Here is a 57,671-nt window from a genome sequence, read left to right on the forward strand (position 1 = left end):
AATTCTACAAAAGAATTCGGATTCTTACATACCTAGAAGATCGTTCAAGTGCTATTAACTATTTCTTAAATGATCGGCATTAGAGCCTAGGCTCCTTTTTTAATGTCTAAATATTGCTGATCAGCGCATCCACACTTTAATATCAGCTAGGCCATTGCTTTGTAAAATACCTAATTGTTGATCAACGTTAGAATTTTGTTCAAACTCAAACGCATCAAGCTGATCATCAAACGTAATATTTGCAACACCATCACCACCGCGCTTTTTAACTTGGTGCAATGAAATATCAGCTAAATTAATAGATGTTTCCCAGCTAATTACCTGCCCACCCAAAAGTGGTAACGGATAGAATGACCAACCAATTGAAGCCGTGATATTAGTTGTTTTTCCATTTGGTAATTGAAATGAATTAGCCGCTATTACTTTACAAAGATCTGAAGCATAGCTGTCTATTTTATTACATTTAAAGTCACGTAATAATAGTAAAAACTCATCACCACTCCAGCGTGCAACATAGTCAGAACCCTGTGTACGCGAGTTTAACAATGCAGCCATTTGCTGTAAGCAGCTATCACCTGCAATTGGGCCATAAGCATCGTTAATACGGCTGAAGTTATCAAAGTTAATAATTACCAGGACCAGTGACTTACCTTGTGCCTGCAGCGACTGTGAATTACGTTGAAAGTGCTCAATATCTTTAGGAAGTTGATCAAACAAAAAGCGACGGCTACGCAGCCCCGTTAGCTCATCTGAGTGACTCACTAATTTAAGCTGTGAATTCACTTGGCCTAATTTATCATTAGCTTGACGAAGCTCTAAGGTACGCTCGGTGATCAAGCCCTCTAATGCTTCTTGTTTTCTACGCTCTTGCGCTCTAAACACCCAAAAAATAAGGTAGAAAAGCAAAATAAAACCACTGGTAATTAAAAGCCTAAAGTAAATAGTTTCGTCAAAGCGCTCAGGCACTACAAAACCGTATTCTACATCTTGCGCTTTAGTCCAATCTTCACCTTGGCGCTTCGCTTCTAATTGAAACAAAAACGAGCCTGGTGGCAAGTTAGTATAAATAGCTTCACGTCGCGTATTAGCATAGCGCCAGTCACTATCTAAGCCACTTAGTTTATATCTAAATTCAATACTGTTTGGTGCATAGTAATCAATAGCTGTGTAAGTTAGCGTTATATCACGCTCGTCTGTTTCTAATGATGGTTTTTTACCAAGCGCAGCGGTAGTTAAATGACGAAGTGGCGTTGTTATTGTTTCTATTGTAGGCTTTAATGCAAGCACACCAAATAGCTCAACATTTTTAGGTATTTCAACAACACCTTGTAAGCTTGGGTACCAAATAGAATTGCCGGTGTCTGCTACCGCATCATGACCAAGTCCACTACAACATTGATTTGCTTTACCATCGAGTTGGCGGTCAAAAGATGAAATAACCTCTTCTACTTTTAAGCTTTTTATCTCTGTTTTAAATTGCTCTACAGGCATTCTGTAAACACCTTTCATGGTACTTACCCAAACATGCTTTAATTTTTCATCATATTCTAGGCTAAATATAGACCCATACGGTAAGCCATTAGCTGCATCGAGTTGACGCCACTGCCCTTGCGTACTTCTGTAAAAAAGCCCATCGTTAAGAGAGCCGATTAAAATACCCACACCATCTATATGGAGCACGCTAGTTACGTATGCGCTTTCAAGTGTTGTTTGGTCGCCAATTTTTTCAATGCCGCGGTCTGTAAAGTAATATGCCCCTTTACTAGTACCAATCACACCAAAGTTTGTTTTATCTAATACGTAGGTAATAAACTTACTACCTAAAAAAGCGTTATAGGCAAAAGGCGTTAAACCAGCATAATTTAATCGATATAAACCGCGTCCTGTGCCAATCCAAAAACCGCCTTTACTAGAGCGACTTATTGCAAATACCGGGTTATCGCGAAGCGCTCGACCTGGAACGGTATAGAGTGTCTTGTTTTCAAAAACAAATAAGCCACGTCCTGTAGCTATATATAATCGTTCACCATCAAATTGTAGATCGTGTACTGACGCGTATCCATATTTACTACTTGGGACTAAATTAATAAAACTTTTATCTAAATCGAAATAACCAATGCCGCTTTTATTCGCCACCCACAGTTTACCATCGGGTGCTTGGCTAATGGCCATAACAGATTCGGTCATATCTGAAACCGCAGAATGCCTTTCCACTCGCCCTTCATGAGCAAGCCATAAACCTTCACTAAAACTTGCTAACCAAACGTTACTTTTATCATCTCTAAAAATATCAGCAAACCATATACTTTGATCAAGCTGGCTAGGCTCAACCCACTGCCACTCACCGGTTTTATCTCTGAATAATAAGCGTCCATAGGTCGAAACCCACAAGCCACCATCGGTATCACTCATAAACTTATAAACGGCTGAGTTATTTGCATTAGGTAAAGGAAAAGGTCTTAGCTCGTCATCCAAATCTAAAAAGTATGCACCTAGCTCAGAAGCTATATACAAATTACCATTTAAAAATGATAAATCGTGCACTATGGTTTGCGCTAAGCGCTCTGGTAACGATATTTTTGCGGTAAGCTCTAAACGTAGTTTAGAAAAATCAGATGAGTTTTTTGTAAGGCGTAATAAATGACGATCGTTAACCAGCCAAATACCTTCAGGAGAGAGTGCCATTTGGCTAACAGAGCCCACAATTTGGGTAATTACGGTAGCATTAACAATAGGTAGGGGGCCATTTACTTCAGTGCGTAAATCAACTTGCCCTCTATCTACATAGTATAAGCCGTTGGCCGCAATCCATATACTGCCTTTAGAGTCCTCAAGAATATCTCTTACAGGACCTTTGATATTAAATTCTTGTGCTGCAAATGTGGCAGGGTTAATAACCACCAAACCACTTTTAGTACCTACCCATAACAAGCCACTAGAATCGACTAAAAGCTTATTAACCCCATTACTAGGCAAGAATGGGCTATTTTGCGTGTTGTAGTTTGTAAATGTTGTACCATCAAAACGGCTTAAACCAAATTGAGTACCAAGCCACATATATCCTTGCTGGTCTTGTACTACGCTTTTAAGCGATTGTGATGGCAAACCATCTTTTATATTCCATTGCTTAACTACGTAATCAGTAATTGAAGCCCAACTTGGCGTCGCGCACAACATAAGTACACAAACCAGTAAAAATCGCATCATATTGCTGCCACCTAGTTAAACAAATCAAATATAAAAATTAAAAGGGCAATAAACCCACTTTTATTAACGCTTGTAAACATATAAGCGAAAAAATACCCGCAAGTATATCGTCGGCCATTATACCTAAACCACCATGTACTCGCTTGTCTAGCATACGGATTGGGCCGGGTTTTGCTATATCAAAAAAGCGAAATAACAAAAAACCTACGAGTAATGTTTGCCAGCTAAGTGCTGCGCCAATCATGGTAATGTAATAACCCGCCACTTCATCCCATACAATAGCAGGATGATCGTGCACGCCTAAATCATCAGCCGTTTTACCACACGCCCATATACCAAATATACTGATCACTACGGCAAACACAATTTGCAGCCATAGTGGGTAATACATAGTCATAAAAATAAATGGTAGTGCAGCAAATGTACCAAATGTACCAGGTGCTTTAGGGGCTAACCCAGTACCAAAGCCCAGACCAAAAAACTGGTGTGGACGCTTTAAATTAAACTTGCGGTTATTGTTCAAACCAGCTCCTTTGCAAAATGCTCAAAACCCTGCGGTTCAAAATCAAACTTTTCACCGTTGTGTAAAAGCTCAATTTGGCCATCGCCACTCTTAATTTGGCCTATGCATGTTGCATCTACCCCATACTGGCGTAGTTTTATATCTAACATACTTTTATTGCTATCAGGTACAGTAAAAATTAATTCGTAATCATCACCGTAACTTAGAATAAATGGAAGCTGCTGATTAAAATCAAGGCTTGCTTTCATTGCATCTGAAGTCGGAATACTTTCAATATTGACCACTGCATTTACTTGCGACATATCAAGTATATGGCTTAAATCAGCGATTAAACCATCCGATACATCAATAGCGGATGATGCAAGGCCTCGTAATACCTGCCCTGCAGCAACTCGGGGAGTTGGAAAATCAAAGCGTTTATTTACGTACTTTAAATGCTCTGGCTCAATACTTATACCTTGTTTGCGAGACTCAATTGCAAGTCCAGCGTCACCTAGCGGACCCGTAACATAAATCCAATCACCCACTTTTGCGCCACTACGGCGAAGTGCAGTACCTTCGGGTACAGTCCCTTTTGCGCAAATAGTGATGGTTAATGGACCCTGAGTAGTATCGCCACCTATAATCTGCACATTAAAATATTCAGCAATCTCATGCATGCCATCAGTAAACTCTTCAATCCACTGTGGGTCAATACTTGGCAAAGTTAACGCAACTGAAACCCACGTTGGCTCAGCGCCCATGGCCGCTAAATCACTTAAATTAACAGCAAGCGCTCTGTGGCCTAATGCACGAGGGGAAATATCATCAAAAAAGTGTACGCCAGCAACAAGAGTGTCTGTTGTAACGGCAAGTTGGCAGTTTTGTGGAACGGTTACTAAAGCGCAATCATCCCCTATACCTAGGTTTACATCACGGCGGGTGATCCCGCGACCTTTAAAGTAACGGTTAATTAATTCAAATTCCTTCATACACAAAAAAGCCGGCCTATGCCGGCTCCCCTCTTTAACGGATTACTTACTTGCGTAAATGCTTAACAGCTTTATCAAGTACACCGTTTACAAATTTATGGCTGTCTTCAGCGCCAAATATTTTGGCCAGCTCAATACCTTCGTTGATAGCAACTTTATAAGGTACATCGTCACGGAATTTAAGCTCATAGCTGCTTAAACGTAAAATTGCGCGCTCAACCATATCTAAGTCATTAAACGGACGTGTTAAATGTGGTGATACAGCTTCGTCTAGTTGCTTATAATTTACAGCAACACCTGTCGCTAGATCTTTAAAGTATTCAACATCAATTTTAGTAACGTCTGTTTCGATCAACATTTGTTGTTCGATATCGGCAATTAAATTGCCACTTATTTGCCAAGAATAAACGGCTTGGAGTGCTAAGATACGTGCTTTACGTCTTGCTGCTGGTTTCACAAAAATTCCTTAAACTTAAATTTTATCTAACACATTAACCATTTCAAGCGCGCCTAAAGCAGCTTCGCCGCCTTTATTGCCCATTTTGGTGCCAGCACGCTCAATTGCTTGCTCAATGCTTTCTGTGGTTAATACGCCAAATGCAACCGGGATATCATACTCAAGTGATACTTGCGCAAGACCTTTGTTTGATTCGCCAGCAACTAGGTCAAAGTGTGGTGTACCACCTCTGATCACTACGCCTAATGCGATGATTGCATCATACTCTTTTTTTTCCGCAACGCGTTTAGCCGCTAAAGGTAATTCTACCGCGCCTGGTACATAAATAACGGTAATGTCGTCATCAGATACGCCGCCAGTGCGTTTTAGCTCATCAACAGCACCTGCAAGGAGGCTGCTGCCAATAAAGTCATTAAAACGAGAAATGACAATGGCAAATTTCTTGCCTGGAGCGTACTTATTACCTTCAATAATTTTCATTTGATAACCCTAAAAATAAGTTTAAGCGGTTGCGATTGCGCAAAAATTGCTGCGCATCATACCATAAAAATAAAATAATAGCCTAGTTTAAGCGTGATGCTTATTGTGGCTCAATGTAATCAACAACTTCTAAATGAAAGCCCGAAAGTGCATGATACTTTTTAGGGCGACTCATTAAGCGCATCTGTTTAATTCCCAGATCTGCAAGTATTTGCGAACCTACGCCAACAGTACGAGATGTACCTTTGAATTTACGTGGCGTAACGCTTTCGCCAGCATCAGCTGCTGCGAATGCTTTTACAGTTGCCTCTAACTCTTCAGTGCTTTCCTGCTTACCTAAAATAACTAAAGCACCTTCATTTTTAGCAATATAAGCCATTGCCTCAGAAAGGCCCCAGCTGCGGTCAGCACTTCTGTCTGAAAGTAGGATATCGTTAAAAGTGCTTTGCAAATGTACACGTACATTTGTCGGTTCTTGCTCTTTTATGTCGCCATTAAGCAATACGTAATGTAATTGGCCGTCAATTGTGTCTTTATAAGTCACTAAATCAAACTCACCGTGAACAGTAGGCAACTTACATTTTGCAACTTGTTCAATTGTCGTTTCATTTAAGTTACGGTATTCAATTAAGTCAGCAATAGTACCAATTTTAATATCGTGCTCTTTCGCAAACACTTCTAAATCAGGGCGACGCGCCATGGTGCCGTCAGCATTGAGTATTTCAACAATAACTGATGATGCTTCAAGCCCAGCTAAACGTGCTAAATCACAGCCAGCTTCAGTATGTCCTGCGCGAGTTAATACGCCACCAGGTTGTGCCATAATTGGAAAAATATGACCAGGCTGAACAATATCAGTTGGCACTGCGCCTTTTGCTATAGCCGCTTGCACTGTGCGCGCTCTATCAGCAGCAGAAATACCAGTTGTAACACCTTTTGATGCTTCTATCGACATTGTAAAGTTAGTCGAAAATGCAGCACCATTGTTTTTAACCATTAACGGTAAATCAAGTTGCTCGCAACGATCTTGCGTCATGGTTAAACAAATTAAACCACGGCCATGGGTAGCCATGAAGTTAATAGCTTGTGCGCTAATATGCTCAGCAGCTATTATTAAATCGCCTTCATTTTCTCTATCTTCATCATCCATTAAAATAACCATTTTACCGGCTTTAATATCATCGATGATTTCTTGTGCGCTGTGTAAATTCATAAATTTGCTCGTGTAAGTTATCAGTTTCGTTATTTAATAAAACCCGCTTTAGCGAGTAAGCTCATCGAAATATCAGAGCCCGTTGGTTGCTCCGCACCTTTTATAAGGCGCTCTAAATAACGTGCAATTTGATCGACTTCTAAATTAACCTGAGTACCTACTTTAAAGTGAGCAATTGTGGTTTGCTCACTCGTATGTGGGACAATTGTTAATTTGAATTTATTACCTTCTACAGCGTTTACTGTCAGGCTTATACCATCAATACATACCGAACCTTTGTACGGAATGTATTTCATTAAATTTTCGTCAGTTGTAAGCCAGTATTCTGTAGCTCGAGCATTTGCTGCAATACTTGTGATAGTCGCAATGCCATCAACATGACCTGATACTAAATGACCGCCTAAACGCGAAACAGGTTGCATGGCTTTTTCAAGATTAACCGTTTGCCCTAAAGCATAGTGAGCAAAACCGGTTAAACCAATCGTCTCGTTAGATAAATCAGCACTAAAGCCGTCAATATGTTTATCAACTACGGTTAAGCAAACGCCATTAGTTGCAATGCTGTCGCCTAGCTTTACATCTTTCATATCAAGATCAGCACTTTGAATGCGAATAGCTAAGTCGCCTTGTTTTTTTTGTAATAAAGCAATTTTGCCTGTGGCTTCTATTATTCCAGTAAACATAGCGCTACTCTTTTTTATTAAGTGGTTTTAATGAGCTTTTAACGCGGTGATACGTAAATCGTCACCAATGCGCGCACATTCATTAAATGTTAAATCAACGGTGTTTTGCATACTCGTCAATTCAGGAAAATTAACTAAACTTTTTGCATCATGGCCCATTAATTTAGGCGCCAAATAAAAAACAAACTCGTCAACTAAATCAAGCTCTGTCATTTTACCAGCAAGTGTTGCTCCGCTCTCAAGCCAAACATTATTAAACTGCAGTTGCCCAAGCTTTTCTAAAACAGCCTGTAAATCAACTTTACCGTTACTTTCACTTACTTCAATATGCTTTACAAAATGCGGCCATTGCAGGAATTTATCAACCTTAGTGGTAAATATAATTACATCACTTTGGATTTTAAATAAAGCAAGGTCAGGTGTTAAGCGATTTTGAGAGTCAATTATAACACGCACCGGTTGACGAAGTGGTAAATCGGTAGGTAACGTGCAAGGCAACTCGCTTAGTCGCACGTTAAGTTTAGCATCGTCTACTAATACAGTATCTGCACCTGTTAAAATAGCGCAGCTTTGCGCTCGGTATAATTGTACGTCTTGGCGAGCAGCGGGACTTGTGATCCACTTACTTTGCCCATTTTTAAGCGCTGTTTTACCATCTATGCTTGCTGCCATTTTACAGGTCACATAAGGTAAGCCTTGTTCCATTCGCTTAAAAAAGCCAATGTTAAGTGCGCGAGCTTGTGATTCGAGTAACCCATAAGCAACGTCAATACCGGCATCGCTCAGTATTTTAAGACCTTTACCTGCAACTTGTGGGTTTGTATCAACCATAGCGGCAATAACTTTTACTACCCCTGCGGCTTTTAAACCTTCAGCACACGGTGGCGTACGCCCATAATGACTACACGGTTCAAGCGTTACATAAGCCGTTGCACCTTGTGCATTATTCCCCGCCATAGCTAACGCGTTTACTTCAGCGTGCCCTTGGCCTGCTAATTGATGAAAACCCTCACCAATTATTTGATTATTTTTAACTAATACACAGCCAACATTAGGATTAGGTGTTGTAGTAAACCGCCCTTTTTTGGCAAGTGCTATGGCGCGTGCCATATACATTTCGTCATGTTCGGTAAAAATAGTTTGGCTTTGCATTTATTACTCCCCTAAGCGGGCAATTTCTTCGCCAAATTCGCGTATATCTTCAAACGAGCGATAAACAGAAGCAAATCTTACGTACGCAACTTTATCGAGTTTTTTAAGTGCTTCCATAATACATTCGCCCACCAAATGGCTTGAAATTTCTCGCTCACCCGTTGCGCGTAGTTGTGATTTTATTATATTTACAACTTCATCTACTTGCTCGGTACTTACTGGGCGTTTTTCGAGTGCGCGGTTTAAGCCATTTAAAAGCTTATCTTCGTTAAACGGTTCCCGGCTGCCATCTTGCTTAACAACGCGAGGCATAACCAGTTCAGCGCCTTCAAATGTAGTAAAGCGCTCGTGGCAATCGTTACATTCACGACGTCTGCGAACTTGATGGCCTCCGCCAACAAGGCGTGAGTCAATTACTTTAGTATCTTTTGCGGTACAAAATGGACAATGCATAACTCGGTACTTCCGTTTTAAAACAAAAAAGACCGCTAAATAGCGGCCTTTTATCTTAGCAAAAAACTAAACAGTTGTGATCTAAATTACTGCTGCTTATGCAATTAAGCGTATACAGGTAATTTTGCACAAATAGCTTTTACTTTTTCTTTAACTTGCGCCTGTACAGATTCATCGGTGATGTTATCTAGTACGTCACAAATCCAGCCAGCAAGCTCTTTTGATTCTTCTTCTTTAAAACCACGACGAGTGATAGCAGGAGAACCAATACGCAAACCAGATGTTACAAACGGTGAGCGTGGATCGTTTGGCACTGAGTTTTTATTAACTGTGATGTTAGCGTTGCCTAGGGCAGCGTCCGCATCTTTACCAGTGATATCTTTGTCGATTAAATCAAGTAAGAATAAGTGGTTTTCAGTTTTGTCAGATACGATTTTGTAGCCACGTTCTTGCATAACTGCAACCATTGCTTTTGCGTTTTTAACAACTTGTGTTTGGTATACTTTAAACTCTGGTTGAAGTGCTTCTTTAAATGCCACTGCTTTTGCTGCAATAACATGACATAAAGGACCGCCTTGGCCACCAGGGAAAACAGCGCTATTAAGCTTTTTGTAAATAGCTTCGTCGCCACATGCAGAAATAATTAAACCACCACGAGGGCCTGCAAGTGTTTTATGCGTAGTTGTTGTTACAACGTGTGCATGAGGAACTGGGCTTGGGTAAACGCCTGCCGCAATTAAGCCGGCAACGTGAGCCATATCAACAAACAGGTAAGCACCTATTTTATCAGCAATTTCACGGAACTTAGCCCAATCAACAATACCTGAGTACGCTGAGAAACCACCAATAATCATTTTTGGTTTATGCTCAAGTGCTAGCGCTTCAACTTGTGCGTAATCAATTTCGCCCGTTGCTTCATCTAGTCCGTATTGAATTGCATTGTAAAGCTTACCAGAGAAGCTTACGTGAGAACCGTGAGTTAAGTGACCACCATGAGCTAAGCTCATACCTAATACAGTATCGCCTGCATCTAACAATGCTAGAAAAACAGCCGCATTTGCTTGCGAACCAGCATGTGGCTGTACGTTAGCATAGTCAGAACCAAATAATTCGTTAGCACGGTCAATTGCTAATTGCTCAACAACATCTACATGCTCACAACCGCCATAATAACGTTTGCCTGGGTAACCTTCTGCGTATTTGTTTGTAAGCTGTGAACCCTGCGCTTCTAGTACGCGTGGGCTACAGTAGTTTTCTGAAGCGATTAGTTCGATATGCTCTTCTTGGCGAGCAGTTTCTTTGGTTATCGCGTCAAATAACTCTGGATCAAAATCCGAAATATTCATGCTACGTTCTAACATTGGGGTCTCCTAGGGCAACGTGTATGGTGTTTTTTAGAGGCTTTATTGTACGCTTTAAACGACTCTTTGCCTACGCTCTTAAGTTGAGGATATTTAAACAGGGATTGAAACTATTTCACAGCTCTTTTAAGATGATATTTTTTTATAAAGCCATAATAATTTTAAATGAATTATATTCACTACATTTAATTAGTAAATATAACTAAGTGTATTCATCCGTATAAAGTTATAAAAAAAGCGGCTCAAGCCGCTTTTCCTTTTAATTTAACTTAGCCTAATTTAGCGAGCATTTCGGTACGTAACTCGTCGTAATCGGCGTTCATATCGCTTGCTAGGCATGGTTTTGCTAGTGCATCAGCAAGTGGTTTTGGCATACCTAATTCAATATTTAGAATACCCTCTACGCTTTCTTTAAACTTAGCAGGATGAGCTGTCGCTAAAAAGATACCCGCTGCACCAGGTGCCCGATTTTCAACAAGACCTTGGTAAGCAATAGCAGTATGAGGCTCCGCAACATAGCCAGTTTGTTGAATTTTTTTCATCACGGCTTGCGTGTCTTGCTCGTTTACGCTTGTTGAATAAAAATTATCGTAGCTAAACCAGTTATTATCTAACATTGTTTGTACACGCGGCCAATTGTTTGGCTTACTTACATCCATCGCATTTGAAAGCGACTCAAGCGTTGCGTTTGGCGTCCAGTTTTTATCAAGCATAAAGCGCGGCACAGTATCATTTTGATTTGTTGTTGCACTTAATTTGCCAACAGGTAAACCAATAACCGCACCAATCATTGCGGCGCACACATTACCAAAGTTACCACTAGGTACTGATATATGTGCTGTTGCGCGTTTTTCTTTTGGTAGCTGTGCGATGGCTTCAAAGTAGTAACAAACCTGAGCAACTAAACGGCTAATATTAATTGAATTAGCTGAGTTAAGCCCAAGTGTTGATTTAACTTCTTCATCTAAAAAGGCATTTTTAACTAGCTCTTGGCAATCATCAAAGCTGCCCTCAACTGCGTAACAATGAATATTGTTACCTAGCGTAGTAAATAGCTTTTGCTGAGCAAGTGAAATTTTGCCTTTAGGGTATAAAATAACAACATCGATATTTGGTTTATTGTAAAAAGCATGCGCTACAGCTGCACCGGTATCGCCCGATGTTGCTGTTAAAATAGTTACTTTCTCGTCTTTGTTAAACTGCGTTAAACACTCTGCCATAAAGCGACCACCAAAGTCTTTAAACGCAAGTGTAGGACCATGAAACAACTCTAAGCAGTATGTATTCTCTTCAACTTCCACCAGCTTAACTGGAAAGTTAAATGCATTTTTAACCATTTGTGCCACAGTGTCGCTTGGCAGCTCATCACCAATTAGGTGAGATAATATTTTACCACTGCGTGTAACAAAGTCCATATCAAGCAATGCATCAACATCGGACAGTGGGGCAAGGGATTCAGGGAAAAACACACCTTGATTACGACCCAAACCTGTTTTTACGGCTTCAACGAACGACACTTTTTGTGAGCTATCTTTTAAATTATGTAATTGCATGACTACCTATCCTATAAAACTGTTAATTGACGCGTGCCGTCGTTATCTAATTTACAAATGTGGCAAAAGCCTTGCTCGTTAATGTAATTGGTTTCTAACCACTGCGCGCATTGCTGTGCAGCTTCAAGTGTTTTACACACACTAAATAAGGTTGGTCCTGCGCCCGAAATACTGACTATTTCAGCGCCCAGCGCTGGCAAGCTTGCTTTGGCTTCACTAAAGCCTTTTATAAGCGGTGCGCGGTAAGGTTCTGCTATTTCATCTTTCATTATGCTTAGCGCATCGTCAAAACGATTAGTTAACAGCAAGCTACTAAATGCCGACAAACGCTGAGCAAACTCAACACTTGCATGCATGCTCAACTCTTTTGGTAAAACAGAGCGCGCTTTTGCTGTATTTAGCGAAAAACCAGGAAACGCAGCAACGTAGTACCAGTTTTCATCAACAGGCAGTGCAATCGATTTATCAGGGATTAAATCACCGGTTAATTGCAAACCACCTAAATAACATGGCGTAATGTTGTCGTAATGGCGACCACCGCTCACTACAGCTTCAAAGTCAGCCATAAGCTCAATAAGCTCAACCTGACTTAAATGAGTTTTTGCAAACTTATCAAGGGCAGCAAAAGTAGCCACGACCGAACATGCACTAGAGCCAAGCCCTGAGCCAATTGGTAAGTTCTTTTTAAGCTCGAGCTTTACGCTTGGCATAGTAGGCGCAACATGCGCTCTAAAATGCACTAAACACTGGTACGCTAAATTCTCATTCGCATCACTTGGTAACTTATGAGCGTACTCGCCTGTGCAAATAAATTCGTCGCTTGGTGCTGCGCTTACAACGGCTACATCACCTAACAAACTGCCATCAATTGGCGCAAGCGCTGCGCCAAGTGCATCAAAACCCACTGCAAAATTACCAATAGACGCCGGAGCATATACTTCAATCATAACGAGCTCCTAGCGCGATAACGTTTTTAAAATATCAGCAAATACACCCGCGGCTGTTACTTCCGAGCCGGCGCCATAACCACGAATTACAAACGGACGTGGCTGGTAGTATTGGCTTAAAATGGCCAGTGCGTTTTCACCATCACGAATGACACTAAGCGCATGCTTTGCATCTACCGCTTCAATACCTACTTTACAGTGGCCTTCTTTAATTGTGCCTACATAGCGAAGTACCCTACCCTCACTCGCAGCGCTTTTGATACGGTCGTTAAAATCAGCATCTAAGCTTGGTAGTTTTGCCATAAACTCATCAACGCTATCACCTTGTGCAAAACCTGGTGGTAATACAGACTCAACTTCAATATCGCTTAGCTCTAATTTCATACCGGCTTCGCGAGCAATGATCAATAACTTACGTGCTACATCGGTACCCGATAAATCATCACGAGGATCTGGCTCAGTAAAGCCACTTTCTTTGGCTTTAATAGTTGCCTCAGAAAGTGATAAACCATCTTGAAGTGCGCCAAACATATACGAAAGTGAACCTGATAAAATACCGCTAAACTCTAATAACTCATCACCGGCACCAAATAATGACTGTAAGTTGTCGATTACTGGTAAGCCTGCACCTACGTTAGTTTCGTATAAAAATTTGCGATTATTTTTTTGTGTTGCAGCAATTAAATCTTGGTAATACGTGTATGAGCTCGTTGTTGCTTTTTTATTGGCAGCAACCACATGAAAGCCCGCATTTAAAAAGTCTACATATTGCGCAGCAAGTGCATCCGACGATGTACAGTCAACAAGCACAGGATTTACTAAATGATTTTGTTTAACAAATTGCTCTACTAGTTTTAAATCAAACGCCTGCTCAGATGAGGCCAATTTTTGCTGCCAATCACTAAAAGCAATGCCTTCACTATCTAGGTGTAATTGACGAGAGTTAGCAACACCATACAAGTTAAGTTTAATATTACGTTTTTCTAGCCACGCTTGTTGGCGCTCAAGCTGATTAATAAGCTCTTGCCCTACTAAGCCACAACCTAGTAAAAACACATCAATTGATGGCACATGCGTAAAGAAGTTTTCATGGCATATTTTAACTGCGTCGTTACACAGTTCGCCGTCAATCACGGCTGAAATAGCACTTTCAGTAGAATCTTGCGCAATGGCAACAATGTTTACTTGAGCTTGTGCAAGCGATGCAAAAAACTTAGCTGCTAAACCACGATGCGCGCGCATGTTATCACCTACTAACGTAACAATCGCTAAATTGCGCTGTACTTGTACAGGTTCAATAAGTCCAGCTTGTAACTCTAGTTCAAACGCAGTTTGTAGCGCATCGAGTGCAAGTGCTAAATCAGTTTCATGTACACAAAAGCTAATGCTAAATTCACATGATGACTGTGTAATTAATACTATTGATACGTTATCGTGAGCAAGTGCATTAAATACCTTAGACGCCATGCCCACTTTACCTTTCATACCTGGGCCTGAAACAGTTAGCATTGCAAGGTCTTGTAAGCTCGAAAGCGCTTTTACTGGCTCATCTGACGAATAATCGTTACCAATTAATGAACCTTGTGCGTCTGGATTATGTGTATTTTTAATTTCGCACGGCACACCCGCTTTAGCACACGGCAGTATTGTTTTAGGGTGAAGTACTTTTGCACCAAAGTAAGAAAGCTCCATCGCTTCTTTATAAGATAAAAAATCTACTTTAGTCGCTTTTTTGATGTAACGAGGGTCAGCGCTATATACGCCATCAACGTCAGTCCAAATTTGGCAAATTTCAGCTTCTAAACATGCTGCTGCAATTGCTGCTGAGTAGTCTGAGCCATTACGGCCAAGCGTTGTAAGCTCACCTTTATCATTACTCGCTGTAAAACCAGGCATGATATAAATAGTTGCAGGGTTTTCTTTAAGCACAGCTTGAAAGCGAGCTTTACTTGTTACTAAATCAGCCTCGGCGTCGATATAACCGCCAGTTGAAGCGATACAGCTTGTTGCTTCTAAGTATCTTGCATCGTGCGAGTTCAATAAAGCCTGCATTAAAGAAACACTAACGCGCTCTCCAAAGCTAATTACAAATGCGCGAACTTGATCGGGGCAACATTGTATAAGTGATACGCCATCTAGTTTATTTTTAAGCTCACCCAAATTTGGCCAGTGTGCAACTACCGCACCACTTTCTTCAACGTTAGCTTTCAAACCTTCACAGCGGCTTACCAATGCTTGCCATTGTTGACTAAAATCTAACCCTTGCTCTGCAGCACTTGCAAGTGCAACTAAGGAATCGGTCATTCCACCGGGAGCAGAAAGTACCAAAAGCATTTCATCTTTTAATTGTGCTTTAACTAGCTGAGCTACCTGTTGTAAGCATGCATAGTCGGCAAGCGAAGACCCACCAAATTTTAAAACTCGCATTGTTTATGTTCCTCATCCCATAAAACGAAAAAAGGCCTGTGTTCTAAGTGAACACAGGCCTTTAAATTTGTTGCACCGACCTATGCCACTATCCAGTAAGAATGATGGTTGTAATAATAATGGTCAGTACGCGATTAATTGTTTTCATATGTTAAGACTGCCTTAACAAAGGCTATGCTGTCAACCCTAAATTAAAAGATAAAACAGCCTTTTTAAACATGAAAAAACCTAATGAATGCCAAATTTATGCAATATTTCATTCAAGCTTGATTTGTTAATAGGTTTATCAATAAAATCAATTGCGCCAAGTTGGGCGACTCGTTGCTTCATTTTTTCTTGTATATCGGCAGAAATAACTAAAACAAAGCACTCTATTTTTTCTGTTTTTATAGTCTCGAGCACTTGTATACCATCAACTTCAGGCATGGTGAGATCTAAGCACAATAAATCAAAGCTTTGTGCTCGTAAAAGTTCTAGAGCGTGCGCCCCATTTGTAGCTTGTTGTATTTCTGCGTCTATACATTCATTTAAACACCGCACGACTTGTTTACGGGCGACTGTTGAATCATCACAGACTAATATCGAGAATTTCATCATGTTTACTACTATACAACCATCAAAGTTATTGAAAGACCGCCCTCCTTGCATTTTATACACTTTAACACGTTCCTAAATACTCAACACATTAATAATTTAATACCATGATAAATATAGAGTAAGTCCGTATTAAATAAAAATCGAAATCAAATATCAGCTAAAGTGATAATAGTTAACATGTAACAAATAGACTACTTTATAGCTTAGTTTAATTACTTTGGTACTACACGCCTATTTTTTAGGTTTATCTTATTAAATTTTAAGTTTTTTATTTATTTTTAGAGGTTTATTGACTAACTTTTAAGTAACTACCGTAACGTTATAAAAATAATAATGGATGAACAAGTCACTTATGTTACAAAAGAGCCTTTCTAAGAAGTTACTAACTAGCGTTTTGTCCGTTTATTTTTTACTTACCTTTGTAGTGACTTGCGGACAAGTGCTTGCTGAATACGTTAATACTAAAGATTACATTCGCAATGAACTCAGTACCTTGCAAAAAACATTTAGCCGCAGCTTAACGCGTGCTATTTGGGAACTTAATACCAAACAAACAATTACAACGGCAGAAGGTCTACTCGCCATCCCTATGATTGAAGGGATTATTGTTCGTGACGACAGTGGCGAAATTATTTCACAGTTAGGGCGATCACTTGACATACACAAGCTATACAATCAACAACTTGTTCAAGAAGAAGTTATTTTAGAAGATACTAAATCGGGTTTATTTGGTTACACTTTTCCACTTATTTTTGAATTTTCAGGACGCGCAACCCAAGTCGGTGACGTTACGCTATTTTCTAGTCGTGAAGTTGTATTTAGTCGCATTATGGTATCAATCTATTTTTTGATTGGTAATGCGATGATCAAAACAACATTTCTGATCATTCTGTTTTTAATGGCATTTAGAAAACTCCTAACAGAGCCTTTAACTGAACTCACTGAACAACTAGAAAATTTAGAAATAGATGAGCTAGAAGGCCAGCACATAGAAATAGAAACAGAAGAGCATAACGAACTAAAAGTAATGGAGCAGTCGTTTAACAAACTAATAGATAAAGTAGTTCAGTATAGAAAAGAACTTGAGCATACCCAAAAAGAACTCATTATTAGTAACGAAAAGCTTGACCATCACAACATACAGCTTGAACAAGACGTAGCTCGTAAAACATCAAACTTAAGCCAAGCAATGATGGATTTACAGCAGCAAAAGTACGAACTCGAAAAGCAAAAAATTGTACTCACGGAAGAAATTGATTTACGCCGAAGTACAGAGCAAGAGTTAATTACAAAACAAACTGAATCTCAGCGCTACATAGAAGAGTTAAGCCTTGCACAGGAACGTTTGTTAGGCACAGAAAAAATGGCTGCGCTAGGCGGGCTGGTGGCAGGTATTACGCACGATATAAATACCCCCATTGGCATTGGTGTAACGGCAATCTCGTTTTTACAAGAGCGTTTAAATAAACTCGAAAATGCTTATACCGAAAAAACGCTTTCGCCAAAAGCACTAGAAGAATTTATTAATGAGGCCAAGCAAAGTGCCAGTCTTTTAACAACCAATTTAGATAGAGCTTCAGAGCTTATTGCTAGTTTTAAACAAATAGCGGTCGATCAAGCTAGTGAAGCAGTAAGAACCATTAACTTTAAAGATTACGTTAACGAAGTAATACGCTCACTGCACCCACAACTAAAAAAGACATCCCACACTATAAAATTAGAATGTCCTGATGATTTAGTTTTAAATTTACCCGCAGGCGCTATAAGCCAAATTTTTACTAACCTAATTATGAATTCACTCATTCATGGCTTTGAAGGTAAAAGCAACGGTGTTATGGATATTAAAATAAGCGCTGATGACACTAACTTAACTATTGATTACAAAGATAATGGTAACGGTGTTACCAATGAGCAATTGAAAAAGCTCTTTGACCCATTCTTTACGACTAAACGAGATGAAGGCGGTAGCGGATTAGGCACCCACATAATGCTTAATTTAGTCAAGCAAACCCTTAGTGGCTCTATTGATGCAACGAGTGAACTAGGCAAAGGCTTGCGTTACTATATTCAATTTCCAAAGAACATGGCTAAGCCTCTGCCTATTTTTGATAAATATGAATAAATAAAAGTACATGCGTTAAATTTGTTCATATTCAACAGTAACAAATCAGTCATTTCGAGATACTGTTTTTATTGCTATGATTGTACAAATTTTTCAAATGGATTAATTCCCCTATGTGGTTTAGTAACCTTATTTGTTACCGCTTTAAGCAAGACGTTTCATACACTCAAGAAGATTTTGACAAAGCATTAGAGCAAGATTTATTTCGCCCATGTACGGGCCAAGAGCTTGCTACATTTGGTTGGACAAAAGCGTTTGGAAAGCATGGCGATACGCTATCGCATTTTTCTCAAAAAAGTATTTTAGTTTGCGCTAAACGTGAAGAAAAAGTACTTCCGGCTTCTGTTATTAACGAGCTAGTCGCTGAGAAAATTGATCTGATAGAAGCCGAAGAAAACCGCCCTGTTAAAAAGAAAGAAAAAGACGAGTTAAAAGAAAACATTCTTCATACTCTTCTACCTCAAGCATTTAAAAAGTCGAGCTTACAATTTGCTTTTATTGACCAAGAAAACGGTTGGGTTGTTGTAAATAGCGGAAGCTTTAATAAAGCAGAAGAGCTACTGGCATTACTTCGCAAATCGCTAGGAACGCTTCCTGTAGTACCTGCGTTTGCTAACTACGACCTAGATGTATTTTTAACTGATTGGTTAACTAACTTTAGTACACCAGAGGGCTTTGCTATTGGCTCAGACGCTGAGCTTGAAGAAGCTGACGACAGCGGCGCACAAGTAAAGCTTAAAGGCCATGACCTATCATGTGATGAAGTAAAATCGCATTTAGAAAGTGGTAAACGCGTAACTAAACTTGCCCTTGATTGGCAAGAACGCCTTAAGTTTATGCTGCAAAACGATGGTTCTATCAAACGTTTAAGCTACTCTGAAACTCTAAAAGAAGAAAACGCAGATATTCCTAAAGAAGATATGGCTTTAAAACTTGATGCTGACTTTATTTTAGCTTCTGAAGAAATAAAGCAATTACTTGAAGAACTAACTGCAGGTTTAGGTGACGTTGAAGATTTAGAAAAAGCGTAAATACCTAAATACCAACCTACATAAATATTTAAGCAATTTAACAAATTAAATAGCATATAAGCAGGTTGGTATAACAGATAAAAATCCGATAGCAGTTTACTGCTATCGGATTTTTTTATGAAATTTAGAAGCACTTATTTATATATTTACACCAATTCCATTAAGTATGTGATCTAAATTTTACGCCGAAAAAATAATTCAGTTCTAGGCGTAAATTGATATAAATGGTTGTTCCCTTTGCGAAATTTACAACAAAGAAATGGGTTGTTTTAGCAAGTAAAATAGATCAGCTATTTATTGGAATTGGTATTATTAACCGCGAACAGAGTTTATACCAATCTGCTTATATACGGGTCTATTTAACGTTGAGAAAATTACGCTAGAACTAGGCGAAAATTTTTGTATCTAGTTGTTCTAAATAAAAAATTTTTAACGACGTTATAGTGCAATTTAATTCGTTAAATTGATCAAAGATTTATGCAGGTTGGTATTAGCTAACGAATGACGTATTAAAACCTAAGGTAATCATCTTTTAAGTAGGAGATTAAAGCATGGTTCAGAGGTAAGTTATGTAGAGTGATATGAGATTATCTATATACGCATCAAGCTGGACTGCACAAAAACTGAAGTTTTTGATTTTAATTAAAACCATTAACTTACTTTGTGCAGATAACTTATTTTAGCTTTTAGCGTCTTCAACTTTAGGTTGGCGATATATTTTTATAATGTGGTATAAATTTACAAGCGACAATAAGCCGTTGGTAAAAATAACAGGCACTGCGCCAATGGCAACACCGTATGCAGTAAATACAATACAACCAAACATGTTGTACCAACGTAGTTTTACTACATCTGTCATTGTTAACGATGCAACCAATAAAGCTGATGCAATATAACCTAAATATTCCCAACTCAATTGTTCTCTCCTAGCCTTTAGGTTAGCATTACATGTACTGCTATCTTATGGCACTTGTAAGTATTGCAAAGTTACAACAAAATAAAAAAGCTAACCTGCTTAAAAAACCTGAAAAAGTTTGCCGGAAAATACCAGCAAATTCTTAAATCATTACACGGGAAATGAAGGTAAAATAATACTCTTAGCAAAGCTAATAATATTAGTAGCAAGTTAGCGTAAATTCTTAGTGTCTTAATGCTATCGTCATTAAGATGTAATAAATAGGACAAATGTCCGAAGAGCACATTGATGTTTCAATACCATTTTTCTAGTTACCTTGTTGATCAGCTTTTAACCTTTGCCGGTAGTAGCTATCAACAATCAAAAAAAGAAGTTCTGATCCATCAAGATCAGCCTTTAAGCAAGCTTGTGCTTGTACGCAGTGGCACTGTGTCGTTTAGTTACGACGTAGGTAATGGACGACGCCTGCTGTTAGGACAATTGGATTGTAACAACACCCTTATTGGTGAAATAGAAGCGCTAAATAATAATCCGTGTATATATACGGTAACATGCTTTAGCGATGTAACTTATAACCTTATTGAATTAAGGCATTGGCGTGCTCTGCTGCTTGAAAAGCCGGAACTAAGTTTATACACCGCACAAACCATTGCGGCTAAGTTTCAAGAGAACCAAAAAATCAATTTAGATAAGTTATTACTGCCATTGAGCTATAATATAGCTAAAGATTGCTTACTAAGAGCCGAGAACAACAACCCTACGCTACTTAGAGCCTACCCAACTGTAAATGCTGAAGCCGAACGCTTTGCTACCACTGAGCGAGCTTACAGGCGTGTTGTTACAGAACTTGTAGAAAAAGGCTTGGTACTTAGAAGTAACGACGGTTTACTCGCGGTCGATATACCAAGGCTCAGTGAATACGTTGATAGTTTTGCTCAGCTTTAGTTTATTGATTAAATAATAAGTTAAGTAACGCGCTCAATTTCACGCATAAAAAAAGGCCTTAACGGCCTTTTTTTATTTATGCAAATTACTAATTACTTCTCTAGCAAAATGTCATGAATTTTCGCAAGGTCAGATTTACCAGCAATAATTTCATCTGGTGTTAAACCAGATAGTTCATGCGGGAACACTAACCATTCTTCAGACTCATGAATATAATAATCTGGAACAGTGTCTACTTTTGAATTTTTAGGCTTGTAATACGGGCACGCAATACGAATATCACGTGGTAAGTTTAAGCGCATAAGTTCAGAAAGCTTTTCTTTTAATGCAACAATACTACGCCCTGAGTCAAACACATCATCAACAATTAACAATGAATCGCCTGCATTTGCGTTCTCTACAATATAATGTAATCCGTGAACTTTAATTTCTTTTGATTGCTTACCAATACCGTAATAAGACGATGTACGTACCGCAATATGGTCAGTCTCAATGCCTTTGTAATCGTAATACTCTTGAACAGCAATACCGATTGGTGCACCACCTCGCCAAATACCAATGATAAAATCAGGACGAAAGCCATCTTGGTATACTTGTGCCGCTACGCGGAACGAATCTTCAAGCAGCTGTTGAGCTGTGATGTAGCACTTATCTGACATAATTAGAAACCCCAGTGGTGGATATAACATTTGAGCGCAGCTTAGAGTTAAGCAAAAAATTAAACTCAAACAGGTATTGGCGACAGATTTTACCGTAAATCAAACTAAATTGCTTGTCTGCAAATCAAAAAATAGGCACCAAGTGGTGCCTATTTTGTATATTAAAAGCCTATTTTACGTATTATTAAGCTTTTTCTAACAATGTACGTGCAACAGTACGCATACCTTGAGTTGTTGCGCCAGCAGCCCATTGGCTTGTGCTGCCCATGTTAAATGCAGCTGCTAAATCTATGTGTACCCAACCTTTGCCATCGTTTGGCACAAAGCGTGATAAAAAGCCTGCTGCATTTGATGCACCGCCGTAACCGCCACCTTTTTGTGCGCGGCTATTTGCCGTATCAGCGTAAGGCGATGGGCAGTTTTGTTGATGCCATTTTTCAAGAGGAAGAGGCCAAGCAGCTTCCATTTCTTGAGAGGCAAACCCTTCAACTTCGCGTGCTAGTTCTTTATCAAGTGCAAATAATGCATTGTACTCTTGGCCAACAGCAACAAGCGCTGCACCAGTTAGTGTTGCTGCATCAATAATAAGTGGAGCACCAGTCTCGCCAGCAGCCATTAGGCCATCAGCAAGTACTAAGCGACCTTCAGCATCGGTGTTTACTATTTCAACTGTTGTGCCATTTTTATAAGTAAGAATGTCACCTAATTTGTATGCATGACCCGAAATCAAGTTCTCTGCACAACATAAAAACAGCTTAATACGCTTTTCAATACCACGGTTAATAGCCAATGCTAAGCCTGCAGTTACTGTTGCTGCGCCGCCCATGTCGCATTTCATACCAAGCATACCTTCGCTTGATTTGATTGAGTAACCACCTGAGTCAAACGTAATACCTTTACCTACAAGCGCTGCACTTACTGGTGCATTTTCATCACCCGTTGGGTTGTAATCAAGCTCAAGTAATACAGGTGGGCGAACACTACCGCGACCAACAGCATGAATACCAATCCATTGCTGCTCAAGTAACGCATCGCCTTTAATAATTTGGTAACTAACGTGCTCAGGCGCTAATGATTGAATAAACTCAGCGGCTTTTTCAGCAAGGCTTTCTGGGTAAATGTCATCGGCCGTCCCGTTAACCATTTCACGTGCCCAAATTGCTGACGTTTTTAAATGAGCAAGTTCTTTAATATCCGATTGTGCGTTATCAACAAACTCAACACCATTTAACGATTTTGGTGTTACAAAGCCTTGATAAAAGGCCCACTGGCTTTCTGTACACCAAGTATCGCCTGCTAGTTCAACGTTTTTAACGCCTTGGATTGCAAGAGTTCGACCTGCTTTTTGAACATTTTTCAATGTTTCTTGCTCAGACAAATGTACCGTTGCACCGCGCTCGTTAAAAGACAACGACGCATTATCGCCCCAATGGCTAGCTGCCGCTTGTTCGCTTAGTTGAACAACAAATTTTTCACTCATGTTAGAATACCCTTGCACTTAAATGTGCCACCGAGTTTACTATAGAGCGCTTAAGTTCCCAACAGCTTGAGATAAATAACATAAATCACACTGCTGTGCAGTATTTACACTTTGGAAGTTATTATGAAGTACACGCCAGCGCTGCAACCAGCCACTTTATTAAAACGCTACAAACGCTTTTTAGCTGATTTACAGCTAAATGATGGCAGCGAATTCACTGCTCACTGCGCTAATACAGGTAAAATGACCGGATGCGCAGAGCCAGGTTTTGCTGCTTTTTATTCAACAAGCGATAACGCAAAACGAAAATACCCGCATTCATTAGAGCTTACGCAAAATAACTTATCACAGCTTATTTGTGTAAATACAGCGGTGGCTAATAAAGTAGTAGAAGAAGCAATAAACAATAATGTGATAAGCGAACTACTCGACTACAGTCAATTACAAAGCGAAGTAAAGTACGGCAGCGAAAACAGCCGAATCGACTTTTTACTCACAGACGAAAATAAACCTGATTGCTATGTAGAAGTTAAATCAGTCACATTATTAAGCGAAGATGCTCCACAAAGTGGGCAAGGCTACTTTCCTGATGCGCAAACACTGCGCGGACAAAAACATATTCGCGAACTAATAGAAATGATCGAACAAGGCCACCGAGCAGTATTACTGTTCGCAGTTTTGCATGAGGGAATAAATACGGTAAGTGCAGCAGCACATATTGATGAAAAATATGCCTCGTTATTAAGCCAAGCAATAGCAGCCGGTGTTGAAGTATTAGCATACAAAGCGACTATTTCGGCGGATGAAGTTTTACTTCATAAAAAAATAGCATTTATAGAATAGTGTATTGAGGTGTGTTTATTTAAACCAAAGGATTGAACTATTCGTAATTTGCAAAGTAAATAACGAGCTCAAAATACAGAAAGTTACAAAAATGAATTATTTAAATTAACTTGTTTTTAAAGTTTTTGCCCATATAACAAGGCAAGTTTTAGAAAGCGAATATGTGAATTAATTAAAAGTGTAAACAAACTATTAATACACCTTTTACTCAGTAAGCATGGTTGAAGCTAATTCGATTAATTAAAAATAAATTTGCCTAGGGTATAAGATTCTGTTATTTATACCGCCGGCTAATGCTGAGGCATTAAATTAAGGATTTAGGAGAGAGTTATGCCAGACCAAAAGAAACATGGTTTATTGGCTCAAGCCGGTTTAGAACCATACCAAGAAAAACCAGGCGAAGAGTACATGAATGATGCACAACGTGCTCATTTTAGAACGATTTTAGAAACTTGGCGTAATGATTTACGTAACGAAGTTGATCGCACTAAATCGCACATGCAAGACGAAGCTGCTAACTTTCCTGACCCAGTTGACCGCGCTGCACAAGAAGAAGAGTTCTCTTTAGAACTTCGTACTCGTGACCGCGAACGTAAATTAATCAAAAAAATTGAAAAAACAATTAATTTGATTAAAGAAGATGATTTTGGCTTTTGTGAGTCTTGTGGCATCGAAATTGGCATACGTCGCTTAGAAGCACGTCCTACTGCCGATTTATGCGTAGACTGTAAAACACTTGCGGAAATCAAAGAAAAGCAATCTGGACGCGGCTAATTAATACTTATTAATTAGTTATGTCTCCTACAGCCGTTACTGCGCCTATGCGTAAATATCGCGGTCGTTTTGCACCGTCTCCTTCTGGGCCATTACATTTTGGCTCACTTGTAGCGGCTGTGGGTAGCTATCTAGATGCAAAAGCTAACCAAGGAAAGTGGTTAGTTCGTATAGAAGACATAGACACTACGCGCGTGGTCAAAAACGCCGACTCCGATATTCTTAATACCTTACATGCCTATGCCCTTCATTGGGACGAACCTGTTGTATATCAAACGCAGCGTCTGCCTTTATATCAAGATATTACCCACTCACTTTTAAAACAAAACCTTGTTTATGGTTGCACCTGTACTCGCAAGCAAATAAAAGCTATTGGCGGTATTTATCAGGGGCATTGCAAGGCACTTAATCACAACCCCCAATCCGGTGCGCTTCGTTTAATTCAGCAACATCCAACGACTCAATTTAGTGATTTAATTCAAGGTGACATAAGCGTTAATAGTGCCCTCGCCCATGAGGATTACTTAATTAAACGCAGCGATGACTTATTTGCCTATCAACTTGTTGTGGTCGTCGATGATATTGACCAAGGGATTAATCGAATTGTTAGAGGCGCTGATTTAATTGAGCCAACAGCACGACAAATTAGTTTGTTTAAACAGCTCAACAGCCCTGTACCTGAATTTGCTCATTTACCTTTAGCGGTTGCCAAACCTGGTTTTAAACTGTCTAAACAAAATTATGCCCCTGCTATCAGCAAGCAAAACCCAAAACCAGCTTTAATTAGTGCATTTGAATTTTTAGGGTTGCCTGTAATAGCTGATTTAATCGATTTAAATATTGAACAATTAATCGCTTGGGGCGTTAAAAACTTTAGCTTAAAGCAGGTACCACACGTATCCGAAATACAAATTTCTCAACATCCACATAGTCAAAAAGTCCAATTTACACATTTAAGTAAATAAAATAGCTAAAAACGGCTTAATTTCAACACATCAACTTAATTTTTAAACCCTGCTGGTATATGATAGCCGCCTAAATATATGCTAATTAAGCTAAGCAGCTTGTGCTGGGTTATAACCGCCCTATTTGCTGTAACTTTTGATTGCAATGCAGTGTCAATCATACCTTCTAGGAGACAGATTATTATTTCCAAGCTTTTTCAATTTTGCCGACAAATAATCGGCCCGAATACCAGTGCCGAAAGCGCTTCTGTAAGCAGTGAACCTATTGTTGTCACTCGTGGTGAGCATGGTATTTCTCGCAAACAATTTAGCCCAAATGCAATCAAAGTATTATACCGCTTAAAAGACGGTGGTTACGACGCCTACCTTGTTGGTGGTTGTATTCGCGATATATTGTTAGGCCAACAGCCAAAAGATTTTGACGTAGTTACTAATGCAACACCCGATCAAGTAAAAAAACTATTTAGAAACTGTCGCCTTATTGGCCGTCGCTTTCGTTTAGCACATATTGTATTTGGCCGTGAAATTATTGAAGTGGCGACTATGCGTGGCCATCACGAAGCGCAAGAAGATAAAAATCAAATAAGCCAATCAAGTGATGAAGGCCAACTGCTACGTGACAACGTATTTGGCAGTATTGAAGAAGATGCTGAGCGCCGCGATTTTTCAATCAATGCACTTTATTACTCAATCAAAGATTTTAGTATTCACGATTACGCCAACGGCTTAGCTGCTATTAAAGCTAAACAAATCGAACTAATTGGCGACCCCGAAACGCGTTACCGCGAAGACCCTGTGCGTATGTTACGTGCAGTACGTTTTGCCACTAAACTTGATATGAGCATTGCGCCTAAAAGTGAAAAGCCAATTAGCGAGCTTGCAAGCTTGCTTGATAATATTCCGCCGGCTCGTTTATTTGAAGAAATCCTTAAACTATTTTTAAACGGCAAGGCAGAAGCTAACTTTTTAATGCTGCGTAAATACGGCTTATTCCGCTCACTGTTCCCTGATCTTGATAAAATTTTAGATAAAAATCCAAGTGGCTTAGAGCACACACTTATTCAGCAAATGTTTCAAAATACCGATAAGCGTATTAATGCCGATAAAAAAGTAACCCCAGCGTTTATTTTTGCTGCCCTACTTTGGTTCCCGCTACTTGAGCGTACTAAAAAAATTCAAAGCCAAGAGCAACTATCTGAATACGATGCTTTCGCACAAGCAATGAATAAAGTACTCAGTGACAACTCACAACATATTGCCGTTCCTAAGCGCTTTACTTTAGGTGCTCGCGATATTTGGCATATTCAGCATCGTTTAGATAAACGTGCTGGCCAACGTGCTTACCGACTAACGCAGCAACCTCGCTTTAAAGCCGCTTACGACTTTTTATTATTACGCGTAAATGCAGGCGAAACGCAGCATACTGAGCTTGCACAGTGGTGGACACAGTACTTAAGCCAAGATATAAACGGCCAAAAAGAGATGGTTAAAAACTTAGGTCATCAAGGTGGCCCTAAACCACGAAAACGCCGTCGTCCAACTAAAAAGCCAACTGAGTAATAACATGCACTGTGTTTATTTGGGTTTAGGTGCCAACCTAAACTCACCAAAAGAGCAGCTTGATAACGCGGTAATCGCGCTTAAAAAGCTGCCCAATTGTGAATTTATAAACGTATCGCATTACTATGCTAGTAAGCCTATGGGCCCACAAGATCAACCTGACTATATCAATGCAGTAGCGTGCATTAAAACGACTCTTGAGCCAGAGCAATTACTTGATTTAACACAAAGTATTGAGCTTGAACATGGCCGAGTAAGAAAGGCTGAGCGTTGGGGTCCACGCACGCTTGATATAGATACCCTATTATTTGGTGATCAAATTATAAATACGGCGCGCTTAACTGTGCCTCATTATGGTTTGAGTAATCGCGAGTTTGTGGTTTACCCACTATTAGAGCTTGCACCTGAACTTATTTTACCTAGCGGCATTGCATTAAAAACCATTGCAAATAATTTACCGCTCAACGACTTACAACAATTACCTCTGTAATTAACCTAGGCTTTTGCCTGCGAGGATATTATGTCTAAAATAACCGTTTCTACTTTAAATAAAATGAAAGCAGAAAATAACAAAATTACTGCATTAACAGCCTACGACGCTAGTTTTGCAAAGTTATTTCATGATAACGGCGTTGAAGTTATTTTAGTGGGCGACTCCTTGGGCATGGTACTACAAGGCGGCGATGACACCCTTGGCGTAACCAATCAAGATGTTGCATATCATACCCGCTGTGTACGCGCTGGTAGCCGCGAATTGTTTGTAATTGCTGACTTACCTTTTATGACCTACTCGAGCGTAAGTGATACCTGTAAAAATGCAGCTGAGCTTATGCGCGCTGGCGCAAACATGATTAAGCTTGAAGGCGGAGAATGGCTTTACGAGAGCATTAAAACGCTTACTCAACAAGGTATTCCAGTTTGCGGGCATTTAGGCCTTACACCACAGTCAGTACATGTATTTGGTGGCTTTAAAATACAAGGTCGCGAAGAAGACAAAGCACAAAAAATGATTGATGACGCAAAAGCACTAGAAGCTGCTGGCGCACAATTATTAGTACTTGAATGTATTCCAAGTGCATTGGCAAAACGTATTACTGACGCACTAAGCATTCCAACTATTGGTATTGGTGCTGGCAGTTTAACTGATGGCCAAATATTGGTAATGCATGACCTTGTTGGTATTTCGGCAGGTTACATTCCTAAATTTTCTAAAAACTTTTTGCTCGAAACAGGCAATATGCCTGCAGCCGTTCAAAAATATTGTACAGACGTTAAAAATGGCGCGTTTCCAAGCGCTGAACACGAGTTTAAATAATGCAGTCAATTACTGAAATCAGATCGTTACGTAGTCAAATTAAAGCATGGCGCCAAGCGGGTCTTAGCGTAGCGCTTGTGCCAACAATGGGCAACTTGCACCGTGGGCATTTTTCGCTAGTAGAAAAAGCAAAAAACTTAGCCGATAAAGTCGTTGTGAGTATTTTTGTTAACCCAATGCAGTTTGGTGCTAACGAAGATTTAGATAACTATCCTCGTACGCTAAACGAAGACAAACAAGGCCTTGCTGAACTAGGCACAGACATTGTATTTACGCCAAGTGTAGATACAATCTACCCAAACGGGCTTGGTGCACAAAGCTTTGTAGATGTACCTGATATTTCATTAGGTTACTGTGGTGGTTCACGCCCTGGACATTTTAGAGGCGTTGCCACAATAGTCACTAAGTTATTTAACCTAGTACAGCCAGATTACGCCTGCTTTGGTGAAAAAGATTTTCAGCAACTGCAAGTAATTAAAACTATGGCACGCGACCTATCAATTCCGGTTGAAGTTATTGGTGTACCTACAATGCGAGAAGTTTCTGGCCTTGCTATGAGCTCACGTAATGGTTACTTATCTGATGATCAAAAAGCGACTGCAACCGTATTATTTAAAGCGCTTAATACGTGCGCTGAGCAACTTAAAAGCGGCGAAAAAGACTTCGTAAAACTTGAAATCTCAGCTAAACAGAGCTTAGAGCTAGCTGGCCTAAAGCCAGACTATTTTGAGATTGCTCAACGAGATACATTAAAAACTGCTACAATCGAAGATACTCAATTTGTTATTTTAGCCGCAGCCTATTTTGGTGGTGTTAGATTGATCGACAATATTCAGGTCGAAATTTAATATTATTGCGACTCACTTTTAAGGATTAAGCATGCACACATTAATAAAAACAAGCGTAGTCGCCCTTACATTTGCACTATTAGCGGGTTGTCAAAACCAAGTTGAAAACCCTGAAATGAATCAGTGTGCTCAACAAAATTACCAATGCGAAAGCAACTGTGAACAGCAAACAACTGCTGAGGGCTTAAAGCAACAAGTATGCTCTGCAAAATGTGTTGATAGTTATAATCAATGTAAAGCACAAGCTGAAAAATTAGGTAATATTTAATCGTTTAAAATACTGGCTCTGTTTATATTTCAGGTCTTCAATTTTAGGCACAAAAAAACCGCTCAGTGAGCGGTTTTTTATTGCTTATGGTTTATTAGTTCAAACCAAGCTTTTTAAGTTCTGTTTCTACTAGCTTTGCAGAAAGTGGTACATAACCATCTTTTTCTACAATTTGCTGACCATCTTTTGAAAGTACCATTTTTAAGAACTGTTCTTCCATTGGTGATAGCGGCTTATTTGGATGCTTATTTACGTAAACATATAAAAAGCGAGATAATGGGTATTTACCTTGCGCAACGTTATCAAGTGTTGCATCAACAAAGTTATCGCCTTTTTTAGCTAGCGGTACGGTACGTACGCCCGATGTTTTATAACCAATACCAGAGTAACCAATTGCATTTAATGAAGATGAAATTGACTGTACTACCGACGCTGAACCCGGTTGTTCATTTACGTTATTACGGAAATCACCTTTACACAGTGCTTTCTTTTTAAAGTAACCGTAAGTACCTGATACAGAGTTACGCCCGTATAATTGAACATCTTTAGCTGCCCAGTCACCTGTTAGGCCAACATCGCTCCAACGGTTTACTTGCTCTGGTGCACCACACTTACGAGTAGATGAAAAAATAGCATCTACTTGGTCAATACGAAGACCTTCAATTGGATTATCTTTATGTACATAAACCGCTAGTGCATCAATAGCAACGCGTACTTCAGTTGGTTTATAACCGTAGCGTCTTTCAAACGCTTCGATTTCTTTAGATTTCATTTTACGGCTCATTGGACCAAGGTTAGCAGTACCTTCGGTTAGTGCCGGTGGAGCAGTAGAAGAACCTGCCGCTTGAATTTGAATATTTACATTTGGGTAAATACGTTTGTACTCTTCAGCCCAAAACGTCATCATGTTGGCTAAAGTGTCAGAACCTACTGATGAAAAGTTACCTGAAACACCACTAATTTTTTGATACTCAGGAATATCTTGGTCTAAAGCAACTGCTTGTGCAGATACAAAAGTTGTAACAGCCACACCCATTGCGGCAACTAAGTTTTTAAATTTCATGGTGGGTTCTCCAGTTTGTTCGTCCCATTTTCTAACTGCTGCCCACTCTAAAGTGAGTACATGACAGTTACATTACTCTTAAATGACACTTTTATGACTTAACTGATTAGCTTAATTTTTTAGTTAATGGAACTATCTTATCCATTGAAAATTCAAAGGAAAAACACGATCCTTTGTTAATTTCGCTGCTAATATTTAATTTACTATCGTGGCGCGTTAGTACATGTTTTGTAATCGCAAGCCCTAAACCTGAGCCACCCGTTGTTCTGCTACGGGCTTTATCAACGCGATAAAAACGTTCGGTCAAACGGTTAATATGCTCAGGCGCAATACCATCACCATTATCGGTAACACTAAAACATGCTTTATTGTTTTTGTGCTGCCAGCATACTTCTACTTTACCGCCTGGTTTTGTGTAATGAATGGCGTTAAATACTAAATTAGAAAACGCACTACGCAGTTCATCCTCAGAGCCTTTAATATCAAGGGTTTTATCAATATTAAAAATAAGCTCATGGCCTTTATCTTGATTAATTGAGTTTGCCTCAGTGTGAATATAACCCAGTAATTGCGGTACATTTATGGCTTTATCATTGTCTTGACGCCTCGCACCTTCTATTCGCGAAAGCGATAATAACTGACTGACTAAGCTATCCATGCGCTTGCATTGTTCAAGCATGGTATTTTGCGCTTTGTTCCACATAGCTGGAGGCGGCATCATGTCGCCATCCATCATCTCAAGATAGCCTGTAACAACTGTAAGCGGTGTACGTAGTTCGTGTGACACATTGGCAACAAAGTCTTTACGCATTTGCTCTAGCTGTTTTAAGCGCGTTACATCACGTACTACAACCATAAGTTGCGTACTGGCATAAGGCATTACCCTAAACTCAAGTACTTGCTCAATACTGTGGCCGTTATCAAGCTCAAGCGCGTCGTCAAACTCGCCTTTATGCATGTATTTAGCAAACTTAGGTTCGCGAATTAAATTATCAAGGCGCTGACCATGATCGGTTGGCCACTGCAAACCAAGTACCTTAAGCGCAAGTTGATTACACCACACAATACTTAAATCGTTTTGCAGTACCACCACCGCATCGGGCACCGCTTCTGCACCATCGCGAAAACGACGAATTAAATCTGCAAGCTCATTACGTTTTTTACGATTACGGTGCTGTAGATGATAAATACCTTCAAACACTTGCTCCCATGCACCCTCACCTTCTGGTGGATTAAAGCTACGTTGATTAAGTAGCCAATCACTCAAACGATAAAGTTGATGGTAGTGCCAAATAAGGAGGGAAAATGATCCTAAAAATAAAAGCAAAAATGGCGCGCCAACCAGCACACCAATTAATAGTAAGGGTAAAAAATAGATAAACAGGCGCTTTACTAACGCCTGCTTATTAACAACTCGATACATACACTCACTTTACCTTAGAGTAGTAATACATGCGTATTTCATACATTAGCTAAGCTTTAAGCTGATCACAGCTTACTTGAAAAACGATAACCCGCGCCACGTACAGTTTGCACCAAACGGTCATGCCCTAGTGGGCCAATTGCTTTACGCAGGCGACGAATGTGCACATCAACCGTGCGATCTTCTACGTAAACATTAGTTCCCCATACATGATCAAGCAGTTGTTCACGGCTATAAACACGCTCTGGATGGGTCATAAAAAAGTGCAGTAATCTAAATTCGGTTGGCCCCATATCGAGCTCATTACCTTCTGAGGTAACGCGATGTGAAATAGGGTCTAAACGCAGGCCATGTACTTCAATAGCTTCTTCTAATGAGGTTGGCGATACACGGCGAATAACCGCTTTAATACGTGCCATAAGCTCTTTAGGAGAAAACGGCTTAGTTACGTAATCGTCAGCACCTACTTCAAGGCCGCGTACTTTGTCTTCTTCTTCACCACGAGCTGTAAGCATAATAATTGGGATTTGGCGGGTGTGTTCGTTTTGCTTAAACTTTTTAGCAATTTGAATACCGCTTCCACCTGGTAACATCCAATCAAGTAAAACCATATCTGGGTAAGGTTCAACCATAGCTGCAATAGCAGAGTCGTAATCTTCTGCTTCAATTGCTTGAAATCCATTTTGCTCTAAAACAAAAACCAACATCTCCCTGATAGGAGCTTCGTCATCTACGACTAGTACTTTACGTGACATTCCAATTTATCTCTTACGCTATCGAATTAGTTTTCATTATTATGACTAAGTATGACATTTTTATGAAAGTGTAACGTGTAAATTAAAATGGTGGTAAAAAAAACACAAATTAGTGACAAAAAACCTCATTAACGTCATATTTTTAAAACCTTTTTAATATTTAACGTAATAAAAAGAGATTTACGATAAATTTTTAAAATGTCATATTTTTTAAATTACCTGCTTTTTTGCCCGTATTTAAATTACTACATAATACAAAATTAGCTGGGATCATTGTTTTACTAACCCATACCTTTTTACAGATCGACGACTTAAAAGTAACTTTAAAGCCATTTCAAAATTAACATACCCGCCTGTGTAACAATCAATACGTTTAAAAATAGATCTAAATTTTACTAAGCCCCAAATAAAGGATCAGATTTTTACCAAGCCGATCCACTCTCAGATCAGAGTTATACCTAGTCAAAGCCATAAGTTGTTGATTGTTTATACAAATAAATAACGATCAAATTATTTCAAAGCTTAAAATGGCGCCAAAGTGTAGTTAGCTTAGTAAAGTAATGATCCAAAAGTGCTGTGTTAGTAAATGCGTGATCCCAAAGTACGCCGTTGATAGTACAGTGATCTGATCAATAAAAGCCGTACCCGTAATATAAAAGCGCAAGCATTAAAAAAGCCAGCAACAAAGTTACTGGCTTAAATGATCAATTATAAACGATCTATTATCTAATTTTAGGGTCTAGTTCGCCGCTTAAGTATTTAAGGTGCATTTCATCAAGTGAAATTGGCTTAATTTTACTAGCCTGACCAGAAGTACCAAACGAGTTATAGCGTGCAACACAAATCTCTGTCATGGCTTTAGTTGCTTCAGCTAAGTATTTACGTGGATCGAAGTTAGATGGGTTTAATGCCATATGACGACGAATTGCACCAGTAGATGCTAAACGTAAATCGGTATCAATATTTACCTTACGAACACCAAACTTAATGCCTTCAACAATCTGTTCAACTGGCACACCATAAGTTTCTGGAATTTCGCCACCATACTGATTAATAATTTCTAACCATTCTTGAGGAACAGAAGACGAACCATGCATCACTAAGTGAGTATTAGGAATACGGGCATGAATCGCTTTAATGCGATCAATCGCTAAAATGTCATCTGTTGGTGGGCGAGTAAATTTATAAGCACCGTGCGAAGTACCACAGGCAATTGCAAGTGCATCAACGTGTGTTTTATTTACAAAGTCAGCCGCTTCTTCAGGATCTGTTAGCATTTGCTCAGTGGTTAATATGCCTTCTGCGCCAACACCATCTTCTTCGCCAGCTTCACCTGTTTCAAGTGAACCAAGTACACCTAACTCACCTTCAACCGATACGCCACAAGCATGAGCCATAGCAACAGTTTCGCGCGTTACTTCTACATTATATTCGTAGCTTGAAGGGGTTTTACCGTCGCTCATTAACGAGCCATCCATCATTACTGATGAAAAACCAAGCTGAATTGAACGCTGACATACACCTGGCGATGTGCCGTGATCTTGGTGCATAACAACTGGGATATGTGGCCATTCTTCAACGGCTGCTAAAATCATATGGCGAATAAATGGGGCACCAGCATAAGCACGTGCACCTGCTGATCCTTGAACAATTACAGGGCTGTTTGTTTTGTCAGCCGCTTCCATTATTGCGCGCATTTGCTCTTGGTTATTAACGTTAAAAGCAGGTACGCCGTAACCATGCTCAGCGGCATGATCTAAAAGTTGTCGCATACTGATTAAAGCCATTGGGTATTCTCCAATTTATCGACAGTAGTTCCCTACCATCTAGTTTGAACGGATGTGTTAGTTTGGCATTATAACAACGCCACGAAAAACCACTGCTTTGCAGTAATATTCCGTCTAAATTAACTATTAAATTAGGGTGAGAGGTATTTAATAATTAATTGTCGGTGAGGGCTATTACCCCCTCACCTTACGCTACTAAAATTACTTAGCGCGCGACTCTAGCATTTCAACTGCTGGAAGTTTTTTGCCTTCTAAAAACTCTAAGAACGCACCACCACCAGTAGAAATATAAGAAACTTTATCGGCAATGCCGTATTTATCAATTGCAGCTAAGGTATCACCACCGCCGGCAATTGAAAACGCATTTGAGTTAGCAATTGCTTGTGCAATAGCACGTGTACCATTACCAAATTGATCAAACTCGAACACGCCAACAGGGCCATTCCATACAACAGTGCCTGCATTTGCAATAATTTTTGCAAGCTTGCTCGCTGTATCTGGACCAATATCAAAAATCATATCGTCGCTTGTTACTTCGCTTACGTCTTTAAGCGTAGCTACAGCAGATTCAGAAAACTCATTACCAACAACTACGTCAGTCGGTACAGGAATTTCACCATTATTAGCAATCGCGGCTGCACATAAACGGTTCGCTTCATCCATTAAATCAGGTTCGTAAAGCGATTTACCAACAGGGCTACCTGATGCAGCAATAAAGGTATTAGCAATACCACCACCGGTAACTAATTGATCAACAATTTTAGAAAGTGAATCTAAAACAGTTAACTTAGTTGAAACTTTAGAACCACCAACAATCGCTACTAATGGACGCGCTGGGTTATCAAGTGCTTTGCCTAACGCTTCTAGCTCAGCTGATAATAACGGACCTGCACATGCCACATCTGCAAATAAGCCAACGCCATGGGTAGATGCTTGCGCACGGTGAGCCGTACCAAATGCATCCATTACATATACATCACACAGTGCTGCTAGTTGCTTAGATAACGCTTCGTCGTTTTTCTTCTCGCCTTTGTTAAAGCGCACGTTTTCAAAAACAACCACTTCGTTATCAGCAATATCAACACCGTTTAGGTAATCTTTTTCTAAACGTACAGTTTGCTCAAGGGCATCGTTTAAGTAATCAGCTACAGGTGCAAGCGAAAACTCTTCATCATATTCCCCTTCCGTAGGACGGCCAAGGTGTGACATAACCATTACTTTAGCACCCATCTCAAGCGCTAATTTAATAGTAGGTAGTGCTGCACGAATACGCGCATCTGACGTCACTTTACCTGCTTTAACTGGTACATTTAAATCTTCACGAATTAATACGCGTTTGCCGTTTAAATCTAAATCTGCCATTTTTATGACCGACATGAACATCTCCTTAGTTAACGATACTGAACCTGAAAAATACGTTTAAAATTATTATATTAATAAATTACTTATTCACTGCCATCATAGCACGCGCTGTGTCGAGCATACGATTAGCAAAACCCCATTCGTTATCACACCATACTAATAACTTTATCAGTCGTTTGTGACTAACACGTGTTTGTGTACCATCAATAATACAAGAATGTGGGTCGTGATTAAAATCAACCGATACAAGCGGCTCTTCGGTATAACTTAAAATACCTTCTAAGCGGTCTTTGGCTTGAGCTTTAAGTGCATTATTTACTGCATTTAAATCTACATCGGTATTAACCGTTACACTTAAATCCATTGCCGTTACATTTATAGTAGGAACACGTACGGCGATGGCTTCAAAACGGCCTTTAAATTTAGGTAAAATACGGTCTATACCACGGGCGAGCTTTGTATCAACTGGAATAATTGATTGGCTTGCAGCGCGAGTACGGCGTAAATCATGATGATAACCATCAATCACTTGTTGATCGTTCATCGACGCGTGAATTGTTGTAATAGCGCCCGATTCAATACTAAATGCATCATCAAGTACTTTAATAACCGGCACAACACAGTTAGTTGTACACGAGCCGTTAGACACAATTGTGTGCTCGCTTTTAAGCTCATCGTCGTTAATGCCATACACAATAGTGGCATCAACATCGTTATCGGCCGGATGAGAAAATAACACCTTTTTAGCGCCTGCAGTAATATGTAACTGTGCGTGTTCACGCGAGTGATAAACACCCGTACATTCAAGTACAACGTCTACATCGAGCATTTGCCAAGGTAATTCAATTGGGTTTTCTTCACAAAAAAGTGCAATGGTATCGCCTGCAACACTAATGGTGTCTTCACCAAGTTTTACAGGAAAAGAAAAACGACCATGGGATGTGTCGTATTTTAATAAATGAGCAATAGCTTCAGGATCAGCAAGTTCGTTAATCGCAACAATTTTTATATCGTCGCTCAAACCAGACTCGTATAACGCGCGGACAATATTTCGACCAATACGACCAAAACCATTAATTGCAAGTTTGATTGCCATGAAATATAAAATCCACTCTTTTAGCGTGCAGATAAAGGCAATACGCCTTTTAGATGGCTGTATTGTAATCGACCTTGAGTATGATTATAAGAGGGTAGCATTAGAAACTTTAAATTAAGAGTAAAGAGCTTAGCCGTTGTAAGCTCTTTAATGGTTCTGGGCTTTTAGATTAAGCCTTGTAAATTAAGCTTTTTAAACTAGTTTTTTTAATGCATTAATTATATCTTCTGGCTCAGAGCGAGTACGATAATCAACATCAACATAGCGCCAAGTCACTTTACCTTGTTTATCTAAAACAAAGGTGGCAGGAATAGGTAAAATACTGCCATTTCCGTTATTCAGCGACTCTAAATCTAGGCCTCGGTCTACTCGCATATGCTCTAGTAAAAATGTAGGTACTTGCCATGCTACACCATAACTTGCTGCTACATCCGCATTTTGATCCGACAGTACTAAAAAATCCATTTTACTTATTTCGTTTTCGCTCATTGAGCCATCAGGTACTTGCGGGCTAATAGCCACCAGCTGCGCACCTAAAGCATGAATTTCAGGTAAACGTGACTGCAGTGCTTTCAGTTGTAAATTACAGTACGGACACCAACTACCACGATAAAAAGTAATAACCACAGGCCCTTGTGCAAGTAGCTCTTCTAATAAAACTTGCTCACCTTGTTGATTCGGCAGCTCAAAGCGTGGGGCATTTTGAGCTAAATTAAGTGCATTTGCACCCTCTTGAAAGGATTTTGCTTGAGCAATACTTTCATCAACACCTTTCATAAAATCAGGATTACCTTTTCGCCCAGCGGCTACTTTTGCCTCGGTTTGTGCTTTTAATGTGTTGCTTTCATCGCTCATAGTATCGCTACCTTCAAATTAATCAAAAACGTAAAGCCAGCTTACAGTACGAAAGTGTATTTGAAATGAAAATTTTAGTTAGTTATTTCTAAATCAAACACCACATTTATTGATGATTTAAAGCTTACCGTTGGTTGTAAATAATTTTTGCGAGCTTTAGGAAATGAATCGCTCATTGGATTTACTCTATCTATTTTTTTAACCGCTGCACCAAAGCCACTGTAAACGCTTTTTTGAGTTGAGCTAATAGTGCGTACTTCACCCACTTTTGTACCAAAGGAGTTAGCAAGCATATTTGCTTTTTCTTTTGCGTTATTAAGTGCTTGTTGTGTGGCTTGCGCTTGTAACTGCTCAGCTTTTGAAGATAAAAACTCAGTATTTTGAATCGCATTTACTTTTAAACTCAATAAAAAATCACTTAAATCATTCACTCTTTCAATGTTTTTTAGTGTTACTTCAAAGGTCCTTATAGCTGCATATTCAGCGGGAGCTTGATGCCCTGTTTCAATGTAATCCATACCCGTTTTTTCAACTTTAACACTTGAGGCAACTACATCATCGGCAGTTATTTCAAATTGATTTAGTCCGTCAATTAGTAAATTAACTTTATTATCAAGATCGTTCTTAGCTGCTAAAGGTTCGTTTTTAATACTTATAATTTGAAATAGTATTTTAGCGATATCAGGATTGGCAAGCACCTCAGCAGTACCTTGAACCGCAATATGACGATTTGTAGGTAAGCTTGAATTAGCAAAAGAGATGAGTGGGAATAAGGTTAAGAAAATACTCGTGATGAGTTTCATGTTCGTTCCTTGAAGTGGTTAGTTAAATAGTAATGATTAGACACTTAGTACCTATAATTATACAGGCAATAGTAAAAGTAAACTGTCCATTATTGTAGGCGGGAGTTTACCTCGCGCGGCGTAAAACCCCGCCTACAGCCAGCCTACGCCAACTCGCCTATTTTTATCTTTTTTACCACGACTACATGATTACTTTAAATAGGGTAACCGCCTCTTTATTGTAGGCGGGAGTTTATCTCGCGCGGCGTAAAGCCGCGCCTACAGCCAACCTATGTCAATTCGGCTACTTTTAGCTCTTTACCACGGCTTATTTGATGGCACTGAGCTAGCAGTAACTCGGCGGTCGCTTGTGCATCAGTTAATGCGTGGTGGCAATGATAGCTTGGTAACTCATAACGTGTGCGGCAGGCATTTAGGGTTAAATCATCTTGTTTTATTTCAGTTGAATGATGAAGTAAGCGCTTTTGTTCAATATGGAGCGTGTCGATTATGAGTTTAGGACGTATAGTTATATTGGCATTTTTAAGCGCTATTTTTAAAAAGCCCCAGTCAAGCATGGCATTATGAAACACTAAAATGCAGTCGCTAAAATGGCTGCTCAATTGCGTTAATATACTGCACAAGCTCTGTCCTTTTGTTATAGCATCGTCACTAATTCCATGAAAAACAGGACTTTGATCTAAGCTTGTAACCTCTTTATTTATAAGGTGCTGCGACTCGCTCATTTTTATACATTGGTTATCTATTACCACCCACGCTACCGATACAATTTCGTGCTGTTTTGCATCAAGGCCAGTGAGCTCTAAATCAATCACTAAGTAACGTTGTTGTAAGGCATTTTTACCGAGTAATTTACGGCGTTTTAAATACCGAGTAAGCAGCTTTTTTACCATGTTAGTAATCCATCATTATAAACTGCCGCGAGCAAACTTAAACGCGGCGGCTTGCTGCGCTTGTTTAACAAGGTAAAACGCTTCTTTTAGTTGATGGCGCTCTAGTGAGTTTAATTTATTAGGATTAATACAATTACTCGGTAAGCCCTCTTCGTTTATTTGTGTACTCAAGCGAAGCTGCGTTAAGAACCGCCAGCAGTCTTTTAGGTTGTATATATCTTCTTTGCTGATCAGTTTATGTTTTAGTAGTGCGTCCAACCGCTCTTGAGTGTTAGCGCGCCTAATACCCGCTTTTAGAGCGTACAACCGCACTATGTCATTTATAATTACGACACCACGCTTTTTTAAATCTATGTATTTATTATTTTGATCTGTTTTTTCGGTTTTAAATTTATTAAATAAACCAATTGGCACGCTGTTACTGCTTATATCGCTTGCCATTGCGGCATAGAATAAATCATTACGCGATATACGAATTAGTTGCTCGCAAAAAGCCGTGTATAAAGTGTTAGAGCCTTCTATAAAGCGCAGATCAAAAAATATTTTACAGTTAAGCATTGCATTGGGTGTGGGGCTTTTTATCCATTTAAAAAAGCGCTCGCTCCAGTCATTTACGCTCATTCGGCACTCATCGCTGCTTGCCATAATGTTACCCGGACAACGCCTGATGCCGCATTCAACTAAGTTTTCACATACAAACTCACCCATGCTTTTAAAGTAAGCGTGTTGTTCGATGGTTAAGTCGTTTGGGAGTAATAAGCCGTTGTCTTGATCTGAATGCAGGGTTTGTTCTTCTCGTGCTTGCGAGCCAAAGCAAATAAAACTAAAACTGGTTGGTGCTGCGCCATGCTCTTCTTGAAATAAGTGAATAAGGCGCGATGTAAGGGCATCGGTTAAACCACTGAGTAATTTACCAATGAGCGATATGTCGTCAATGTTGTACGAAAAACCACGCAGAAGTTCGGGGATTTCTTTTGCGTAGCGTTTTAAGTCGGTAATCGTATGTGCTTTGTATATGCGCCCAATAAGCTGTACGGGGTCACTTTTTTGTTGGCGCAGTAAATCGGTGCTGGTTATCATTCCTATCGGGTTATGATTTTCGTCAAGTACAGGCAAATGGTGAATGTTGTATTTAAGCATTAAATGTAGCGCCGAAAACACCCGGTTATTTTCAAATATAAACTTGGGTTTAGCGGTCATAATACTGCTTACTGCATCTTGCGGGTCTATCTCGTCGGCAAGTACTCGGTTGCGTAAATCGCGGTCGGTTACCACCCCTACTAAGTGCGCGTGCTGCGTTATCATTATTGACGATACGCCATGCTCTTTCATTTTTTTTGCGCTTTGTCTAATGCTTGCATCGGGTGCAAGCGTAATAGCAGTGCGGGTCATCAGTTCTGATATTTTACGTTCAGACCAACTGTCGTTTTTACTTTTATAATGCGATGACAACAAGCGGTTTGCATGAGCGCGTACAAAATATTGTTCAAACGATTTATATTCTCGGCGTAAAAAGTCAAAGTCTGTTTGGGAGAGCATATAGACTATGCCCTCTTTTTGTACTTCCAACCTATTTTGAATGGCCTCGCCGGTTAACAGCGACGGAAAACCAAAATAATCACCTTGTGCAAGGCGCGTTACCACATCGCCTTTGGCATCAACTAAATCGTATAGACCAGAGCGAATTAAAAATAGTTTGGGGTTTTCACTTTGTAACCACTGCGCTTGGTTTTCGCGTGTAAGGTAAATAACATCGAGGTGATTTACAAAGTACTCGCATGCACTGCTGTTAAGGAGGCTAAAAGGCGCTTGCAAACATACATACTGGGCTATTTCTTGTTGTTCTACACTCATTGTATTCGCTCTTTAAATGGTGATGTACCAATCTAATGTACTTACTTATTAAACAAATAAAAAGCCCGACTAAAGTCGGGCTTTTGGTGCTTTATGTTTTCTAAACTATATCTATAAATTGTAGCCTAGTGGTCGTGCGCTTCTGCCGACCCTTTAGGGTTACGAATGCTTTCAACCATTTCTTGAATTTCAACCGGTGTAGGTTTAGTAAACTTAAGAACAATTGCAGCAACTGCAAAGTTAATAATCATACCAATTAGACCAATACCTTCAGGCGAAATACCTAAGAACCAGTTTTCAGGGCTGTTAAGCTCAGGGCTAACAAACTTGAAGAAGATAATATACGCAGCGGTAAAGCCAATACCCGTTACCATGCCTGCAATTGCACCTTCTCGGTTCATTGTTTTAGAGAATATACCCATAATAATTGCTGGGAAGAAACTCGCTGCCGCTAAGCCGAACGCAAATGCCACTACCGATGCCACAAACCCAGGTGGATTAATACCAAAGTACGCGGAGATAACAATAGCGACCATGGCTGCCAACCTCGCTGCAAGTAACTCTTGCTTGTCGGTAATATCGGGCTTAAGGGTTCGCTTGAGTAAATCGTGCGAAACGGAGGTCGAAATAACCAGTAGTAAACCTGCTGTTGTAGACAGCGCAGCGGCAATACCACCAGCAGCTACCAGTGCGATTACCCATGCTGGTAAGTTAGCAATCTCAGGATTAGCTAATACCATAATGTCGCGGTCTACGTTTACTTCGTTAGCACTATTCGGATCGGTGATTTTACCCGCCGTGTAGAACATTTTGCCATCGCCGTTTTTATCATCAAATGTAATTAAGCCTGTGCGTTCCCAGTTTTTAATCCACCCTGGTGCTTCTGCGTAAGCTGTACCGCTACCGTCTTTACCATTAATGGTATCAACCATGTTTACTCGAGCAAAGGCTGCAACCGCAGGAGCTGTAGTATAAACAATGGCAATGAACACTAACGTCCATGCTGCAGAAATACGCGTGTCTTTTACGCGAGGTACAGTAAAAAAGCGAACAATTACATGTGGTAAACCCGCAGTACCTACCATTAACGCACCAGTAATAGCAAACACGTCAATCATGCTCTTAGAGCCTTCGGTGTATTGTGCAAAACCAAGTTCAGCGCTTAAGCCGTCTAGTTTATCAAGTACGTACACGCCATCGCTGCCAATTAACGTAGCACCAAAACCGGTTTGTGGGAAGAAGTGACCCGTCATCATCATCGAGATAAAAATAGCCGGTACAAGGTATGCAAATACAAGTACACAATACTGCGCTACTTGAGTGTAAGTAATGCCTTTCATGCCGCCAAGTACCGCATAAAAGAATACAATCACCATACCAATGTAAACACCGGTTTCTATTTCTACTTCTAAAAAGCGTGAAAATACCACGCCTACGCCACGCATTTGCCCAGCAATGTAAGTAAAACAAATGAATATGGCACATACAATTGCCACTAAACGCGCGGTGCGTGAATAGTAACGGTCGCCAATAAAGTCAGGCACAGTAAACTTGCCAAATTTACGTAAGTAAGGCGCTAAACACATGGCTAATAGTACATAACCACCTGTCCACCCCATTAAGTAAACGCTGCCATCGTAACCTGCAAACGAAATAATACCCGCCATTGAAATAAACGACGCGGCGCTCATCCAATCGGCTGCTGTTGCCATACCATTAGCAAGAGGAGGTACGCCGCCGCCCGCTACATAAAACTCTTTAGTTGAACCCGCTCGAGCCCAAATTGCAATGCCGATATAAAGCGCAAAGCTTAAACCAACAATTATAAACGTGAGTGTTTGAACATCCATTGCTTAGCTCCTATTCGTCTACGCCGTATTTTTTATCTAACGTATTCATTTTGAAAACGTACACAAAAATCAAAGCAACAAAGGTATAAATCGCGCCTTGCTGGGCGAACCAGAAGCCAAGTTTAAACCCAAAAAAACGTACTTCATTAAGTACATCAACCAGTAATATGCCAAACCCAAAAGACACGATAAACCACACTGCTAAGAGTTTAAATAACAGCGAAATGTTTTCTGCCCAATAAGCTTTTGCTTGTTCTTCATCTTTAAAAGCCATTTTTGTTTTCCCCTTTAAGCACCGCAATATCGCGGTGAGTGGTTTTTTATCTTCGCTTACCAATTTAGCAACGCTGGTTAAATATTGAATTGAGACCATAGTCGTAACAGCTTGTTAACGTTTACGTAAACTGTAGGTTGCGTTTTATTTAAAACATCAAAAACCCTTTAATTACATAAAGTTAATTATTTATGGATATTTAAAACACAGAAAATGTTACAAATTGGTTAATACTGCGACATTAGTCTAATACAATTACATATTTACATTTAAGCCTTTAAATTCATAACCTTAAAAAACAAATGCTATTTAGAAATAAAAATCTGCACGTACACTCACTAGGAGTTCTGGTATTGTGTTAATTCCTCATAGGGTTGAGGAACTATTTAAAATAATAAGGTTTAATAACAACATGACTGCCGTACTCATTATTGTTGCTTTAAGTTATATAGGTGTGCTGTTTTGGCTTGCCAACTGGGGCGATAAAACAACCCCTTTGGCAAAGCGTATTAGCCACCATCCTTTTGTATATTCACTGTCATTAGGCATTTATTGTACGTCGTGGACTTATTACGGCTCGGTAGGTACAGCGGCCACCAGCAGTTGGAGTTATTTGCCCATTTTACTTGGCCCTGCCTTGTTGTTTTTTTTCGGCCAAAGGTTTTTACGTAAACTGGTACTTGTGAGTAAAAAGCAAAACATAACCACTATTGCCGATTTTATTTCAGCTCGCTATGGCAAACGCCAAACCACGGCAATTATGGTTACAGTTATCGCCTTGCTCGCTACTATTCCCTATATTGCACTGCAATTAAAAGCGCTCAGTACCAGCTTTTTACTCCTGCAAAGTAGCACTAAAATATCGGGCGATATGCTGGCGCTTTCGGCTACATTAATTATGGCTTTGTTTGCTATATTTTTTGGTACACGCAAAGTGGATGTAACCGAATATCGTTCGGGGTTAATGCTCGCTGTTGCGTTCGAATCAATGATTAAACTAATTGCCCTTATTGCTGTTGCTGGGCTTGCGGTATTTACACTCTTTAACTTGCCCGAAACTACTGCAAATAAAGTAACCGAATCGATTTGGGATCACTGGACCAACTTTAACTTTTTTAGTTTTAACTTTATTGGTCAGTCCTTAATGGCTGCGGCGGCTATTATATGTTTACCACGTCAGTTTCATGTAACCGTGGTCGACAACCAAAACAAACGCCACTTACTTACCGCTCGCTGGGCTTTTCCGCTGTATTTACTGTTAACTGCGGCAATGATTTTACCTATTGCCACAGCCGCTATTCATCCTGAAATTGGCAGTGGTTATTCACCAGATAGCTTTGTACTTGCCCTACCTTTAATTAACGACAATGCCTTTTTAACCACCTTTGTATTTATAGGCGGTTTATCGGCCGCCACCGCAATGATAGTGGTCGCTACACTGACGCTAAGTACCATGATTTCAAACGATGTTGTGCTGCCACTTATGCTACGTCGCAAATTTAAACGTAACTTAATCACTACCAGTTATAAATCTCGTATTTTACTTGTAAGACGCTTTGCTATTGCGGGCATTTTAATACTGGCCTACTTTTACCAGCAATGGTTTGGGCACAGTAGTGCGCTGGCGAGTATGGGTTTGGTGGCTTTTTCACTTGTTACGCAATTACTGCCTTCTATTGTGGGCGGATTATATTGGCGAAAAGGCCATGCATATGGCGTTTATGCAGGTTTAGTTGCAGGCTTTATTTGCTGGGTATTATTTTTAATGCTGCCAATACTCGATGCCGGCGCAGCACTTGATAGCGAGCTACAGCAAACACTTATAACGCGCGGAACCTTAATAGCTTTGTTTGCAAATATTGGGTGTTATATTAGTTTTTCACTAGGGGCAGAGGAGCGCCTAATTGATAAAATTCAGGCCGCTGCTTTTGTTAATCCCAAAGATCAGGCTATTTTAGCAAGACGCTTAAACAAAGATGTAAAAGCCACGGTTTACGACTTTAAAATACTACTGCAAACCTTTTTGGGGATTCAGCGCAGCCAGCAGGTATTAGCGCATTACGCTCTTGCCCATCACTTAAGCGATAATAACGCACACCCAGAACCCGAATTTATAGCTTACTGCGAACGCGCATTAACCGGCGTGCTGGGCGCATCTTCCGCACAAGCGTTAATACATACTGTATCATCGGGTAAGCGTATGGCATTTGAAGAAGTTGTAAACTTTTTTGACGAAACCACTCAAGCGCTGCAGTTTAATCAAAATCTGTTATTTACCTCACTCGAAAATTTAAGCCATGGTATATCGGTTGTCGATAAAGATTTAAAGCTGGTGGCATGGAACAAACGCTACAGCGAAATGTTTGGCTATCCTGAAGGTTTTTTAGAAGTAGGCCAACCCATAGAAGACATTATTAGATACAACGCGAACCGTGGTGAATGTGGCCCTGGAGAAATAGAGCGCCAAGTAGAAAAACGCGTGCAGCATTTAAGATACGGCAGCTCGCATCACTTTATTCGCCACCGTCGTAATGGACAAGTGTACGAAATGATTGGTAACCCGCTGCCCGATGGCGGCTTTGTTACCAGCTTTTCGGATATTACAAACCACATAAGTACGCAAAATGCGCTTGAAGAAGTAAACATGGATCTTGAAAACCGCATAGAAGCGCGTACTCAAGAAGTACAAACCATAAATAAAGACCTACAAGCCCAAATAGATAGCCGTGTACAAACCGAGCAAGCACTTACTTTAGCCAAGCGCGAAGCAGAGCAAGCCAACGACAGCAAAACACGCTTTTTAGCATTGGCGAGCCACGATATTTTACAGCCATTAAATGCAGCGCGTTTATACCTTGCCGCCATTGACGAAAAACAGCTCGACAGCACTAACCAAAATAGCTTTGAAAAATTAGGCGACAGTCTCGACTCAACCGTGCATTTGATGTCGGCACTGCTTGAAATAGCTAAGCTAGAACAAGGTGCAATGAGCCCCACCCCGCGCCACTTTTTTATTGAAGATATTTTAGCGCCGCTACAAAGCGAATACGCTATTTTATCGAGCGATAAAGGTCTTAAACTTAGTGTGCGCTCAAGCCATCAAGTAGTGCACAGCGATATAACCTACTTGCGTCGAATTATTCAAAACTTGGTCTCTAATGCAGTTAAATACACCGATAATGGCCGTGTATTAATTGCCTGTAGGAACCGAAAGCACAATTTACGAATAGAAGTATGGGATACAGGCCCAGGTATTAGCGAAGTAGAGCAAGCTAAAATATTTAACGACTTTTACCGTGTTGAGTCGGGCGATAACAAAGGCGTAGGCTTAGGCTTGGGTGTTGTAAAACGTATGGCTGACTTATTAAGTTTACCGCTCGATGTGCATTCTGAGCCTAATAAAGGTAGCCGTTTTAGCATTGAAGTACCTTATGGCGACGAGCAGTTTGTACAACAAAAAAGTACTACAAACAGCCTAATAGAAAACCGTGCAGCAATTAATATTGTTGCCGTTGACGACGACCCAGAAAACCTAGCTGCAATGGCAAGCTTACTTAAAAAGTGGCAAGCTAATTACACGCTATTTGATAATGTAAATAATGTACTGGCGCACGCTAAGCAAAACGGTGCACCCGATGTTATTTTAATGGACTATCAATTAGGTAATGACTGCGATGGCATAACGCTAATTAAAACCCTGCGCGAAATTTGGCAAAGCCAAGTACCTGCTATTTTAATAACCGCAGTGCGCGACACCGAGCTTAAGCAAGAAACTAAAGCCGCTAATATTCATTATTTAAGTAAGCCAATTAAACCAGGCAAACTAAAAGCGTTGCTTAATCACAGTACATAATAAGCCAGTAAAAAGTGATCTAGTTAAAAGCTATCAAGTAAAAGTAGCGTAAAAAAAAGCCCAGTATCTTCACTGGGCTTTACTTTATAAATTTTTCATAAAGTTAAACTGGATTTGCTCGGCTTCTAAGCTTTTGAAACAACCAACTTAGCCCAACCAACGAAAGCCCTAAACCAATAAACGAGAGTGCTTTAAGTAACCCCTCTAAATTAGCCATATCTATTAAAAACACTTTAACAATAACTGCAGCCAGTAAACCTAAGCCTACTTTTTGTATTAATAACTGATTTTTAAGGTGACCAAAAATAACAGTACCGGCCCCTAGTATTAACCAAATAACCGAGTAGCTATAAAGCTCAGCGTTGCTTGCGCCTTTTGATAAGTAAATGTAAGGCCCTTGCCAGTACTGGCGAATAAAGCTGTTTATTGCCAATAATACAAAGCCACCCGCTACAGCTAATATAAATGGCGTCGCTTTTGCATTTATTGGTTTTATAAGTTTGGCTAGCCAAAGTGTTAGCCCTGCTGGCACTAACCATAATAGTAATAACCAGTTAAATATTGGCAGCTCACCTATGTAAAGTGATTCAAATAATGGGTTATCGTCAAGCAAGGTTTTAATAGCAAAAAGCCCTGCTAATCCTGCAAGTGCAAAGCCCGCCACTTGGTATAACTTAGCTAAAGTACCGGCAAGTTTTGATCTGTGTAAATACACACACCCTAATGCAAGCCAGTTACAGGTAAGGAGTATTTGTTCGTAAAAGTTAAGTGAATCAAATTGCGGATAATGCCCTACTAACTGATAACTTGTTTCGGTTGTAATAAAAAGTGCTAAACAATGCAGTGCAGCGCCCTCTAACCATACTTTTAATTGTGATGCTTTAAAGCACCTAGCGGCGGCAAAAAATAACGCAATACATAACGGGTAAACCACTATGCTCCAATGCAAACCAAATACCGTAAGTGCATCGTAACTTGGCGTCCAAGGTGAAAACGTAAGGCGCAGTAATAACGCGGCAACTAATGCTTTAATAGGCCAATGCGGCATAGGCACGTTATAGCGTTTTATAAGTACGCTTATAAGTAATACTTGTACAGCAAGTGCAATGGTTAGGCCGCTGTCACTTAGTAGCATGGTAATTGCTAACGTAATATTGGCATTAGCGCCTACCCAATAAGTAAAACGCTGAAAAAGCGTTGTATTATGCTGCGCGAGCTTTATTAAAATAGCCGCCACTACAAACAGTACAACAGCCCAAAGTGGATATGCAGTACTTAACGCAGAATTAGGAATAAGCGAATATAAAGTCGCTATCATTACAAATGCGCTAAACGCCCCCGTAACATGAAATGCCAAACGCTTAATCTGTTTTTTACCATAATAAAGCCCTAAAGCAGTAAGTAACAATCCGAGTAATAAACCCAAACCGTATTCATTTTTGAATATAAAAAGCGCGTCATCAAATAAGTTTGGCGACAAATGCGTGTGTTCAGCACTTATAACTAATAGCGTTGCACTTGCTAATGCTACTGCTTGCCAAATATCCCAGCGACTATTTTTAAGGACTAAAAATAGTATTAGTACAATGCTTAACACGCCGATTGTTTGCCACTGCATATCAAAGTGACTTATTAGCATGGTAAATATTAAGGGCGCTATAAAGGCGAGTAGTAATGCATGATCAGGAAGCACGTTAATTAAACGTTTTAAACTGTGCGGGCGGAGCTCTATAACATTCAATTTTAAGCCCAATCGCGGTATAGCAATTAACCCTATAATACTAAGTAAAGCAAACGTTCCCATTAACCAAACGGTATTAGCTTTAAGTAGCGTAAAACCAACTAAATACCAGCTAATGTGCCCAGCCCATAGTAAATACCATAGCCAAATACGCTGTACTTTATGTGCAACTAACGCAGCCGACAGGCTTACAAAGCCAACATACATTAACAACGCAAACAAATTACCACTGCCAGTGCTAACCCATATTGGTACGCTGTAAGCGCCTATAATACCAAGCACGGCTAATAGCGGGCCTAGCCTAAGCGCCATCGCACTTGCACTAATTGCTATAATAGCTAACGCAAAAAATGCCACGGTAGGGCTCAGCATGTCGTAATTGCTGTAAGCTAAAAGCGTTAAAGCAAAACAGGTAATAAACCCGCCACTGGCAAGCGCTGCGGGTATGTAATTATTAAAGCCTTCAAATATAATGCGTTTATGGTGCAAATAAGCTGCAGCTGCAATTAAGCCAAGTCCAAATAAGCCGCCTAAGCTCAGCCTCATTACAGGCGAGAGTAAACCCGCCTCTAGGCTATATTTAGCTAAAAATATCCCACCAAAAGCAAGTGCGATAGCGCCTATCCAGGTCATCCAGTTTTGCTCAAACCCTGCGCGTAGTTTATTAAAGAGTAATTCTATGGCTGATGCTTTAGCTGGTTTGGCTTTTTTAGGAGGCGCTGATGGCTGATTTATTACCGGTGGTGACGCGCTTTGGGACGTTAAGTTTGGCTGTGTTTTATGAGCAATTGGCTCAGACCTTGAAAGCGCTGCCTGAGCAGTAGATGCTTCACTTTGAGGCTCACTTTGCGATATCGGTTTATGTGTTTGTAAGTGTGTTACTTTGGCCCTTAAAACAGCAACTTCTTGTTTTAATCCATTTAACTGCACTAGCGCTATTAAGCCGCAAATAGCACCGGCAACTACAACCAGTATTACTATAACGGCTAACCCAACTAAATCATCCATGGCACACTCTTATTAATTATTATGCCCTGAGTGTACCTAATTATTAATAAGTAGGTAAATTTTGTTCAATAAAAAAGCCTAAGCGCTTGTAGGCGTTTAGGCTTTACACTACTTAAAATATGTAAATTTATTCAATACTATCGGTAATAGTGCGCTCTAGGGTCATTTTATAACCTGAGCTTGTTGTTTCATCATGATCTAAAATCAATATGTAGTTACCCTCTTGTGTAAAGTCCATATCGCTTTGTTGAATAAGCACAATTTGCTGACCGTTATCTTCATATATAGCATAAACAGTGTAGACTTGGTTATCTACAACTTGCTCTTCTTGGTCATACTTATCTAGGCTATCAACTACGTTACTGGTGTCGTCTACCGTTTCGCCGTTAAGAGTAAAATATACATCAATATCTGAAACCGACTGCCCTGCGTAGCTTTCAATTAGGTTTACAACCGATACCGTATGACTGTAGCTACTTGGTGTTAAGTTTTCTTCAACGCTCATCATGCGTAAGCCGTTATCAACGTCGTTATAAAAAATACCCACCGCGCTTTGCTCGCGCTCTAGCGTCATTAAAAAGTTATCAGCGAGTTTAGTACCTTCTTCGTCATACATAGCAACGCTATAACTATTAGGCGAAAGCTCAACGTAGTCAGTATACGAGTCACTCGATACTGTATTTGTTATATTTACAGTTGTACCGCGTGTAGTCGAAAAGCTAACTGGCGAGTAGTCATCAACCGTATTTATAAAGCGTAATTGCCCTAACGCAGATTGGTGCTTAAGTTCAGTTACGTAGTTATTATCGGTTACTACATCAAGCGTAATACCACCGTCTTCTGTTGCATAACTTGGGCGGATCATCGCTACATAACTTGCTTCATCGTATAAATAAACAGATGACGACTCATACATAACATCACTGCTACCAGCTTTAGTTATGTAAATAGTGTAATAACCTTCATCAATACTTTGCAGGTCTAACTCACCTAAATATTGAGCCGATGAAAAAAGTGTCGCGCTTTCAAATACGCCATCATCAGTTGCTAAATAAATATCGTAGTTAGTGTCCTCCCCTGCAATATTATAAAACCCTAAGTTAAACTCACCCGTGTCGCTTGTAATAGGTACGCTAAGCTCTGTAAATGTAGGCTCATCAAAGTTACCACTCATTACTATTAATTGAGTTTTATCGCCTTTAATAGATACTTCTTGGTCGCTAATTGTTATATAGCTGTCGTTAGCATCTAGGTATTCAAAACTTACGTCAAAAGTGCCTGTGCTGTAGTTGTGGCGAGTTGTTACATCGGCAAAATCAGCGCCTGAGCGCTCTGTTTCTTCAACAAATAAACGTGTGTATGGGCTGTTATACGAGCCATTATACATTTGAATGTAGCCTGTTGAGCTTGAACTATCATCAGAGCCACAACCCGACAAAACAGTAATTAGACTTAAGGGTAATGCAGCTTTTAAAAGGGAGTTGGTCATTAAGGTTATTCCTTATTATTAATATCTCCATTATGACCCTAATATTCTATTTTAATTTCATGATTTACAAAGCATTACCATCACTGACATTTCCTTACGAAAACGTTAAAAAGTGTAGTAAATGTGCAAACAATAAGGACGTATTTTTATAGAATTAAAACGCTTACGGGGCAACTTCAAAACGATCTCGACCATTCTTTTTAGCTAAATATAAAGCTTGGTCGGCGCGTTTCATTACTTTATCTAAAGGCTCATTAGGCATTTGCATTGCAACACCTATACTCACTGTTAAGTGGCGAATATTTTGAACGTTAATAGTATGCGCAATGGTAATTAATTGCTGTGAAAAATCACAAGCTTGCAACATGTTGCTTATAGGTAAGTAGCCACCAAACTCCTCACCACCTAGGCGAGAAAATTTATTATTATGTACAAAAGCATTGTCATATTTGGTTGCTAATTCTTTAAGTACTAAATCACCGACATCGTGACCAAATTCGTCATTAATAGCTTTAAAGTGGTCTATATCGATAATTAAAATAACGTAAGGCGAGTGCTGAGAATTTTTAGCGTGTTGATAAAAGTAGCGTCTGTTATGTACCTTGGTTAAATCGTCAGTAATTAGCTCACGTGCTAATCGGTTATTAATGCTTTGTACAAAGCGCATCGTTTTAAATAAACCATAAGAAGTTAAAAGCATGCCGCTGGTTCTACATAAGTCTTCAAAATAAACACTTACCCAGTAAGGCTGAACAACTAACTCATCAAGCACATCAGCTGTCGTTCCAACGCTCCAAAGTAATAAACCAAAACTAGAAAAAATATATGCCTGTTTAGATAGCTCAGAACATTGAACCATCCAAAACAGAAATATAATGACAATTAAATTAATAAAATCGGTAGTAAAACCATACACATTGTTTTGTACATTTAAAGGAGGGAAAGTATCTAACGCGTAAGCTGTAAACGTAACGATATAGATCAATAAAGCTAAACTGAAAACTCTATTGATCAAAGGCATTTTATAAAAGTTAGAAAGTTTAACGGTGAGTTTTACTGTTTCAATCATATTAATTGCTAGGTTTTCAGTACTTCATTTAAAAACTATAGCACAATAATAAAAACCCTCGCGAAGATAAAACCCACGATAACACTCAAAGTTACGCTTAAATTAAGGTACTAAGTCCCCATAATACCAACACTAAAATAGTGATGCCAATCATGGCTTTAGTTTTATGTTTACTAATGATTCGCTCAGCTTCATTACCTGCATAATAAACAATAATAGCTAAGCCAAAGTAACGAATAGAACGCGCAATACCTGAGGCTAATAAAAACAGCCAAATAGAGTACTTAGTTGCACCCGCTGCAAGCATCGCTATTTGAAAAGGAATAGGCACAATGCCAAGCGTTATAACAAACCAAAAACCTTGATCTTGCATTTGCTGTTTAACGTTTTCAAATTGCTCTGGGCTCGAAAACGTATTAATGATCCAATCACCAACCGCATCAAATAAATAGTAACCCAATGCATAGCCAAAAAGTGCACCTACAATACAACCTAAAGTCGCCATTAATGCGATAAGCCATAGCTTCTCTCTACGTGCTTGCATTAGCGGAACTAAAACAGCCTCAAGCGGAATGGGCACTATAGTTGATTCTAAAAACGACGCTACGGTAATACCGCTAAGCATATGCTTAGAGTCGATAAAGTTACGTGTTTTTTCTTTTAACTTTTTTTGAATGGCCATATGCATTCCTTATCGTGGCGAAAGTAAGTATGAACGGCTTTAATCATTACACAATCAGGTTAATACAGCCTGAAAATACTTAACTTTGTTAGTCAGCTATTTATCATTAACAAATTCGCAATACTTATAAGAATATTTTATTATGTGCCCATACAGTTAGATTCCCTATCACAGTAGTTATTAATTTATGCAAAGTGCGCGTTTTATTCCTTTTAGAAAGCAAGATATTGTTGATATGTGTAGCGAAGAGCTCAATAACAACACACAAAAAACATCGTTTAAACAGTTTTGTGATTTACTAGCCAGCCTTATTCATTACGATTACCACGCAACACTTGAGTCACTTAAAAACAACTATGCGCCGTTTGATCCCAATAGCGATACGCGATCGTTAGCCCCCGTATCGGTTGATCAAAAAGCGCAATGCCAACGTGATTTTGCTAAAGATTTTGCCAAGGTACTTAACGCCGCTAATTTTGAAGTGATCACCAATGAGGACTTACAAGATGCATTAAACGAAGAGTCATTGTTTAAAGTGCGCCTTGAAGTTGAATTTGATGACTTTGAAGAAGTAGTTTTTTATCGCCGTGGCGAGTCGCAACTTAGTGAAACTATTACCAGCTTTTGGGGCCTTCGTAAAAAGCCGTTGCACTTTACTAATTACGATCGCGTAGCTGTATTTATTCGCTTTAAAGATAGCGCTTATTTTAAAGCTAAAAATAAAACGCCTCTGGGGTTTGAGCCAAGTTCAACCATAGTAAAGTTATTTCAAAATGTACCGAAGGCCGATCTCGAAATGCTATTTCCTAATAGCGAAGTGCGCATGCGCCCTATCGATAAGGTTATTATTGGCTCGTCTGCTTTGGTTGGCGGTGCGGTGGTGCTTATAACTAAGCTAGGCGCATCAATCGTATTATTACTTGCTCTATTTGCTTTTTGGGGTGGCTTTAGAAGTGAAGCCGTCGAAATGACTCAACAACACTTTATTACCTTTGCTATTGGCATGGGAGTATTTGGCAGCTTTATTTTTAAAGAATGGAGTAAATTTAAAAATCGTAAAATTAAATTTATGAAAGCACTTAGCGATAACCTCTACTTTAAAAACCTCGATAACAACGCAGGTGTTTTTCACACGCTTATAGACGCCGCCGAAGAAGAAGACATAAAAGAAGCCTTACTTGCTTATACTTTTTTATTAAAATCAGAAAGTGGCTTAAGCGCACAAATGCTTGATGAACAAATAGAGCATTGGTTTAAAAGCAAATACCAGTGCAGTCTTGATTTTGAAATTACTGACGCGCTTGAAAAGCTGGTGCGTATGCGTTTAGTAACGTGTAGTAACGAAATAGAGGGAGCTGACGTGTATAGCGCGCTAAATTTAGATCACGCAAAAACTATTCTTGATGAGCGCTGGGATAATCTTTTTCAGTATAATTAATGTAGTTTTTTGCTAAATAATACCCAAATAAAAAAGCAGCTGTAACTACAGCTGCTTTTTACGTTTTAATTATCTGTTTTAGCTAAGCAAAATTGTTAAATTAACTCAGCCTCTTTTTGCTTATTAAACTTTGCATGCACCAGCTTATAAAGTGCAGGTAATATTAATAGCGTAAGTAAAGTTGATGAAATAATCCCGCCAACCACTACTGTCGCGAGAGGTTTTTGCATTTCAGAACCCGTTCCCGAATTAAGCGCCATAGGTATAAAGCCTAAACTTGCCACCAGCGCCGTCATCAGTACTGGGCGCAAGCGCTGTAATGCACCGCTGTGAATTGCATCAAACAAACTTAAACCATCGCTTCGTAACTGCTTTATAAACGACAGCATAACTACGCCGTTTAATACCGCGACACCACTTAGGGCAATAAAGCCGACACCCGCTGATATTGAAAGCGGCATATCGCGCAGCAATAACGCAAGCACACCACCCGTTAATGCCAGTGGCACACCACTAAATATAATCAATGAATCACGAAGCGATCCAAAGGCGCTATACAGTAAGCCAAATATAAGCAGTAAAGTGACCGGCACAACCAACGACAATCGCTTACTTGCTGATTGTAGCTGCTCAAACGTGCCGCCGTATTCAAGCCAATAGCCACTTGGTAAGTTAAGTGATTCATTCATGCTTGCTTGCGCATCACTTACAAAGCTTGCTAAATCGCGCCCCTCTACATTGGCAGTTACCACGACGTTGCGCTTACCACTTTCGCGGTTTATTTGATTAGGCCCTTTTTCAATGCTGATTGTCGCCACTTCGCCAAGCGGTACAAATGCAAGTTCTGGGTTACTATCTTTAGGTAAAGCAACTGGCAAACGAGCAAGTGCTGATACATCGCTAGACCAACGCTTATCAAGGCGCACTAATAACGAAAAACGTTTATCGCCTTCGTAAATTAGTCCGGTTTGCACACCACCAACAGCGGCGGTAAGTGTCTGTTGAATATCGTTTACGCTTAAACCCAATAACGCCATGTGGTCACGCATTGGTGTTACCGAAAGTGTTGGCAATCCTTCCATTTGCTCCAAACGTACATCGGTAGCGCCTGCAATATTACGCATTAGCCCTGTGGCTTTTTCGCCAAACTCTTTAAGTACGCTTAAGTCGTCACCATAAATACGCAGTGCCACATCGGCGCGCACGCCAGCAATTAACTCGTTAAAGCGCATTTCTATTGGTTGTGTAAATTCGTAATTATTACCAGGGACATCGTTAACACGGGTACGAATTTGCTGAACCAATTCTGCTTTAGTAAGTGCTGGATTAGGCCACTCATCTTGCGGTTTGAGTATTAAAAAAGTATCGGCAACATTAGGCGGCATAGGATCGCTTGCTACATCGGCAGTACCAATTTTTGAAAATACGTTAGCAACCTCAGGCTGATCTAATATGGCTTGCTCAAGTTCTTTTTGCATTTGCACAGATTGCTCAATACCAGTGCCGGTAATGCGCAGCGCGTGCATAGCAATATCGCCTTCATCAAGTTTCGGTAAAAATTCTGCGCCCATGTTTTTAACTTTAAAACCAAGCACCAATACTAATGCCGTGGCTATACCCACCATCAGCCACGGTAATTTAAGCGATATACCAAGTAATGGCTTATACACTTTTTTAACGCCGCGCATGACTGCGTTTTCGGTTTCATCAACTTTGCCACGTACAAATACCGCAATAGCAGCAGGAACAAACGTTACTGCAAAAATAAGTGCGCCTACTAACGCCGCAACCACGGTAAACGCCATTGGCTGAAACATTTTGCCTTCAACGCCACTTAGTGCAAATAAAGGTAAGTAAACCAGCATAATAATAACAATGCCAAATACAGCCGGTGTAAATACTTCTTTGGTGGCTTCGGTCACTACATTTAAACGCTCGTTTAAGGTAAGTAGCCTGCCATGTTTATGCTGAGCTACACCGAGTTGGCGCAGGCAGTTTTCAACAACAATTACAGCGCCATCAACAATTAAACCAAAGTCGATTGCGCCTAGGCTCATTAGGTTACCCGATACGCGATTACCCACCATTCCTGTAACGGCAAACAACATACTCAACGGAATAACCATTGCCGTAATAAGCGCGCCCGTTACATTACCCAGCAGTAATAGCAAAATTACTATCACTAAAACGGCACCTTCAAATAAGTTGGTTTGCACGGTTGCTATGGTTTTATCAACAAGAGTTGTGCGGTCGTAAACCGCTTCAACAATAACGCCAGCGGGTAAGCTTTTTTGCACATCAACTAACTTATCAGCCATGGCTTTTGCCACTACGCGGCTGTTTTCGCCAATTAGCATCATGGCGGTGCCGAGCACGGTTTCTTCGCCGTTATAAGTGGCCGCGCCGGTTCTAAGCTCTTTGCCTAAAAGCACGTTAGCCACATCTTTAATGCGTACAGGCGCATCGTCGCGCTTAGCTATAACGGTATTGGCTATGTCTTCTAGTGTTTTAAGCTGCCCAGGCGAGCGTACTAAATATTGCCCGTCAAAGCGCTCAATATAGCCTGCGCCTCGGTTACTGTTATTAACCTCAAGTGCACTAATTACATCGCTAATAGTAAGCTTAT

Annotated in this window: 47 protein-coding genes (1 of these 47 running past the window's edge); 13 read left to right on the forward strand and 34 right to left on the reverse strand. The window is 39.9% G+C overall.

Annotated features, from left to right (window positions below; translation table 11 throughout):
* Window positions 1-120: 120 nt before the first annotated feature.
* From GQR55_RS01815 to GQR55_RS01880, 14 genes are all read right to left on the reverse strand, one after another.
* Window positions 121-3,207, reverse strand: coding sequence for a ligand-binding sensor domain-containing diguanylate cyclase (locus tag GQR55_RS01815; protein WP_166419231.1), 3,087 nt, complete (start codon window positions 3,205-3,207; stop codon window positions 121-123).
* Window positions 3,208-3,244: 37 nt separating this feature from the next.
* Complete coding sequence (locus GQR55_RS01820) at window positions 3,245-3,730, reverse strand: phosphatidylglycerophosphatase A (RefSeq protein WP_024596288.1); 486 nt, start codon at window positions 3,728-3,730, stop codon at window positions 3,245-3,247.
* Window positions 3,727-4,701, reverse strand: a complete 975-nt coding sequence (thiL, locus tag GQR55_RS01825; RefSeq protein ID WP_166419232.1) for a thiamine-phosphate kinase — start codon at window positions 4,699-4,701, stop codon at window positions 3,727-3,729. The genes GQR55_RS01820 and thiL overlap by 4 nt, the downstream gene beginning before the upstream one ends.
* Before the next feature lie 46 nt (window positions 4,702-4,747).
* The gene (nusB, locus tag GQR55_RS01830) at window positions 4,748-5,158 is read right to left on the reverse strand and encodes a transcription antitermination factor NusB (RefSeq protein ID WP_024599862.1); all 411 of its coding nucleotides are present in this window, start codon (window positions 5,156-5,158) and stop codon (window positions 4,748-4,750) included.
* 15 nt (window positions 5,159-5,173) lie between these two features.
* Window positions 5,174-5,638: a 6,7-dimethyl-8-ribityllumazine synthase gene (ribE, locus tag GQR55_RS01835; protein WP_166419233.1), complete on the reverse strand. Its 465-nt coding sequence runs from the start codon at window positions 5,636-5,638 to the stop codon at window positions 5,174-5,176.
* A gap of 100 nt (window positions 5,639-5,738) precedes the next feature.
* Entirely contained in the window at window positions 5,739-6,851 is a 1,113-nt protein-coding gene (gene ribBA / locus GQR55_RS01840; protein WP_165727309.1) for a bifunctional 3,4-dihydroxy-2-butanone-4-phosphate synthase/GTP cyclohydrolase II, read from the reverse strand.
* Between the two features lie 29 nt (window positions 6,852-6,880).
* On the reverse strand, window positions 6,881-7,534 hold the full coding sequence (locus GQR55_RS01845) for a riboflavin synthase (RefSeq protein ID WP_166419234.1): 654 nt from the start codon (window positions 7,532-7,534) through the stop codon (window positions 6,881-6,883).
* 27 nt (window positions 7,535-7,561) lie between these two features.
* Window positions 7,562-8,686 (reverse strand): bifunctional diaminohydroxyphosphoribosylaminopyrimidine deaminase/5-amino-6-(5-phosphoribosylamino)uracil reductase RibD, encoded by a 1,125-nt coding sequence (gene ribD, locus GQR55_RS01850; protein WP_166419235.1) that lies wholly within the window; start codon window positions 8,684-8,686, stop codon window positions 7,562-7,564.
* Between the two features lie 3 nt (window positions 8,687-8,689).
* Window positions 8,690-9,139: a transcriptional regulator NrdR gene (gene nrdR, locus GQR55_RS01855; RefSeq protein ID WP_006794272.1), complete on the reverse strand. Its 450-nt coding sequence runs from the start codon at window positions 9,137-9,139 to the stop codon at window positions 8,690-8,692.
* 104 nt (window positions 9,140-9,243) lie between these two features.
* Window positions 9,244-10,500, reverse strand: a complete 1,257-nt coding sequence (gene glyA, locus GQR55_RS01860) for a serine hydroxymethyltransferase (protein WP_024589760.1) — start codon at window positions 10,498-10,500, stop codon at window positions 9,244-9,246.
* A 269-nt stretch (window positions 10,501-10,769) separates the two neighbouring features.
* Window positions 10,770-12,053, reverse strand: coding sequence for a threonine synthase (thrC, locus tag GQR55_RS01865; protein ID WP_165727305.1), 1,284 nt, complete (start codon window positions 12,051-12,053; stop codon window positions 10,770-10,772).
* A gap of 11 nt (window positions 12,054-12,064) precedes the next feature.
* Window positions 12,065-13,000, reverse strand: coding sequence for a homoserine kinase (thrB, locus tag GQR55_RS01870; protein WP_166419236.1), 936 nt, complete (start codon window positions 12,998-13,000; stop codon window positions 12,065-12,067).
* A gap of 9 nt (window positions 13,001-13,009) precedes the next feature.
* Window positions 13,010-15,427: a bifunctional aspartate kinase/homoserine dehydrogenase I gene (gene thrA, locus GQR55_RS01875; protein ID WP_166419237.1), complete on the reverse strand. Its 2,418-nt coding sequence runs from the start codon at window positions 15,425-15,427 to the stop codon at window positions 13,010-13,012.
* A 228-nt stretch (window positions 15,428-15,655) separates the two neighbouring features.
* Window positions 15,656-16,024 (reverse strand): response regulator, encoded by a 369-nt coding sequence (locus GQR55_RS01880; protein WP_166419238.1) that lies wholly within the window; start codon window positions 16,022-16,024, stop codon window positions 15,656-15,658.
* A 352-nt stretch (window positions 16,025-16,376) separates the two neighbouring features.
* Here GQR55_RS01880 and GQR55_RS01885 point away from each other — a divergent pair, with 352 nt between their 5' ends.
* Together GQR55_RS01885 and rdgC are read left to right on the forward strand one after the other, a co-directional pair.
* Window positions 16,377-18,146 carry an ATP-binding protein gene (locus GQR55_RS01885; RefSeq protein ID WP_166419321.1) on the forward strand — a complete coding sequence of 590 codons (1,770 nt, stop codon included), beginning with the start codon at window positions 16,377-16,379 and terminating at the stop codon, window positions 18,144-18,146.
* 113 nt (window positions 18,147-18,259) lie between these two features.
* On the forward strand, window positions 18,260-19,177 hold the full coding sequence (gene rdgC, locus GQR55_RS01890; RefSeq protein WP_024589755.1) for a recombination-associated protein RdgC: 918 nt from the start codon (window positions 18,260-18,262) through the stop codon (window positions 19,175-19,177).
* A gap of 679 nt (window positions 19,178-19,856) precedes the next feature.
* Here the strand turns inward: rdgC and GQR55_RS01895 are convergent.
* Window positions 19,857-20,093: a YgjV family protein gene (locus GQR55_RS01895; protein WP_002962663.1), complete on the reverse strand. Its 237-nt coding sequence runs from the start codon at window positions 20,091-20,093 to the stop codon at window positions 19,857-19,859.
* Window positions 20,094-20,381: 288 nt separating this feature from the next.
* On the opposite strand from GQR55_RS01895, the gene GQR55_RS01900 reads away from it, so the two are divergent.
* Window positions 20,382-21,038, forward strand: a complete 657-nt coding sequence (locus tag GQR55_RS01900) for a Crp/Fnr family transcriptional regulator (RefSeq protein ID WP_166419239.1) — start codon at window positions 20,382-20,384, stop codon at window positions 21,036-21,038.
* A gap of 92 nt (window positions 21,039-21,130) precedes the next feature.
* On the opposite strand, the gene GQR55_RS01905 is transcribed toward GQR55_RS01900, so the two are convergent.
* Together GQR55_RS01905 and pepB are read right to left on the reverse strand one after the other, a co-directional pair.
* Window positions 21,131-21,697, reverse strand: a complete 567-nt coding sequence (locus GQR55_RS01905) for a phosphoribosyltransferase family protein (RefSeq protein WP_007377478.1) — start codon at window positions 21,695-21,697, stop codon at window positions 21,131-21,133.
* Between the two features lie 184 nt (window positions 21,698-21,881).
* Window positions 21,882-23,177, reverse strand: a complete 1,296-nt coding sequence (pepB, locus tag GQR55_RS01910; RefSeq protein WP_166419240.1) for an aminopeptidase PepB — start codon at window positions 23,175-23,177, stop codon at window positions 21,882-21,884.
* Between the two features lie 123 nt (window positions 23,178-23,300).
* On the opposite strand from pepB, the gene sfsA reads away from it, so the two are divergent.
* The 8 genes from sfsA (at window position 23,301) to GQR55_RS01950 (ending at window position 29,750) form a co-directional block, all read left to right on the forward strand.
* Window positions 23,301-24,020, forward strand: a complete 720-nt coding sequence (gene sfsA, locus GQR55_RS01915) for a DNA/RNA nuclease SfsA (RefSeq protein WP_166419241.1) — start codon at window positions 23,301-23,303, stop codon at window positions 24,018-24,020.
* Window positions 24,021-24,350: 330 nt separating this feature from the next.
* Window positions 24,351-24,794, forward strand: a complete 444-nt coding sequence (gene dksA / locus GQR55_RS01920; RefSeq protein ID WP_024611520.1) for an RNA polymerase-binding protein DksA — start codon at window positions 24,351-24,353, stop codon at window positions 24,792-24,794.
* Between the two features lie 20 nt (window positions 24,795-24,814).
* Entirely contained in the window at window positions 24,815-25,759 is a 945-nt protein-coding gene (gluQRS, locus tag GQR55_RS01925) for a tRNA glutamyl-Q(34) synthetase GluQRS (RefSeq protein WP_166419242.1), read from the forward strand.
* Between the two features lie 78 nt (window positions 25,760-25,837).
* Complete coding sequence (gene pcnB, locus GQR55_RS01930; protein ID WP_206012011.1) at window positions 25,838-27,319, forward strand: polynucleotide adenylyltransferase PcnB; 1,482 nt, start codon at window positions 25,838-25,840, stop codon at window positions 27,317-27,319.
* A 4-nt stretch (window positions 27,320-27,323) separates the two neighbouring features.
* A complete protein-coding gene (gene folK, locus GQR55_RS01935) occupies window positions 27,324-27,809 on the forward strand; it encodes a 2-amino-4-hydroxy-6-hydroxymethyldihydropteridine diphosphokinase (RefSeq protein ID WP_166419243.1) in 486 nt (161 codons plus the stop codon).
* 30 nt (window positions 27,810-27,839) lie between these two features.
* The gene (gene panB / locus GQR55_RS01940) at window positions 27,840-28,634 is read left to right on the forward strand and encodes a 3-methyl-2-oxobutanoate hydroxymethyltransferase (RefSeq protein ID WP_166419244.1); all 795 of its coding nucleotides are present in this window, start codon (window positions 27,840-27,842) and stop codon (window positions 28,632-28,634) included.
* A complete protein-coding gene (gene panC, locus GQR55_RS01945; RefSeq protein WP_166419245.1) occupies window positions 28,634-29,482 on the forward strand; it encodes a pantoate--beta-alanine ligase in 849 nt (282 codons plus the stop codon). Before panB ends, panC begins: the two co-directional genes overlap by 1 nt.
* Before the next feature lie 31 nt (window positions 29,483-29,513).
* Window positions 29,514-29,750, forward strand: a complete 237-nt coding sequence (locus tag GQR55_RS01950; RefSeq protein ID WP_166419246.1) for a hypothetical protein — start codon at window positions 29,514-29,516, stop codon at window positions 29,748-29,750.
* 94 nt (window positions 29,751-29,844) lie between these two features.
* Here GQR55_RS01950 and GQR55_RS01955 read toward each other — a convergent pair whose 3' ends face one another.
* The 12 genes from GQR55_RS01955 to GQR55_RS02010 form a co-directional block, all read right to left on the reverse strand.
* A complete protein-coding gene (locus tag GQR55_RS01955) occupies window positions 29,845-30,813 on the reverse strand; it encodes a phosphate ABC transporter substrate-binding protein PstS family protein (RefSeq protein WP_166419247.1) in 969 nt (322 codons plus the stop codon).
* A gap of 106 nt (window positions 30,814-30,919) precedes the next feature.
* Complete coding sequence (gene phoR / locus GQR55_RS01960; RefSeq protein WP_166419248.1) at window positions 30,920-32,236, reverse strand: phosphate regulon sensor histidine kinase PhoR; 1,317 nt, start codon at window positions 32,234-32,236, stop codon at window positions 30,920-30,922.
* Window positions 32,237-32,301: 65 nt separating this feature from the next.
* Window positions 32,302-32,991: a phosphate regulon transcriptional regulator PhoB gene (gene phoB, locus GQR55_RS01965; protein ID WP_006791869.1), complete on the reverse strand. Its 690-nt coding sequence runs from the start codon at window positions 32,989-32,991 to the stop codon at window positions 32,302-32,304.
* A 722-nt stretch (window positions 32,992-33,713) separates the two neighbouring features.
* Entirely contained in the window at window positions 33,714-34,778 is a 1,065-nt protein-coding gene (fba, locus tag GQR55_RS01970; RefSeq protein WP_007377491.1) for a class II fructose-bisphosphate aldolase, read from the reverse strand.
* Between the two features lie 201 nt (window positions 34,779-34,979).
* Window positions 34,980-36,155, reverse strand: coding sequence for a phosphoglycerate kinase (locus tag GQR55_RS01975; RefSeq protein WP_024598977.1), 1,176 nt, complete (start codon window positions 36,153-36,155; stop codon window positions 34,980-34,982).
* Window positions 36,156-36,219: 64 nt separating this feature from the next.
* Window positions 36,220-37,236: an erythrose-4-phosphate dehydrogenase gene (epd, locus tag GQR55_RS01980; RefSeq protein ID WP_166419249.1), complete on the reverse strand. Its 1,017-nt coding sequence runs from the start codon at window positions 37,234-37,236 to the stop codon at window positions 36,220-36,222.
* A gap of 192 nt (window positions 37,237-37,428) precedes the next feature.
* Window positions 37,429-38,091, reverse strand: a complete 663-nt coding sequence (locus GQR55_RS01985; RefSeq protein WP_166419250.1) for a peroxiredoxin-like family protein — start codon at window positions 38,089-38,091, stop codon at window positions 37,429-37,431.
* A gap of 74 nt (window positions 38,092-38,165) precedes the next feature.
* Complete coding sequence (locus tag GQR55_RS01990) at window positions 38,166-38,894, reverse strand: SIMPL domain-containing protein (RefSeq protein WP_166419251.1); 729 nt, start codon at window positions 38,892-38,894, stop codon at window positions 38,166-38,168.
* A gap of 269 nt (window positions 38,895-39,163) precedes the next feature.
* On the reverse strand, window positions 39,164-39,787 hold the full coding sequence (locus GQR55_RS01995) for a 3'-5' exonuclease (protein ID WP_166419252.1): 624 nt from the start codon (window positions 39,785-39,787) through the stop codon (window positions 39,164-39,166).
* Window positions 39,788-39,802: 15 nt separating this feature from the next.
* A complete protein-coding gene (locus GQR55_RS02000) occupies window positions 39,803-41,641 on the reverse strand; it encodes a putative nucleotidyltransferase substrate binding domain-containing protein (RefSeq protein WP_166419253.1) in 1,839 nt (612 codons plus the stop codon).
* A 125-nt stretch (window positions 41,642-41,766) separates the two neighbouring features.
* On the reverse strand, window positions 41,767-43,491 hold the full coding sequence (locus GQR55_RS02005) for a sodium:solute symporter family protein (protein WP_007587184.1): 1,725 nt from the start codon (window positions 43,489-43,491) through the stop codon (window positions 41,767-41,769).
* A 10-nt stretch (window positions 43,492-43,501) separates the two neighbouring features.
* Window positions 43,502-43,765, reverse strand: a complete 264-nt coding sequence (locus GQR55_RS02010) for a DUF4212 domain-containing protein (RefSeq protein ID WP_007377498.1) — start codon at window positions 43,763-43,765, stop codon at window positions 43,502-43,504.
* Between the two features lie 412 nt (window positions 43,766-44,177).
* On the opposite strand from GQR55_RS02010, the gene GQR55_RS02015 reads away from it, so the two are divergent.
* Entirely contained in the window at window positions 44,178-47,618 is a 3,441-nt protein-coding gene (locus GQR55_RS02015) for a PAS-domain containing protein (RefSeq protein WP_166419254.1), read from the forward strand.
* Window positions 47,619-47,721: 103 nt separating this feature from the next.
* Here the strand turns inward: GQR55_RS02015 and GQR55_RS02020 are convergent, their stop codons facing one another.
* The 4 genes from GQR55_RS02020 to GQR55_RS02035 all read right to left on the reverse strand — a co-directional run bounded on the left by GQR55_RS02020 (window position 47,722) and on the right by GQR55_RS02035 (window position 53,607).
* A complete protein-coding gene (locus GQR55_RS02020; RefSeq protein ID WP_166419255.1) occupies window positions 47,722-50,367 on the reverse strand; it encodes a DUF2339 domain-containing protein in 2,646 nt (881 codons plus the stop codon).
* A 127-nt stretch (window positions 50,368-50,494) separates the two neighbouring features.
* Window positions 50,495-51,856 (reverse strand): hypothetical protein, encoded by a 1,362-nt coding sequence (locus tag GQR55_RS02025; protein WP_166419256.1) that lies wholly within the window; start codon window positions 51,854-51,856, stop codon window positions 50,495-50,497.
* 163 nt (window positions 51,857-52,019) lie between these two features.
* Entirely contained in the window at window positions 52,020-52,925 is a 906-nt protein-coding gene (locus tag GQR55_RS02030; RefSeq protein ID WP_206012012.1) for a GGDEF domain-containing protein, read from the reverse strand.
* Window positions 52,926-53,022: 97 nt separating this feature from the next.
* Window positions 53,023-53,607 carry a VTT domain-containing protein gene (locus tag GQR55_RS02035; protein WP_166419257.1) on the reverse strand — a complete coding sequence of 195 codons (585 nt, stop codon included), beginning with the start codon at window positions 53,605-53,607 and terminating at the stop codon, window positions 53,023-53,025.
* 187 nt (window positions 53,608-53,794) lie between these two features.
* On the opposite strand from GQR55_RS02035, the gene GQR55_RS02040 reads away from it, so the two are divergent.
* On the forward strand, window positions 53,795-55,045 hold the full coding sequence (locus tag GQR55_RS02040; RefSeq protein ID WP_166419258.1) for a TMEM143 family protein: 1,251 nt from the start codon (window positions 53,795-53,797) through the stop codon (window positions 55,043-55,045).
* A gap of 95 nt (window positions 55,046-55,140) precedes the next feature.
* Here GQR55_RS02040 and GQR55_RS02045 read toward each other — a convergent pair whose 3' ends face one another.
* A protein-coding gene (locus tag GQR55_RS02045) for a CusA/CzcA family heavy metal efflux RND transporter (protein WP_166419259.1) crosses the window boundary here: on the reverse strand, window positions 55,141-57,671 show its 3' portion. It continues 616 nt past the right edge of the window; 2,531 of the gene's 3,147 nt are visible here — the last part of the coding sequence; the start codon falls outside the window, past its right edge — the gene reads right to left on this strand; the stop codon is at window positions 55,141-55,143.

Origin of the sequence: Pseudoalteromonas sp. Z1A8 (assembly GCF_011378855.1) — a bacterium.
Taxonomy (GTDB): domain Bacteria; phylum Pseudomonadota; class Gammaproteobacteria; order Enterobacterales; family Alteromonadaceae; genus Pseudoalteromonas.

Excerpts from the sequence above, each read along its gene's own strand:
- GQR55_RS01815 (WP_166419231.1), bottom strand. The coding sequence starts at position 3,207 with ATGATGCGATTTTTACTGGTTTGTGTACTTATGTTGTGCGCGACGCCA.
- thiL (WP_166419232.1), bottom strand. The coding sequence starts at position 4,701 with ATGAAGGAATTTGAATTAATTAACCGTTACTTTAAAGGTCGCGGGATC.
- ribE (WP_166419233.1), bottom strand. The coding sequence starts at position 5,638 with ATGAAAATTATTGAAGGTAATAAGTACGCTCCAGGCAAGAAATTTGCC.
- ribBA (WP_165727309.1), bottom strand. The coding sequence starts at position 6,851 with ATGAATTTACACAGCGCACAAGAAATCATCGATGATATTAAAGCCGGT.
- GQR55_RS01845 (WP_166419234.1), bottom strand. The coding sequence starts at position 7,534 with ATGTTTACTGGAATAATAGAAGCCACAGGCAAAATTGCTTTATTACAA.
- ribD (WP_166419235.1), bottom strand. The coding sequence starts at position 8,686 with ATGCAAAGCCAAACTATTTTTACCGAACATGACGAAATGTATATGGCA.
- nrdR (WP_006794272.1), bottom strand. The coding sequence starts at position 9,139 with ATGCATTGTCCATTTTGTACCGCAAAAGATACTAAAGTAATTGACTCA.
- glyA (WP_024589760.1), bottom strand. The coding sequence starts at position 10,500 with ATGTTAGAACGTAGCATGAATATTTCGGATTTTGATCCAGAGTTATTT.
- thrC (WP_165727305.1), bottom strand. The coding sequence starts at position 12,053 with ATGCAATTACATAATTTAAAAGATAGCTCACAAAAAGTGTCGTTCGTT.
- thrB (WP_166419236.1), bottom strand. The coding sequence starts at position 13,000 with ATGATTGAAGTATATGCTCCGGCGTCTATTGGTAATTTTGCAGTGGGT.
- thrA (WP_166419237.1), bottom strand. The coding sequence starts at position 15,427 with ATGCGAGTTTTAAAATTTGGTGGGTCTTCGCTTGCCGACTATGCATGC.
- GQR55_RS01880 (WP_166419238.1), bottom strand. The coding sequence starts at position 16,024 with ATGATGAAATTCTCGATATTAGTCTGTGATGATTCAACAGTCGCCCGT.
- GQR55_RS01885 (WP_166419321.1), top strand. The coding sequence starts at position 16,377 with ATGTTACAAAAGAGCCTTTCTAAGAAGTTACTAACTAGCGTTTTGTCC.
- rdgC (WP_024589755.1), top strand. The coding sequence starts at position 18,260 with ATGTGGTTTAGTAACCTTATTTGTTACCGCTTTAAGCAAGACGTTTCA.
- GQR55_RS01900 (WP_166419239.1), top strand. The coding sequence starts at position 20,382 with ATGTTTCAATACCATTTTTCTAGTTACCTTGTTGATCAGCTTTTAACC.
- GQR55_RS01905 (WP_007377478.1), bottom strand. The coding sequence starts at position 21,697 with ATGTCAGATAAGTGCTACATCACAGCTCAACAGCTGCTTGAAGATTCG.
- pepB (WP_166419240.1), bottom strand. The coding sequence starts at position 23,177 with ATGAGTGAAAAATTTGTTGTTCAACTAAGCGAACAAGCGGCAGCTAGC.
- sfsA (WP_166419241.1), top strand. The coding sequence starts at position 23,301 with ATGAAGTACACGCCAGCGCTGCAACCAGCCACTTTATTAAAACGCTAC.
- dksA (WP_024611520.1), top strand. The coding sequence starts at position 24,351 with ATGCCAGACCAAAAGAAACATGGTTTATTGGCTCAAGCCGGTTTAGAA.
- gluQRS (WP_166419242.1), top strand. The coding sequence starts at position 24,815 with ATGTCTCCTACAGCCGTTACTGCGCCTATGCGTAAATATCGCGGTCGT.
- pcnB (WP_206012011.1), top strand. The coding sequence starts at position 25,838 with ATGCTAATTAAGCTAAGCAGCTTGTGCTGGGTTATAACCGCCCTATTT.
- folK (WP_166419243.1), top strand. The coding sequence starts at position 27,324 with ATGCACTGTGTTTATTTGGGTTTAGGTGCCAACCTAAACTCACCAAAA.
- panB (WP_166419244.1), top strand. The coding sequence starts at position 27,840 with ATGTCTAAAATAACCGTTTCTACTTTAAATAAAATGAAAGCAGAAAAT.
- panC (WP_166419245.1), top strand. The coding sequence starts at position 28,634 with ATGCAGTCAATTACTGAAATCAGATCGTTACGTAGTCAAATTAAAGCA.
- GQR55_RS01950 (WP_166419246.1), top strand. The coding sequence starts at position 29,514 with ATGCACACATTAATAAAAACAAGCGTAGTCGCCCTTACATTTGCACTA.
- GQR55_RS01955 (WP_166419247.1), bottom strand. The coding sequence starts at position 30,813 with ATGAAATTTAAAAACTTAGTTGCCGCAATGGGTGTGGCTGTTACAACT.
- phoR (WP_166419248.1), bottom strand. The coding sequence starts at position 32,236 with ATGTATCGAGTTGTTAATAAGCAGGCGTTAGTAAAGCGCCTGTTTATC.
- phoB (WP_006791869.1), bottom strand. The coding sequence starts at position 32,991 with ATGTCACGTAAAGTACTAGTCGTAGATGACGAAGCTCCTATCAGGGAG.
- fba (WP_007377491.1), bottom strand. The coding sequence starts at position 34,778 with ATGGCTTTAATCAGTATGCGACAACTTTTAGATCATGCCGCTGAGCAT.
- GQR55_RS01975 (WP_024598977.1), bottom strand. The coding sequence starts at position 36,155 with ATGTCGGTCATAAAAATGGCAGATTTAGATTTAAACGGCAAACGCGTA.
- epd (WP_166419249.1), bottom strand. The coding sequence starts at position 37,236 with ATGGCAATCAAACTTGCAATTAATGGTTTTGGTCGTATTGGTCGAAAT.
- GQR55_RS01985 (WP_166419250.1), bottom strand. The coding sequence starts at position 38,091 with ATGAGCGATGAAAGCAACACATTAAAAGCACAAACCGAGGCAAAAGTA.
- GQR55_RS01990 (WP_166419251.1), bottom strand. The coding sequence starts at position 38,894 with ATGAAACTCATCACGAGTATTTTCTTAACCTTATTCCCACTCATCTCT.
- GQR55_RS01995 (WP_166419252.1), bottom strand. The coding sequence starts at position 39,787 with ATGGTAAAAAAGCTGCTTACTCGGTATTTAAAACGCCGTAAATTACTC.
- GQR55_RS02000 (WP_166419253.1), bottom strand. The coding sequence starts at position 41,641 with ATGAGTGTAGAACAACAAGAAATAGCCCAGTATGTATGTTTGCAAGCG.
- GQR55_RS02005 (WP_007587184.1), bottom strand. The coding sequence starts at position 43,491 with ATGGATGTTCAAACACTCACGTTTATAATTGTTGGTTTAAGCTTTGCG.
- GQR55_RS02010 (WP_007377498.1), bottom strand. The coding sequence starts at position 43,765 with ATGGCTTTTAAAGATGAAGAACAAGCAAAAGCTTATTGGGCAGAAAAC.
- GQR55_RS02015 (WP_166419254.1), top strand. The coding sequence starts at position 44,178 with ATGACTGCCGTACTCATTATTGTTGCTTTAAGTTATATAGGTGTGCTG.
- GQR55_RS02020 (WP_166419255.1), bottom strand. The coding sequence starts at position 50,367 with ATGGATGATTTAGTTGGGTTAGCCGTTATAGTAATACTGGTTGTAGTT.
- GQR55_RS02025 (WP_166419256.1), bottom strand. The coding sequence starts at position 51,856 with ATGACCAACTCCCTTTTAAAAGCTGCATTACCCTTAAGTCTAATTACT.
- GQR55_RS02030 (WP_206012012.1), bottom strand. The coding sequence starts at position 52,925 with ATGATTGAAACAGTAAAACTCACCGTTAAACTTTCTAACTTTTATAAA.
- GQR55_RS02035 (WP_166419257.1), bottom strand. The coding sequence starts at position 53,607 with ATGGCCATTCAAAAAAAGTTAAAAGAAAAAACACGTAACTTTATCGAC.
- GQR55_RS02040 (WP_166419258.1), top strand. The coding sequence starts at position 53,795 with ATGCAAAGTGCGCGTTTTATTCCTTTTAGAAAGCAAGATATTGTTGAT.